Source organism: Bordetella avium (assembly GCF_034424645.1).
Classification (GTDB): Bacteria; Pseudomonadota; Gammaproteobacteria; order Burkholderiales; family Burkholderiaceae_B; genus Bordetella; species Bordetella avium.
Genome location: NZ_CP139969.1, coordinates 3,147,044 through 3,203,428, shown reverse-complemented (window position 1 = coordinate 3,203,428; position 56,385 = coordinate 3,147,044). Strand labels below are relative to the sequence as shown.

At 62.1% G+C, this 56,385-nt stretch carries 52 protein-coding genes, 1 tRNA gene and 4 pseudogenes (2 of these 57 only partly in view); 28 read left to right on the top strand and 29 right to left on the bottom strand.

Translation table 11 applies throughout. The features are described 5' to 3' along the window. The 3 genes from U0029_RS14820 to mutM all read right to left on the bottom strand — a co-directional run. Positions 1–302, bottom strand: the start of a protein-coding gene (locus U0029_RS14820; protein ID WP_114851730.1) for an FAD-dependent oxidoreductase. Its footprint begins 1,357 nt before the window's first position; only the first 302 of its 1,659 coding nucleotides appear in the window; the start codon lies at positions 300–302; its stop codon lies off the left edge, out of view. A 96-nt stretch (positions 303–398) separates the two neighbouring features. Beyond that, positions 399–1,352, bottom strand: a complete 954-nt coding sequence (locus U0029_RS14815) for an MBL fold metallo-hydrolase (RefSeq protein WP_012416228.1) — start codon at positions 1,350–1,352, stop codon at positions 399–401. A 112-nt stretch (positions 1,353–1,464) separates the two neighbouring features. Continuing rightward, positions 1,465–2,292: a bifunctional DNA-formamidopyrimidine glycosylase/DNA-(apurinic or apyrimidinic site) lyase gene (mutM, locus tag U0029_RS14810; protein ID WP_012416229.1), complete on the bottom strand. Its 828-nt coding sequence runs from the start codon at positions 2,290–2,292 to the stop codon at positions 1,465–1,467. Between mutM and U0029_RS14805 the strand changes: the two genes are divergently transcribed. The 10 genes from U0029_RS14805 to U0029_RS14760 all read left to right on the top strand — a co-directional run bounded on the left by U0029_RS14805 (position 2,291) and on the right by U0029_RS14760 (position 11,067). Next, on the top strand, positions 2,291–4,174 hold the full coding sequence (locus tag U0029_RS14805) for a tetratricopeptide repeat protein (protein WP_114851731.1): 1,884 nt from the start codon (positions 2,291–2,293) through the stop codon (positions 4,172–4,174). The genes mutM and U0029_RS14805 overlap by 2 nt on opposite strands. 50 nt (positions 4,175–4,224) lie before the next feature. Then, positions 4,225–4,755, top strand: coding sequence for a lipoprotein insertase outer membrane protein LolB (gene lolB / locus U0029_RS14800; RefSeq protein WP_049794195.1), 531 nt, complete (start codon positions 4,225–4,227; stop codon positions 4,753–4,755). Between the two features lie 9 nt (positions 4,756–4,764). Then, the gene (gene ispE, locus U0029_RS14795; RefSeq protein ID WP_114851761.1) at positions 4,765–5,691 is read left to right on the top strand and encodes a 4-(cytidine 5'-diphospho)-2-C-methyl-D-erythritol kinase; all 927 of its coding nucleotides are present in this window, start codon (positions 4,765–4,767) and stop codon (positions 5,689–5,691) included. A gap of 1 nt (position 5,692) precedes the next feature. Next, positions 5,693–5,769, top strand: a tRNA-Gln gene (locus tag U0029_RS14790). A 129-nt stretch (positions 5,770–5,898) separates the two neighbouring features. Beyond that, a complete protein-coding gene (locus tag U0029_RS14785) occupies positions 5,899–6,849 on the top strand; it encodes a ribose-phosphate pyrophosphokinase (RefSeq protein ID WP_039051418.1) in 951 nt (316 codons plus the stop codon). A gap of 113 nt (positions 6,850–6,962) precedes the next feature. Continuing rightward, positions 6,963–7,559 (top strand): 50S ribosomal protein L25/general stress protein Ctc, encoded by a 597-nt coding sequence (locus tag U0029_RS14780; RefSeq protein ID WP_012416234.1) that lies wholly within the window; start codon positions 6,963–6,965, stop codon positions 7,557–7,559. Between the two features lie 84 nt (positions 7,560–7,643). Next, positions 7,644–8,231: an aminoacyl-tRNA hydrolase gene (gene pth / locus U0029_RS14775; RefSeq protein ID WP_039051417.1), complete on the top strand. Its 588-nt coding sequence runs from the start codon at positions 7,644–7,646 to the stop codon at positions 8,229–8,231. Next, positions 8,231–8,980: a CPBP family intramembrane glutamic endopeptidase gene (locus tag U0029_RS14770; protein ID WP_012416236.1), complete on the top strand. Its 750-nt coding sequence runs from the start codon at positions 8,231–8,233 to the stop codon at positions 8,978–8,980. Before pth ends, U0029_RS14770 begins: the two co-directional genes overlap by 1 nt. A gap of 115 nt (positions 8,981–9,095) precedes the next feature. After that, entirely contained in the window at positions 9,096–10,187 is a 1,092-nt protein-coding gene (gene ychF / locus U0029_RS14765) for a redox-regulated ATPase YchF (RefSeq protein WP_012416237.1), read from the top strand. A gap of 559 nt (positions 10,188–10,746) precedes the next feature. Continuing rightward, complete coding sequence (locus U0029_RS14760) at positions 10,747–11,067, top strand: hypothetical protein (protein ID WP_236824202.1); 321 nt, start codon at positions 10,747–10,749, stop codon at positions 11,065–11,067. 101 nt (positions 11,068–11,168) lie between these two features. On the opposite strand, the gene U0029_RS14755 is transcribed toward U0029_RS14760, so the two are convergent. The 7 genes from U0029_RS14755 to U0029_RS14725 all read right to left on the bottom strand — a co-directional run bounded on the left by U0029_RS14755 (position 11,169) and on the right by U0029_RS14725 (position 20,988). Beyond that, complete coding sequence (locus U0029_RS14755; protein ID WP_114851733.1) at positions 11,169–12,059, bottom strand: GIY-YIG nuclease family protein; 891 nt, start codon at positions 12,057–12,059, stop codon at positions 11,169–11,171. 197 nt (positions 12,060–12,256) lie between these two features. Next, a complete protein-coding gene (locus U0029_RS14750; protein ID WP_114851734.1) occupies positions 12,257–15,460 on the bottom strand; it encodes a type I restriction endonuclease subunit R in 3,204 nt (1,067 codons plus the stop codon). Then, entirely contained in the window at positions 15,460–16,203 is a 744-nt protein-coding gene (locus U0029_RS14745; protein WP_114851735.1) for an abortive infection family protein, read from the bottom strand. The genes U0029_RS14750 and U0029_RS14745 overlap by 1 nt, the downstream gene beginning before the upstream one ends. Next, positions 16,200–17,588, bottom strand: a complete 1,389-nt coding sequence (locus tag U0029_RS14740) for a restriction endonuclease subunit S (protein ID WP_236824203.1) — start codon at positions 17,586–17,588, stop codon at positions 16,200–16,202. The genes U0029_RS14745 and U0029_RS14740 overlap by 4 nt, the downstream gene beginning before the upstream one ends. Beyond that, positions 17,578–19,134 (bottom strand): class I SAM-dependent DNA methyltransferase, encoded by a 1,557-nt coding sequence (locus U0029_RS14735; protein WP_114851736.1) that lies wholly within the window; start codon positions 19,132–19,134, stop codon positions 17,578–17,580. The genes U0029_RS14740 and U0029_RS14735 overlap by 11 nt, the downstream gene beginning before the upstream one ends. A 7-nt stretch (positions 19,135–19,141) precedes the next feature. Further along, entirely contained in the window at positions 19,142–20,059 is a 918-nt protein-coding gene (locus tag U0029_RS14730) for a helix-turn-helix transcriptional regulator (protein ID WP_169507399.1), read from the bottom strand. Positions 20,060–20,484: 425 nt separating this feature from the next. Continuing rightward, complete coding sequence (locus U0029_RS14725; RefSeq protein ID WP_012416244.1) at positions 20,485–20,988, bottom strand: MarR family winged helix-turn-helix transcriptional regulator; 504 nt, start codon at positions 20,986–20,988, stop codon at positions 20,485–20,487. A gap of 323 nt (positions 20,989–21,311) precedes the next feature. Between U0029_RS14725 and U0029_RS17300 the strand changes: the two genes are divergently transcribed. The 5 genes from U0029_RS17300 (at position 21,312) to U0029_RS14705 (ending at position 25,350) form a co-directional block, all read left to right on the top strand. Then, positions 21,312–21,539, top strand: a complete 228-nt coding sequence (locus tag U0029_RS17300) for a RidA family protein (protein WP_407655171.1) — start codon at positions 21,312–21,314, stop codon at positions 21,537–21,539. Positions 21,540–21,602: 63 nt separating this feature from the next. Continuing rightward, positions 21,603–22,526 carry a DODA-type extradiol aromatic ring-opening family dioxygenase gene (locus U0029_RS14720; RefSeq protein WP_114851738.1) on the top strand — a complete coding sequence of 308 codons (924 nt, stop codon included), beginning with the start codon at positions 21,603–21,605 and terminating at the stop codon, positions 22,524–22,526. 34 nt (positions 22,527–22,560) lie between these two features. Then, positions 22,561–23,373 carry a DODA-type extradiol aromatic ring-opening family dioxygenase gene (locus U0029_RS14715; protein WP_114851739.1) on the top strand — a complete coding sequence of 271 codons (813 nt, stop codon included), beginning with the start codon at positions 22,561–22,563 and terminating at the stop codon, positions 23,371–23,373. Between the two features lie 53 nt (positions 23,374–23,426). After that, complete coding sequence (locus tag U0029_RS14710) at positions 23,427–24,908, top strand: 2-hydroxymuconic semialdehyde dehydrogenase (RefSeq protein WP_114851740.1); 1,482 nt, start codon at positions 23,427–23,429, stop codon at positions 24,906–24,908. Between the two features lie 4 nt (positions 24,909–24,912). Then, positions 24,913–25,350: a RidA family protein gene (locus tag U0029_RS14705; protein WP_114851741.1), complete on the top strand. Its 438-nt coding sequence runs from the start codon at positions 24,913–24,915 to the stop codon at positions 25,348–25,350. Positions 25,351–25,452: 102 nt separating this feature from the next. On the opposite strand, the gene U0029_RS14700 is transcribed toward U0029_RS14705, so the two are convergent. Further along, the gene (locus tag U0029_RS14700) at positions 25,453–26,616 is read right to left on the bottom strand and encodes a calcium:proton antiporter (RefSeq protein WP_114851742.1); all 1,164 of its coding nucleotides are present in this window, start codon (positions 26,614–26,616) and stop codon (positions 25,453–25,455) included. A gap of 590 nt (positions 26,617–27,206) precedes the next feature. Between U0029_RS14700 and U0029_RS14695 the strand changes: the two genes are divergently transcribed. Next, the gene (locus U0029_RS14695; protein ID WP_114851743.1) at positions 27,207–28,055 is read left to right on the top strand and encodes a fumarylacetoacetate hydrolase family protein; all 849 of its coding nucleotides are present in this window, start codon (positions 27,207–27,209) and stop codon (positions 28,053–28,055) included. 46 nt (positions 28,056–28,101) lie between these two features. On the opposite strand, the gene U0029_RS14690 is transcribed toward U0029_RS14695, so the two are convergent. Then, positions 28,102–29,517 carry a PepSY-associated TM helix domain-containing protein gene (locus U0029_RS14690; RefSeq protein WP_114851744.1) on the bottom strand — a complete coding sequence of 472 codons (1,416 nt, stop codon included), beginning with the start codon at positions 29,515–29,517 and terminating at the stop codon, positions 28,102–28,104. 202 nt (positions 29,518–29,719) lie between these two features. Next, on the bottom strand, positions 29,720–30,118 hold the full coding sequence (locus U0029_RS14685; protein WP_114851745.1) for a DUF2946 family protein: 399 nt from the start codon (positions 30,116–30,118) through the stop codon (positions 29,720–29,722). 427 nt (positions 30,119–30,545) lie between these two features. On the opposite strand from U0029_RS14685, the gene U0029_RS14680 reads away from it, so the two are divergent. Together U0029_RS14680 and U0029_RS14675 are read left to right on the top strand one after the other, a co-directional pair. Next, positions 30,546–33,026, top strand: coding sequence for an AsmA family protein (locus tag U0029_RS14680; protein WP_114851746.1), 2,481 nt, complete (start codon positions 30,546–30,548; stop codon positions 33,024–33,026). Beyond that, positions 33,023–33,427, top strand: coding sequence for an MOSC N-terminal beta barrel domain-containing protein (locus U0029_RS14675; protein WP_114851747.1), 405 nt, complete (start codon positions 33,023–33,025; stop codon positions 33,425–33,427). Before U0029_RS14680 ends, U0029_RS14675 begins: the two co-directional genes overlap by 4 nt. 6 nt (positions 33,428–33,433) lie before the next feature. Here U0029_RS14675 and U0029_RS14670 read toward each other — a convergent pair whose 3' ends face one another. From U0029_RS14670 to rsmD, 4 genes are read right to left on the bottom strand one after another with little or no spacing between them, the layout of a single operon-like run. Continuing rightward, on the bottom strand, positions 33,434–34,639 hold the full coding sequence (locus U0029_RS14670) for a benzoate/H(+) symporter BenE family transporter (protein ID WP_012416257.1): 1,206 nt from the start codon (positions 34,637–34,639) through the stop codon (positions 33,434–33,436). Continuing rightward, a complete protein-coding gene (locus U0029_RS14665; RefSeq protein WP_012416258.1) occupies positions 34,636–34,890 on the bottom strand; it encodes a YfhL family 4Fe-4S dicluster ferredoxin in 255 nt (84 codons plus the stop codon). Before U0029_RS14665 ends, U0029_RS14670 begins: the two co-directional genes overlap by 4 nt. A gap of 51 nt (positions 34,891–34,941) precedes the next feature. After that, on the bottom strand, positions 34,942–35,445 hold the full coding sequence (gene coaD / locus U0029_RS14660) for a pantetheine-phosphate adenylyltransferase (RefSeq protein ID WP_114851748.1): 504 nt from the start codon (positions 35,443–35,445) through the stop codon (positions 34,942–34,944). Positions 35,446–35,466: 21 nt separating this feature from the next. Continuing rightward, positions 35,467–36,087, bottom strand: coding sequence for a 16S rRNA (guanine(966)-N(2))-methyltransferase RsmD (rsmD, locus tag U0029_RS14655; protein WP_012416260.1), 621 nt, complete (start codon positions 36,085–36,087; stop codon positions 35,467–35,469). 105 nt (positions 36,088–36,192) lie between these two features. On the opposite strand from rsmD, the gene ftsY reads away from it, so the two are divergent. Next, the gene (gene ftsY, locus U0029_RS14650) at positions 36,193–37,500 is read left to right on the top strand and encodes a signal recognition particle-docking protein FtsY (protein WP_039052211.1); all 1,308 of its coding nucleotides are present in this window, start codon (positions 36,193–36,195) and stop codon (positions 37,498–37,500) included. Positions 37,501–37,553: 53 nt separating this feature from the next. Here the strand turns inward: ftsY and U0029_RS14645 are convergent, their stop codons facing one another. Further along, on the bottom strand, positions 37,554–39,140 hold the full coding sequence (locus tag U0029_RS14645) for a CYTH and CHAD domain-containing protein (protein WP_114851749.1): 1,587 nt from the start codon (positions 39,138–39,140) through the stop codon (positions 37,554–37,556). 267 nt (positions 39,141–39,407) lie between these two features. Further along, positions 39,408–40,205, bottom strand: a complete 798-nt coding sequence (locus U0029_RS14640; protein ID WP_012416263.1) for an IclR family transcriptional regulator — start codon at positions 40,203–40,205, stop codon at positions 39,408–39,410. Positions 40,206–40,210: 5 nt separating this feature from the next. Here U0029_RS14640 and U0029_RS14635 point away from each other — a divergent pair, with 5 nt between their 5' ends. The 7 genes from U0029_RS14635 (at position 40,211) to U0029_RS14605 (ending at position 45,178) form a co-directional block, all read left to right on the top strand. Then, positions 40,211–40,486 (top strand): hypothetical protein, encoded by a 276-nt coding sequence (locus U0029_RS14635; RefSeq protein WP_127812009.1) that lies wholly within the window; start codon positions 40,211–40,213, stop codon positions 40,484–40,486. A gap of 352 nt (positions 40,487–40,838) precedes the next feature. Beyond that, positions 40,839–42,005 carry a bifunctional 3,4-dihydroxy-2-butanone-4-phosphate synthase/GTP cyclohydrolase II gene (ribBA, locus tag U0029_RS14630; RefSeq protein ID WP_114852718.1) on the top strand — a complete coding sequence of 389 codons (1,167 nt, stop codon included), beginning with the start codon at positions 40,839–40,841 and terminating at the stop codon, positions 42,003–42,005. A 9-nt stretch (positions 42,006–42,014) separates the two neighbouring features. Beyond that, positions 42,015–42,536 (top strand): 6,7-dimethyl-8-ribityllumazine synthase, encoded by a 522-nt coding sequence (ribH, locus tag U0029_RS14625; protein ID WP_012416266.1) that lies wholly within the window; start codon positions 42,015–42,017, stop codon positions 42,534–42,536. A gap of 7 nt (positions 42,537–42,543) precedes the next feature. Further along, on the top strand, positions 42,544–43,014 hold the full coding sequence (nusB, locus tag U0029_RS14620; protein WP_114852744.1) for a transcription antitermination factor NusB: 471 nt from the start codon (positions 42,544–42,546) through the stop codon (positions 43,012–43,014). A gap of 15 nt (positions 43,015–43,029) precedes the next feature. Then, positions 43,030–43,998, top strand: coding sequence for a thiamine-phosphate kinase (gene thiL, locus U0029_RS14615; RefSeq protein WP_114852719.1), 969 nt, complete (start codon positions 43,030–43,032; stop codon positions 43,996–43,998). 113 nt (positions 43,999–44,111) lie between these two features. Next, complete coding sequence (locus U0029_RS14610) at positions 44,112–44,615, top strand: phosphatidylglycerophosphatase A family protein (protein ID WP_039051533.1); 504 nt, start codon at positions 44,112–44,114, stop codon at positions 44,613–44,615. After that, a complete protein-coding gene (locus U0029_RS14605) occupies positions 44,612–45,178 on the top strand; it encodes a CinA family protein (RefSeq protein WP_114852720.1) in 567 nt (188 codons plus the stop codon). The genes U0029_RS14610 and U0029_RS14605 overlap by 4 nt, the downstream gene beginning before the upstream one ends. Before the next feature lie 15 nt (positions 45,179–45,193). Here U0029_RS14605 and pyrF read toward each other — a convergent pair whose 3' ends face one another. From pyrF to U0029_RS14570, 7 genes and pseudogenes are all read right to left on the bottom strand, one after another. Beyond that, a complete protein-coding gene (gene pyrF / locus U0029_RS14600; protein WP_012416271.1) occupies positions 45,194–46,012 on the bottom strand; it encodes an orotidine-5'-phosphate decarboxylase in 819 nt (272 codons plus the stop codon). A gap of 5 nt (positions 46,013–46,017) precedes the next feature. Next, positions 46,018–47,325 (bottom strand): NAD(P)/FAD-dependent oxidoreductase, encoded by a 1,308-nt coding sequence (locus U0029_RS14595; RefSeq protein WP_039051521.1) that lies wholly within the window; start codon positions 47,323–47,325, stop codon positions 46,018–46,020. Between the two features lie 76 nt (positions 47,326–47,401). Next, on the bottom strand, positions 47,402–47,794 hold the full coding sequence (locus U0029_RS14590) for a diacylglycerol kinase (protein WP_012416273.1): 393 nt from the start codon (positions 47,792–47,794) through the stop codon (positions 47,402–47,404). A gap of 201 nt (positions 47,795–47,995) precedes the next feature. Then, positions 47,996–48,895: a YihY/virulence factor BrkB family protein gene (locus U0029_RS14585; protein ID WP_012416274.1), complete on the bottom strand. Its 900-nt coding sequence runs from the start codon at positions 48,893–48,895 to the stop codon at positions 47,996–47,998. 161 nt (positions 48,896–49,056) lie between these two features. Continuing rightward, positions 49,057–50,697: a chaperonin GroEL gene (gene groL / locus U0029_RS14580; RefSeq protein ID WP_012416275.1), complete on the bottom strand. Its 1,641-nt coding sequence runs from the start codon at positions 50,695–50,697 to the stop codon at positions 49,057–49,059. 34 nt (positions 50,698–50,731) lie between these two features. Continuing rightward, a complete protein-coding gene (locus U0029_RS14575) occupies positions 50,732–51,019 on the bottom strand; it encodes a co-chaperone GroES (protein ID WP_012416276.1) in 288 nt (95 codons plus the stop codon). 297 nt (positions 51,020–51,316) lie between these two features. Further along, positions 51,317–51,664: pseudogene (locus tag U0029_RS14570) on the bottom strand (IS66 family transposase); the annotation flags it as partial. A 3-nt stretch (positions 51,665–51,667) separates the two neighbouring features. Between U0029_RS14570 and U0029_RS14565 the strand changes: the two are divergent. Continuing rightward, positions 51,668–51,967 (top strand): annotated as a pseudogene (locus tag U0029_RS14565) (IS66 family transposase); the annotation flags it as partial. A gap of 232 nt (positions 51,968–52,199) precedes the next feature. Here U0029_RS14565 and U0029_RS14560 read toward each other — a convergent pair. The 3 genes and pseudogenes from U0029_RS14560 to U0029_RS14550 form a co-directional block, all read right to left on the bottom strand. Beyond that, positions 52,200–54,140 carry a protein kinase domain-containing protein gene (locus U0029_RS14560; protein WP_114852721.1) on the bottom strand — a complete coding sequence of 647 codons (1,941 nt, stop codon included), beginning with the start codon at positions 54,138–54,140 and terminating at the stop codon, positions 52,200–52,202. Between the two features lie 199 nt (positions 54,141–54,339). Further along, positions 54,340–54,966: a tyrosine-type recombinase/integrase gene (locus U0029_RS14555; protein ID WP_114852722.1), complete on the bottom strand. Its 627-nt coding sequence runs from the start codon at positions 54,964–54,966 to the stop codon at positions 54,340–54,342. A 102-nt stretch (positions 54,967–55,068) separates the two neighbouring features. Continuing rightward, positions 55,069–56,071, bottom strand: a pseudogene (locus U0029_RS14550) (IS3 family transposase); the annotation flags it as partial. A gap of 61 nt (positions 56,072–56,132) precedes the next feature. On the opposite strand from U0029_RS14550, the pseudogene U0029_RS14545 reads away from it, so the two are divergent. Next, positions 56,133–56,385 (top strand): annotated as a pseudogene (locus tag U0029_RS14545) (IS3 family transposase) (it continues 502 nt past the right edge of the window).

The window sequence follows — 56,385 nt, the reverse complement described above, 5'->3', positions numbered from 1 at the left end:
AAGAACACCTTGCCCACATTCCACGACACGCCCTTGTCGACCATGCGCTGGCCCACCCCCAGGCGATCCCAGACTTCCAGCGTGCGTTTGGCGAAACAGATGGCGCGCGAGCCAGTGGACAGCCGGCAATCGTCATCCAGCACCAGCACGCGCACCCCTCGGCGGGCCAGATCCAGTGCAGTCGTCAGTCCCACCGGGCCTGCGCCCACGATGGTCACCTGGTGGGCGGCTGGCGTATCCGCCTTTTGATCGGAACTGGCCTGATAGGCGAATTCCAGCGCCTGGTAATCAATGTCTCCCACGACGGTCTCCTGCGTGGTTATCGTTTTTTCCGCGCGCGCTGACGCGGCCCGCTCGAATGGGGGCCTGCGTCAGGCGGCACTGCTAAAAAGGAAAGATCAGCCTTCGAGCTGCTGCCACATCTCGATGTCGCGCTTATCGGTCCAGATGCGCGGATCGGTGATGCCCTGCGCTTCGTCATAGGCGCGCGACACATCGAAAGGCATGCAGTGATCGAAGATCACCCAATCGCTGTAGCGCGGCTTCATGAAGTCATAGACCTCGCGATAAATCGTCTTGAGATCCTTGCCGTCGGCCACGCCGCGGTTGACCGCGCCGTACAGATCGGTCAGGAAGGCGCGCGTGCCCGCCAGCCCCTTGCGCACTTCTTCGGCGTTCTTCAGCGCCGGACCACGGCCGGGCACCATCTTCTCGGCGGCAAAGCCCGACAAGGCATCCAGCGTCGTGGGCCAGTCGCGGAAATAGGCGTCGCCGCAATAGGGGGTGGATTGGTACTCGACCAGATCGCCGGCAAACAGGATTTTCTGCTCGGGCAGCCAGGCAATCGTGTCGCCCTTGGTATGGCCGCGGCCCACCTGCAAGAGCTTGACTTCCAGATTACCCAGATTGACCGTCATCTCACCCTTGAACGTCATGGTGGGCCAGACCAAGCCAGGCGGAATGGACTCTGCATTGCGGAACAGGCGCGGGAAACGGCCGATCTCGCTGGCCTTGTCCTGCTCGCCGCGTTCGGCGATCAGATCCCAGGTATCGCGGCTGGCCAGGATTTCCTGAGCCTGATAGGCCGAGGCTCCAAACACCCGCACCGCATGATAGTGCGACAGCAGGACGTATTTGATCGGTTTGTCCGTCACTTCGCGAATGCGCCGGATCACGTCTTGCGCCATCACCGGCGTGGCCTGGGTGTCGATCACCATCACCGCCTCGTCGCCGATGATCACGCCGGTGTTCGGATCGCCTTCAGCCGTGTAGGCGTAGGCGTTATCCGACAGCTTCTCAAATGACACGACCTTGTCGTCAAGATCGGCGTGGGATGCGAATTGCTTGCTCATGATGTCTCCGGTTTCTGCATGGATGTGGCGCGCGCTGCGGCGCGTCTTGCCGGAAACTATAGCTAGGCGTTAGTTTTTATGCAATACGTTCGTTATAAACGAATTTCGGGCCTTACCGTTTTTGGCAATGGGGACAGAAATACGTAGCCCGCTGCCCCTGCACGAGGCGCCGGATCGGGGTGCCGCACACCCGGCAAGCCAGTCCGGCGCGCTCGTAAACCGCCGCATGGATGGCGAAATAAGCGCCCGGCTCGCCCGACGCCCCGACGTAATCGCGCAGGGTGCTGCCGCCCGAAGCCAGGGCATCGGCCAGCGTAGCGCGCACGGCCTGGGCCAGCCGTTCGCAGCGCGGGCGCGACAGCTTGCCGGCAGGCGTGCGTGGGTCGATCCCCGCCCGGAACAGGCACTCCGATGCGTAGATATTGCCCACGCCGACCACGGCATGGCCAGCCAGCAGGGCCTGTTTCACGGCGACCCGCTTGTCACGAAAGTGATCGTGCAGCCATTTGCCGTCAAAACGCGGATCAAAGGGTTCAATGCCCAGGCCGATCAGCAGGGGATGCGCCTCGACGGGCCCGTCGGTGTTGGGATGCCAGAGCACGGCGCCAAAGCGGCGCGGATCGTGCAGCCGCAGGATGGCGTGATCAAAGACCCAATCGACGTGATCGTGCTTGCGTGGCGCCTCGTCCATGGCTACCCGGCGTAGCGAACCCGACATGCCCAGATGCACGATCTGCACGCCGTGCTCAAAGCGCAGCAACAGGTATTTGCCGCGGCGGCCGGTGGCCAGCACCGGGCGGTCTGTCAGGAGGGAGGGCAGGTCGGCGGGGATGGGCCAGCGCATGCGTGGCTCCCGTACGACAAGGCGGCGCAGTGTCTGGCCGGTGATGACAGGGTCGATTCCCCGGCGCGTGGTTTCTACTTCAGGCAGTTCCGGCATGAGCCAGTGTAAGATGGACAATTACGTGTACAAAGATTGTGCCACCAACCGGACGGACCGCGTGAAGTTGTCGTTCAAACAAATTAATTTTGGATTGGCCTCGTTGGCGTTTGCGCTCACGAGCCTGCCGGCGATCACCGCCCAGGCGGCCGGTCCTGCGCGCGATGCCACGGGCCCCCGCCTGATCGAGGCTCCACGACAGCCCGAAACCCAGGTCATCCGTCTGCATCCGGGCCAGTTGCCGGATGTCAACCTGACTGGCGATATCTTTTATCGTGTCATTGCCTCCGAGATCGCCGCCCAGCGCGGGCTCTATGGTCCGGCGGCCACCACATTGATAAACCTCGCCCGCGACACCAGTGATCCGCGTCTGGCGCGCCGCGCGCTCGAGTTCCAGCTCGCGGGCGGCAATCTGCCCGGCGCGCTGGAGGCGGCCCGTCTCTGGGCGCGCCTGTCGCCCGGCGATATCGAGGCCAGCTCCACCGAACTGGCCTTGTCTGCAGCCAATGGACAGACCAAAGGCCTGGCCCAGGCCCTGCGTGAGCGCATCGAAGCCACCCCCGATAAAACGGGCGGCATCACCCAGGCCATGAGCGTCCTGAGCCGGCTCAATGACCGGCGTCTGGCCTTGCGCATCCTCGATGAGGCGCTTTCGGACAAGGTGCGCAAGCTGCCGGTCGCCCACCTGGCGCTGGCCGACGCGGCCCAGGCCGCTGGCGACTTCACCCGCGCCGACAGCGAGGCGCGCGCCGCGCTGCTTGCCGATCCGCGTTCGGAGGCCGCCGCGCAGCGCGTGCTCGAATATGGCGCCAAGGTTGACCCTGCCCGCGCCGAGGAAGCCGCGCGCGCCTTCATTGCCCGCAATCCCAATGCCCGCAAGCTGCGCCTGATGCTGGCGGCTCAGATGGCCGAGCGCGGCGACTACGACAGTGCGCAAGCCGAGTTGGCCGCCATGTCGCGCAGCGCGCCCGAAGACTTCGATCTGCTCTTCATGCAGGCGCAACTGGCCTACAAGGCCGGGCACCTGAACCAGGCCCGCTCGCTCCTGCTGCAATATCTCGATGTGCAGGATCAGCGCAAACAAGCCACTGTGGCGGGCGCTTCGGATGCCGGCGCCGCCGCGGCCGACGCCCATGTGCTGCTGGCGCGTATTGCCGAAGACCAGGGCCGCTACGACGAGGCCATCGCCGAGTTGGAGCGGGTCGATGATCCGTCCATGCGTTATGCCGCCCACATGCGTCAGGCCGCCCTGCGCGCCCGCCAGGGCCGCATCGAGGATGCGCTGGCTCTGGTCGATGCGGCAGGGGCGCTCGACGACGAGGAGCAGACCCTGGGGGTGCTCACCAAGGCCCAGATCCTGCGCGATGCCGGCCAGGTGGACAAGGCTGCCGCGCTGCTGGCCAAGGCCGACAAAGACCTGCCTGACACCGTCGAAATCAAATATGAGCTGGCCATGCTTTCCGAACGCCAGGGCAAGGTCGCTCAGCTTGAAAAGCTGCTGCGCCAGGTGATCGCGCTCGATCCCGAGCATGCGCATGCCTATAACGCGCTGGGCTACACCCTGGCCGACCGCAATCAGCGTCTGCCAGAGGCCCTGGATCTCATCACCCAGGCGCTGGAGCTTTCGCCCAACGACCCCTTCATTCTCGACAGCATGGGCTGGGTCAAATTCCGCATGGGCGATCTGCCGGCGGCCGCGGAATATTTGCAGCGCGCCTATGCCTTGCGCCCCGAGCCCGACATCGCGGCCCACCTGGCCGAGGTGCTCTACGCCCAAGGCAAGCGCTCGCAGGCCGAAGACATGCTGCGCGAACTCCATAAACGCAACCCCAAGAACGGCACCGTGCTCGACACGATGAAGCGTCTGGGAGTACAGCCTTGACCCTGCGCGACGAGCTGGCGCGCGGCGCAAGACTGCTTGGCGTCCTGTCCATGGCGGCCATTGCCGCCTGCTCCAGCCTGCCCACTTCCGAGGGCGTCTCGGGTGCGGACACCTTCTCTCGCAGCGGCCGCTTCGCCATTACCGCCACGCAAGCCGACGGCCGCCAGGAGGCGGTGCAGGGCGGCTTCACCTGGCAGGACAACGGCCGTGAATACATACTCGATCTGACCACGCCGCTGGGTTCTACCGAAGCCCGCGTCCAAGGCCGCCCCGGCGTGGCCGTGCTCACGCGGGCCAATGGCGCCTCATTGCAGGCCGCCGATCCCGATACCCTGGCCGAAGACGCGCTGGGCAGCCCGGTGCCGGTTTCCGGTCTGCGCGACTGGCTGCGTGGCCGTCTTGCCCCGGCTCAGCCCGAGGCCGTCAAGCGTGATGAGGCCGGCCGGCCCACGCGCTTTGAGCAGGGCGGCTGGTCCGCGCAATTGTCGCGCTACGATGCCGCCGGCCCGCAATTGCTGGTGCTGGAACGCCAGGAACCCGGACGGCGCATCATCGTGCGCCTGGTCGTGACTCCGCCCTGATTGCCTGCCGTGACGCTATACGACGTACCCGCACCCGCCAAACTCAACCTTTTCCTGCACATCGTTGGGCGGCGCCCCGACGGCTATCACCTGCTGCAAAGCGTGTTCCGCTTCATCGACCTGTGTGACACGCTTTCTTTCGAGGCGCGTGCCGATGGCCACATCGAACGCGCCTACGATCTGCCGGGTGTGCCTGCCGAGCAAGACCTCATCGTCCGCGCCGCCCGCGCCCTGCAAGCCGCGACCGGCACCCGTCAGGGGGCGCATATCGGCCTGCAAAAGCGCATTCCTCAAGGCGGCGGCCTGGGGGGTGGGTCCAGCGACGCCGCCACCACGCTGATCGCCCTGAACCGTCTGTGGGGCTGCGGTCTGTCGCGCCGCGACCTCATGGCGCTGGCCCTGCCGCTGGGGGCCGACGTCCCGGTTTTTGTTTTCGGTCAATCGGCATTCGCCGAGGGCGTGGGCGAAGACTTGCAGGCCATTGCCTTGCCGCAAGCCGCTTATCTGGTGCTGCAACCCGAGGCCAGCGTGCCCACGGCTGAGATATTTTCGGCTCCCGATTTGACACGTGATAAAAAACGCGTCAGAATTACGGACTTTCTTGCTTTGCCTACTTCTGGCTTCGGTCAGAATGACATGGAAGCGGTGGTTTTTCGGTTGTATCCGCAAATAGCGGGTGCTGTACGAAAACTTGCAGAGCTCGGTATCCGGGTTCGCATGTCTGGGTCTGGTGCGTGTTTGTTCGCCGAATACCCAAATGCCTCCGAAGCCCGTCACGCTGAAGTCGTTTTGGCAAAATTCGAAAATACCGCTACAATGCGCGGCGCTGACAAAACAGTCAGTGACACGCAGCCCGAGCTTCAAATCGGCTTTCGTTTGATCAAGGCATGCGCCGGGTTAAACGAGCATCCGTTGAGAAGTTGGATTGCAAACTAGTTGGGGAGTCGCCAAGCTGGTTAAGGCACCGGATTTTGATTCCGGCATGCGAAGGTTCGAATCCTTCCTCCCCAGCCAAACCGAATATAAAAAAGCTGTTGAATCCGCCTTAAGATTGGCTCAGGTTCAGCAGCTTTTTTGTTTTACGGGGTTTTCGCGGCTCCTGGCCCCGCCCTCCGTACAGTTTTAACGACCATCACCTGCATCATGGCAAACGATAGCTTCATGATTTTCACGGGCACGGCAAATACCCGCCTGGCCGTGGACGTAGTCAACCATTTGGACATGTCCCTCGGCAAAATGACCGTAGGGCGCTTTTCGGATGGCGAGGTGATGGTTGAAATCAACGAAAACGTTCGCGGTAAAGACGTTTTCGTGCTTCAGCCGACCTGCGCGCCCACCAATGACAACCTGATGGAAATCATGGTCATGGTCGATGCGCTGCGCCGCGCCTCGGCTGGCCGCATTACTGCTGCGATCCCGTATTTCGGTTACGCCCGCCAGGACCGCCGTCCGCGCTCGGCCCGCGTCGCCATCTCGGCCAAGGTCGTCGCCAATATGCTGCAAGTGGCGGGCGTTGACCGGGTCCTGACGATGGACCTGCACGCCGACCAAATCCAGGGTTTCTTTGACATCCCCGTAGACAACATCTACGCCGGTCCGATTCTTCTGGGCGATATCTGGCGCCGTAATTTCAGCAACCTCGTCGTCGTGTCCCCCGACATCGGCGGTGTGGTGCGCGCCCGCGCGCTGGCCAAGCAGCTCGAAGCCGACCTGGCCATCATCGACAAGCGCCGCCCGCGCGCCAATGTCTCCGAAGTGATGAACATCATTGGTGAGGTCGATGGCCGCACCTGTATCATCATGGACGACATGGTCGATACCGCCGGCACGCTGTGCAAGGCCGCCCAGGCCCTGAAAGACCGCGGCGCAGGCGCTGTATACGCCTATTGCACCCACCCCGTGCTGTCCGGTGGCGCCATTGAGCGTATCGCCTCGTCTTCGCTCGACGAACTCGTGGTGACGGACACCATTCCGCTGTCCGAAGAAGCCCAGGGCTGCGGCAAGATCCGTCAGCTCTCCTGCGCGCCGCTCTTGGGCGAGACCATTCTGCGTATTTCCAACGCCGAATCGGTCAGCTCGCTGTTCGCCGACTGATTCTGTATTTCTCGTGTGCCGCTGGTCGCGGCGGCGCATGGATAACGCGCCAGGCATGTTGCCCGGCGCGTCTATAACCGGCGAGTCTCTCGCCAGATTGTTTGGAGCTTTCCATGAAATTCAACGCCACTTTGCGTAGCGTCCAGGGTACGAGTGCGAGCCGCCGCCTGCGCCGCGCTGGCCGCGTTCCCGCCATCGTTTATGGTGGTACGGCTGCCCCGCTGAACATCGAGCTGGACCACAACGAAATTTTCCATGCCCTGCGCAAGGAACAATTCCACGCCTCCATCCTGACGATGGCCCTCGAAGGCGGCGCGAACGAGCAGGTGCTGCTGCGTTCGGTGCAATGGCACCCCTTCAAGCAGCAAGTGCTGCACGTTGACTTCCAGCGCGTGGACGCCAACCAGGCTCTGCACACCAAGGTGCCCCTGCACTTCGTGAACGCCGAGACCTCGCCGGCCGTCAAGCTGAGCGGCGCCATCATCTCCCACGTCGTGACCGAAGTGGAAGTGACCTGCCTGCCGCAATCGCTGCCGCAATTCATCGAAGTCGACCTGGGCAACCTGCTCGGCGGTGGTTCGATCCATCAAAAGGACATCGTCCTGCCCAAGGGCGTGACCTTCACGCACCCCAACGATGAGCAGGTGATCGTCTCTGCCGTCGTCAAGGGCGGTGCCGCTGACGACGCTGAAGAAGCGCCGGCTGCCTGATAAGTCCACGGGGCCTGCGCCCCTGGCCTCGAACCCTGCGCCTGCGAGTTGCACGCGCAGGGTTTTTTATGTTCTAAACACGCCATGTCCGAACCGATCCGCTTGATCGTCGGGCTGGGCAATCCCGGCCCCGACTACGAAACCACCCGGCACAACGCCGGCTTCTGGCTTGCCGACCGCCTGGCCGATGACCTGCGCGCCACCTTCGCGCTGGAAAAAGGCTTTATGGGCATGGTCGCCAAGGCGCGCTTCGAAGGCGAGAACGTCTTGCTGCTCAAGCCCATCACCTATATGAACCGTTCCGGCCAGGCTGTCGGCGCGCTGGCGCGCTTTTACAAGCTGGCGCCCGAGCAGGTGTTGGTCTTGCACGACGAGCTCGACCTTCTGCCCGGCCAAGTCAAAATGAAACAGGGTGGCGGTCATGCCGGCCACAACGGCCTCAAAGACATTCAGGCCGCGCTCGGCACGCCCAATTTCTGGCGTCTGCGTCTGGGCATCGGCCATCCGCGCACGCTCAACCTCGCGCAGCAGGTGGCCGACTTTGTGCTGCATCCGCCGCGCCGTGACGAGCAGGCCGAGATCGACACCGTCATCGACCGCTGCCGCGCCGTGGTGCCCGCCCTGTTGCGCGGTGACTTTGCGCAGGCCACCCGTCAGTTGCACACGGCCTGATGACGCGTCCTCCGAGCGGGCAAGCCCCCCTGCGCCAAGAAATCGCCGATTGGTGGCGCTTCCTGCGCCGGCCCAGCCCTGCCGGGCGTATCGGCCCGCGTCATGGCGGCGCCATGGCCGACTGGTGGCCCAACATCCGGTTTGGCCGTCTGCTGGCCTGGGCCGCGCTGCTGTGGGCCTTTAACCTCTTTGTGCTCGGCCCCATCGCCGTCGGCGCGGCTGGCCTGGGCGGCGCTCAGCACCGTCTCGATCCGCAACGTCTGCCCTGGCTCACCGCCGTGCTGTGGGCGCCGCTCGTTGAAGAGCTGTTGTTCCGCTACGGTTTGCGCAGGCCGGTTCAAGCGCTTTGGCTGGTGCCCGCCATCGCGCCAGCCGTGTTCTGGGGGCCGCAATTCTGGACGGGTTGCCTCAGCGCCGCCGTCGTTCTCTTGGCCATCTATGGCACACGCGCGCCACAGCCCTTCAAAAGCGCTGCAAGACGCTTCTACAGCCGCCACTTCGGCCTCATCTTTCATCTTTCCGCGCTGGCCTTCGCCGCCGTGCACTTGAACAATTTCTCGCTCAACCACATGGCCTGGTGGATGCTGCCGCTGCTCGTATTGCCTCAGTGGCTCACCGGCCTCGTGCTGGGCTGGATGCGCATGCGGCGCGGCATCGGCGCCTCGATCGCCCTGCATGCCCTGTTCAACGCCGGGCCCATGGCGCTGATCTGGCTGGTGCTCACCCTTCTTCCCGACGCAGCAATCTGACCCCGGCCGCCCGACGGGGTAAAATCACGGCTTTCCCGGAGCGGCCAGGCTGCATTTCCGGCATCGCCTCATCGGCGGGCGCATCAGCGCCCCGGGGCATCACTCAAGGATTTCCATGGCTCTGCAATGTGGCATCGTCGGCCTGCCTAACGTCGGCAAATCGACGCTCTTCAACGCGCTGACCCGTGCCGGTATCGCGGCCGAAAACTATCCCTTCTGCACCATCGAACCCAATGTGGGCGTGGTCGAAGTGCCCGACCCCCGTTTGGGCAAGCTGGCCGAGATCGTCAAGCCCGAGCGCATCCTGCCCGCCACGGTCGAATTCGTCGACATCGCCGGCCTCGTCGCGGGCGCCAGCCAAGGCGAAGGCCTGGGCAACCAGTTCCTCTCGCACATCCGCGAAACCGACGCCATCGTCAACGTCGTGCGCTGCTTCGAAGACCCCAACGTCATCCACGTCGCCGGCAAAGTCGACCCCATCGCCGACATCGAAGTCATCGAGACCGAACTCGCGCTGGCCGACCTGCAGACCGCCGAAAAAGCCCTGCACCGTCACTCCAAAACCGCCCGTTCCGGCGACAAAGACGCGCAGCGCCTGGTCGGCGTGCTCGAAAAATGCATCGCCCATCTCAACGAAGCCAAGCCCGTGCGTAGTCTCGGCCTGAGCGACGACGACATGGCCCTCATCAAGCCGCTGTGCTTCATCACCGCCAAGACCGCCATGTACGTCGGCAACGTCAGCGATGATGGCTTCACCAACAACCCGCTGCTCGACCGCCTCACCGAATTCGCCGCCAAGCGCAACGCGCCCGTCGTCGCCATCTGCGCCGCCATCGAATCCGAAATCGTGGACCTGCCCGACGAAGACCGCCAGGCCTTCCTGGCCGACATGGGCATGGAAGAACCCGGTCTGGACCGCCTCATCCGCGCCGCCTTCAAGCTGCTCGGCCTGCAAACCTATTTCACCGCCGGCGTCAAAGAAGTCCGCGCCTGGACCGTCCCCATCGGCGCCACCGCACCCCAGGCCGCCGGTGTCATCCACACCGACTTCGAACGCGGCTTCATCCGCGCCCAGACCATCGCCTATGACGACTACATCGCCTGCAAAGGCGAGCAGGGCGCCAAAGAAGCCGGCAAAATGCGCGCCGAAGGCAAGGAATACATCGTGCAAGACGGCGATGTGATGAACTTCTTGTTCAACGTCTGATTCAAGCAAGCCATTTCAGGCGATTGCATCTGCGTGCAGGCGCATCACTGAAATCGGCGCAAAGCTCTGCAGAGGAACTGCACCCCAAAAGTTGGACGCCAATCCAAACTTTGGGGTGTTTTTCATGACGAGGCACGACAAGCTATTCAAGTGCAAGGACAAGGCCTTTCATTCGCACCGAGTATCGACCCCAGCGTGACGCTAGGCGAGGCCGGAGCGAAGCGGCGCGGACGCTGGCCGGGGAGGGCATCGATCCCATCCAGAACTGCCAGATCGAATGCATCAAGCTTGAGCAAGACTCAGCGAACACGTTCGAGGCCGTCGTCAAGGGTTAGCCGGTTCGCCAAGCGCTGCCGCCCAACAAGACGCAACACAAGCGCGCCCTCAGCGCGGAGGAAGTCGGCCGGCTGCTGAACGATGTTGATGGGCAGGCAACTTCCAAACCATCAAAGCCTTCCAGCTCATGTGGCTGACGCTCAGCCGCCCGAATGAATCCGTCTAAGCAGAATGGGCCGAGTTCGACCTCGAAAAGGCGCTCTAAACCATCCCTGCACGTCGGATGAAAGCGCGGCGAGAGCACATCGTTCTGCTACCGACTCAGGTGGTCGAACTTCTCAAGGCCATGTATCCGATCGCGGGACACACGAAGTTCGTTTTCCCGAACCGCGACGATCGCCAGCGCTTCATGGCTGACGCGACCTTACGGCAGGCACTCAAGAAGCTCGGCTGGGCAACCAAGTACAGCCCGCATGGCACGCGCACCACGGGCAGCACTCGGCCCAATGAGTCGGCTATCGGCCTGACGCCATCGAAGTCCAGCTTGCACATGCGGAGCCGAACAGTGTTTGGCGCACATAAACTACGCTACCTACCTGGATGAGCGGCGAGTCATGATGCAGGCGTGGGCAGACAAGCTGGACGCTTGGAAACTAACCATCCGTGAAAGCTATTGATTAAATAATTGTTATGCCAGTGCCGCCCCTACACCCAAACCTCGTCTAGGCTTTTTGCCGCGATCAGCTTGTCACGCAGTGCATAACGAGATGATTGCATATTGACCTCGCTGTTTTCCGGCCGTGGAATTGGAACGAGCGCCGTTGCCGGTCCATTGAACTTGATCATGTACTTACCGGTATCGTTGTAAGGCAGGATGGCGTCGACCTCAGCAATATGGGTAATGGCGGCGATTGGGGCCACCTGATAAGCCGCGATAAACTTTAACTTCGAAATGTGCTTCGCATTGATGCGAACGGCAAACCAGCAGTTCTCATTCAGGAAGCGTTGCTTGAATCCTTCCTCTCGTGCAGGGACGACAATGGTGTCGAACTTGTCGTTCTCCGAACCAACGGACTGCACCTGATCATTTGGATCTTCTTGCTTCGGTGGCGTAAAGGCGTTGATACCGAGCATCGGCAGAATGAGCAACATATCGGCTAGGAACGCCTGCGCGGTGGCTTTCGCTGCAGGAGCCATCGTCGGAGCAGCCGGACTATTCTTGTTGAGCAGAATGGCGCGATCATGCTTCTTGGCAAGCGCAACTAGCGCCGACTCCAGGTACTGAACTTCCGTCTTGCCAATTTTGTGATTGCGGTCAAAGAAGTAGACGCCCCACACCCATCCTTCCTTGTTGGAAACATGATTCTTCAATCGGTCGCCGACCGGGTCAGCCTCGCCAATGTAAATTGTCTCTTCAGCAGCATTGCCAACAAGGATGTAGACCCCTGCCTGAGAAAACCCAGGCTCCAGCTTAAGCTGGTGAAAAAGATCCTTGTTGAAGACAATTCCGTAGCCTGACCAGTTCGATTTATCCACATGGCGAATCCCCTCAGGATCACCAGTGGTGGCAAACATCGTGATTGAAAACGGCTGCATGGCGTTTCTCTATATTAATTGTTTATTGGCCAATTTTTCTCTTCAGGCCTTGGTAGAAAATTTCAGCAAACGTCACCGTTCTGGTTGACGCACTCCCCAAAGCTAAAATCTTTTTCATCTTTATAAAGGTCAATAAATTGATCCAGGTGGGCCAGTGGCAGGTCCGCTATTGCGTGGGAGATGAACACGTAAACCATTCAATATCCCTGCCCCGATCTTGCAGTCCACCCCGACGACAACGCCTCAGCCTGCTGCAATACCGTTTGCACTGCCGTATCCTGAAGGTCGGGTGGATAGCCGTACTTCCGCAGAATACGCTTCACCAGCACACGCATCCGGGCACGGGCAGAGTCTCGGTGCGCCCAGTCAACCGATACGTTCTCGCGCAGGCTCATCAGCAATTCGTGGGCGATCAGCTTGAGTTTGTCGTCCCCCATCATCTGGACAGCGGTTTCGTTCTCTGCCAGAGCATCGTAGAAGGCAATCTCCTCGTCTGACAGCCCTGCCTCCTCGCCACGCTGACGCGCCGCACGGATGTCCTTGGCCAACTGGATCAGCTCCTGCAGCACCTCGGCGGTGGTGATGGCGTTGGCGTGGTAGCGCGCTACGGCGTCTTCAAGGCGTTCCGAGAAAGCCTTGGTCTGCACCACGTTAGCCTTGCTACGCGAGCGAATGCCGTCGTTCAGCAACTTGCGCAGTGCTTCCAGAGCAAGATTCCTCTTCTCCATCTGTTGCACTTCGGCCAGGAACTCGTCCGAGAGGATGGAGATGTCCGGACTCTTGACTCCCGCGGCCGCCAGGATGTCCACGATCTCGGTCGAGACCACAGCACGGCTAACGATTTGCTGAATAGCCAACTCGCGCTCTTGCTGGGCCATGCCAGACCCTGTGCTGCTCTTGACCAGCGCAGCGCGAATCGCCTGGAAGAAGCCGACCTCCTCTCGAATTTCTCGAGCTTCATCAGAGGCAGAGGCCAGAGCATAGGCCTTGGACAATGCGAGTACGGCATCCTGGTATCGGCGGTGAGCGCTTTTCTTGCCCTCAGCCGTTTTTTCCTTCTCAGCCAGCTTCTGCTGCAGATCGAGAACCCACTCGATAGCGCCGGCCATCATTACCAGACGCTCCTGCGGGGTACCACCCATCGCCGATGCATAGTCGAAGCCGTGGTACATGTCCCGCACGACCTCGTACTTCTCCATCATCACAGCAATGGCCTGCGCCTCATCGACGCCGGTGTTCTCCTGATCGTTTTTGGAGTACTGCTGTAGAGCAGACTTCAAGCTTTGCGCAATGCCGATGTAGTCCACAATCAGCCCTGCAGGCTTGTCGCGGAACACGCGGTTCACGCGCGCAATTGCTTGCATCAGTCCGTGACCCTTCATCGGCTTGTCCACGTACATCGTGTGCATACACGGCGCATCAAAACCGGTGAGCCACATATCCCGAACGATCACGAGCTTGAGCGGGTCTTTGGGATCGCGGGCACGCTTTGCCAGCAGATCACGCCGGGCCTTGTTGCCAATGTGCTGCTGCCACTCCTGCGGGTCGCTCGCCGCGCCCGTCATCACGACCTTGACTGCACCGGCGTTGTCATCCGCACTGTGCCAGTCGGGTCGCAGCTTGATGATCTCGTCGTAGAGCTTCACGCAAATGCGACGGCTCATACACACCACCATCGCCTTGCCATCAAGGGCCACCACGCGATCCTCGAAGTGGGCAACCATGTCCTTCGCTACCAGAGCGAGGCGTTTGTCGCTGCCAACCAGGGCTTCAACCGTTGACCACTTCTTCTTGAAGCGCTCCTGGTCGGCTTCTGAGTCCTCCTCAGTCAATTCGTTGACCTCGGCGTCGATCTTCGGCTTCTCTACCTCATCGAGCTCGATGCGCGCCAGCCGCGACTCGTAATAAATCGGCACGGTCGCGCCATCTTCGACCGCACGGCTGATGTCATAGACATCGATGTAGTTGCCGAACACCGCCGGGGTATTGACGTCGTCCGCTTCGATGGGCGTACCGGTAAAGCCGATGAAGGATGCGTTCGGCAGAGCGTCACGCATGTACTTGGCAAAGCCATAGGAGATTTCGCCGGTCTTCGCGTCCACCTTGGCTTTGAAACCGTATTGGCTGCGGTGCGCTTCATCCGCGATGACAACGACGTTACGACGGGTAGTAAGCGGCTCTGCAATCTCGCCGAATTTTTGCAAGGTCGTGAAAATCACGCCGCCCGATGCCCGGCTCAAAACCTTCTGCAGATCTTCTCGGCTCTCGGCTTGCATCGGCGTCTGGCGGATCAGGTCTCGGCACAGTGAAAAAGTCGAGAAGAGCTGGTCGTCGAGGTCGTTGCGGTCAGTCAGCACCACCAACGTCGGGTTGGCCATTGCCGGGTGTTTGACCAGTTGCCCGGCGTAGAACGCCATCAGCAGGCTTTTACCGGAGCCCTGGGTGTGCCAGATCACGCCCGCGCGCTTATCGCCTTGGCGTTGAGTCCTCACACTTGGCAAACCGTAGTCAGCGGGGTCTTCTGCCACACCCTGCACGGCCATCGACGCACGAACCGTCGATGCCACTGCATGTCGTACCGCATGGAACTGGTGATAGCCCGCGATGATCTTGGCCAGCCCGGAACCGGTTTCGCCGAAGACCGTGAAGTGACAGAGCAGATCGAGCAGACGGCCATGCTCGAACACGCCCTCGATCAGTGTCGAAAGTTCCGGCGCGCCTTTCGGGGCAACGTCCGTGCCGTCGGTGGTGCGCCACGGCATGAAGCGCTCAAGGTCTGCTGACAGCGAGCCCACCCGCGCCGCAATGCCATCTGACGTGACAAGCAGCGCGTTGGTGCTGAACAATGCTGGAATCTGCTTCTTGTAAGTCTGTAGTTGGTTGAACGCGCCCACCAGATGTGCGCCCGCGCTGCCCGGCGCTTTTAGCTCAATCACGCCCAACGGCAAACCGTTCACGAACACCACCACATCGGGCCGCCGATTGTTCTGGCCGTTGATCACCACGAACTGACTCACAGCCAACCAGTCATTCTGCTCTGGGTGCTCGAAGTCGATGAGCGAGACCTTGCCCGCGGTCAGCGTGCCGTCGTCCGCGTAATACTCGACGTCCACGCCTTCCGTCATCAGCTTGTGGAGGCGGCGGTTCTCTTCGAGCAGCGATGGCAGCTCGGATTGCATCACGCGCCGCACGGCATCCTGACGCGCCTCCAACGGAAGGCCAGGGTTCAGGCGCGCTACGGCGTCCTCAAACCGTTTCTTGAGCACGACCTCATCGTGGCTCTCGCGCTCCGCTCGGTGTCCATCGGGGCCGATGTCTTCCTCGCGTTCGATGCTGTATCCCAGCCCTCGCAACTGCTCCAGTAGTGCCCGCTCTACGGCGGCCTCGGACAAAAACGCCATTACAGTTCTCCTTGTTCTTCGACGGGCTCCACAGCCGGGGGCGATGCGCCGCGCGCAGCGTTCAGCGCTTCTACGTAGGCGCCCCGGTCCAGTTGGTAGAGCAGACGGCTCACTTCGATATTGATGGGCAGCTCATCTCCGCCCGGCAATACAAAACGCAAAGTTGGCGAGTCGCCGTCCTCGGCGTCCACCGCCAGCCCCACATGCGCGTCGATCAGCGCGTTGTCCTGCGCAAATCGCTCCCACGGTTCGCGGGAGCTGATCGGGTCGAGCTGCGTGTCCAGATAGGCTTGATGCAGAAATGCCACGATGGCATCAGCTGCCAAGAGTGCCGCGCGCCGGTGATAGACAGTCAGAGCTTGGATGAAGCCGTCTTTTCCATGACTCAATGGCCCCGCGTCATTCCTGAGTACACGGAGTGACTCTGCCAAGCCGTTGTGGTGCTTGATGAGGTCTGCGAATTTTCTATCCCGAACATCTCCGCGCCTGAGCACTCGCGTCGCCGCAGACACCCATTCGGTAATCGCTGCCTCGTCCCGAGGTTTCAGGGGGGCCGTTGGATTGTCGAGTTGATCAATGACTACCCGGCAGACACACTCAACCAGCCCCTTCGCAGCATCAATCGAAGCGTCACTATCGTTTCCGATGTTTGCTTGCAACGCCTCAAAGGTGTGCTGCAGCATTGGCGCATCGCGCCAATACTCGCAGGCCTCGCGGATGCCGGGGCACCAATCCAAGGTCATACCGCCGCTCCTACGATGCGCTTAGCATCCGGAACGCGCAGTTCGCCGGAGATCAGCTTAGGCAGCAGGGTGTCGCGTAGTTGGGCGAGCGAGCTGGACTCCCTTTCGTTTTCTGCCATTTGCAGATACAGCGAGTCAGCCGCTTTCCGATAACTATTCAATACGGGTTCGGATGGAACGACGACCGGGATTGGTCGGAAATTGCTCTTGCTGATCTCCTGGAATGTCGAGCCGTTGGCATTGCCGACGATTGCATCCATACTTTCCCTGCACCACGCCAGAACAAACACGTTTGGCAGAACACCGTCACATTTCATCGCGATGAAGCCCTGGTTGATCGCGGTTGGAACCTCGGCAATAGCCAAGTAGCCGATGGGCGCGCGCGAGGAGAGTAAGACCGTGCCGACTGGCAACAAACCCGAGCTGATCTTTGCAAGACCAGCATCCGTAATCTTTCGGTCCGTGTCCAGCAGAACAGGAAACTTCAGGGCGGACAGGTCTTTGGGTGTTGCCCAGCAGTGGTGCCCGTCATCCCAAAACTCGGCTTCCTTAGTGCTGGGCGTAGACCCGCCGCAGACCGTCACTTCTTCGCCAATCGTCGAATGACGCCACCCCTCCGGAATCTCTCCCAACTCCGATTCGACGAGTCGGCCGGGGAAGAGATCGTAGAGGTGCGCGGGTAGGCCGGGCAGCGACTGGCCGCGTTGCCAACGGCCTTCCATCTTGGCGCGCACCGGTTCGAAGTCCACGAACCATGCCTTGAACAAGCCTCGGGCCATTGCCTCGAGTGTTTCGTTGGTGCGCCGATTGAGTTCTATCTTGTCGTCCAGCGTGCCGAGGATGTGGGCAATGGCGCGTTGTTCTTCAATATTCGGTGGGCGAGGAACAACAACCTCACTCAAAAGCGAGGTATTCAGTGATGGCATTGTTGCTCCTACCGCAATCGACCGGATATGCTCCTTAAAGGCAGAAAGTCCAAAGAAATACGAGAGATATTGAGAATCAATCTTTTTGGGATCTGGCCGCACACGGAGGCATCGACCAGAAAAAAGCCACCCTTCTTCCTTCTCACGGACTAATGCGCGACGATCAACAGACCCTACGCGACTAAAAACGATGTCGCCTTGAGTCAGCTGATAACGCGCTAGCCGGTCGCGATCAGAGTCGGAGACTTTGGGAGTATTTACATGGAGGATGCGATTTTCGCCCAAGTGCTCAACTGTGATAATCGGAGTGCCAATCTGAACGTAATCCTCTTGATGAAGCTGACTACCAAATGGTCCCGTTTGGATACCTGCATTCGGATCGCAAAGATTGGAGAGACAATCGACGTAAAAATCCGCAGAGAATCGTCCGTAAGGCGTTTCCATCCACTCATTCGCCATACCCAAGCTCCTTCAAGTTGGCTTCAATCGCCGCATCCAGCTTGGCCGCTGCCGTCCGCAGCTCACGCCACTGCGCAGACAGCCGCAGCATTTTTTTCTCGAAGGGCTCGCCGTCATCTTCCTGTTCGGCCGCGCCCACGTAGCGCCCCGGTGTCAGAACGTGGCCGTGCTTGCGGATGTCGTCCATCGAGGCGGATTTGCAGAAGCCAGCCACATCAGCGTACTCGCCCGCGCCATCTTCACCACGCCAAGCGTGGTAGGTGTCGGCGATCTTCTGAACTTCCTCGTCGGTGAGTTCGCGCCGGGTGCGGTCCACCAGCACGCCCAGCTTGCGGGCGTCGATGAACAGTACCTGCCTGCGCCGGTCGCGCAGACCCTTGCCCGGGTTCTTGTTGCGGGCCAGGAACCATAGGCAGGCGGGGATCTGCGTGGAATAGAAGAGCTGCCCCGGTAGCGCCACCATGCAATCCACTGCGTCGGCCTCTAGCATTGCCTTGCGGATGTCGCCTTCGCCGGACTGGTTGGAGCTCATCGATCCATTGGCCAGCACCACCCCCGCCGTGCCGTTAGGTGCGAGGTGGTGGTAGATGTGCTGGAGCCACGCGTAGTTGGCGTTGCCAACGGGCGGCGCTCCGAATTTCCAGCGCACGTCTTCGCGCAGGCGGTCGCCACCCCAGTCGGAGATGTTGAAGGGCGGGTTGGCGAGGATGTAGTCGGCTTTGAGATCGCGCAGTTCGTCTTTGTGAAAGCTGCCCTCGTTGTTCCAGCGGATGTCAGAGTCGATGCCGCGCACGGCCAGATTCATTTTGGCCAGCCGCCACGTGGTGTAGTTCGACTCCTGCCCATAGATCGCAATGTCGCCAATGCGCCCGCCGTGCTCCTGCACGAACTTTTCCGACTGCACAAACATCCCACCCGAGCCGCAGCAAGGGTCGTAGACGCGACCTGAGTAGGGCTCCAGCATTTCAACCAGTACGCGAACCACGGAGCGCGGCGTGTAGAACTCGCCGCCGCGCTTGCCTTCGGCACCGGCGAACTGGCCCAGGAAATACTCGTACACGCGCCCGAGGATGTCTTTGGAGCGGTCGCCTTCCTCGTTGAGCGCAATGCCGGAGATCAGGTCGATCAGCTCGCCCAGCATCACTTTGTTGAGCGCGGGGCGGGCGTAATCCTTGGGCAGCACGCCCTTGAGCGACTCGTTGTCCTTCTCGATGGCGCGCATCGCGTCATCAATCAAGGTGCCGATGGTGGGTAGCTTGGCGTTGGCCTGTAGATGCGACCAGCGCGCTTCCTTCGGCACCCAGAATACGTTGTCGGCAAGGTATTCATCCTTGTCTTCGGCGGCCTGTACATCTTCGGCCAGCAGCGCCTTGTGCTTTGCCTCGAAGGCGTCGGATATGTACTTCAGAAAGATAAGCCCAAGCGCGACGTGCTTGTAGTCGCTGGGTTCCATGTTGCCACGCAGCTTGTCGGCGGTTTTGAAGAGGTCCGCCTCGAAGCCAAGATTGCCTCCGTTGCCGTTTTTGGCGGTGTCGTTCTGTGCCATCGTGTTCTTATCCTTTGCGTAATGTCTTTGCTGCCGGGGCTTGATAGCCCGGCGCCAGCTTGGCGTTCTCAACGCCGTACAGGGCCAGCGGATCGCTGAGCCATAGGCGGTACTGTTCTTCTTTGAGGCGATGATCGGGCGAACAGTCCACGCTCCAGCGCAGCAGCATGTAGCCCGCGACGGCGGCGCGAACGCGCATCCGGATCGAGCCCTCGGTCATCCCGTAGTCCATCTTGATGATCTCGGGGCGTTCAAGGCGTGGGTGCGGCACGAAGTCCAGCTCGACGATGCGCGTCCACTGGATGTCGTTGTCCGGCCGCTCGTGGGTTTGCGGCTCCTCATCAAGAGGGGCTGGCGCTTCGATACGGGTGACAACGAAGTCCCGAAACTCTCCGCTCTTGCGATCAAAGGCCCGGACGTGCCAGCGCAGGCCGGTGTCCACCAGCGCGAAGGGCACAATGACCCGCTCAGACTCGCCGCTGCTCATCGAGTGGTAGCGGATGGCGATTGGCCGCTTGGCGTGGATGGCCCGGCAGACCGGGGCCAGCACGTCTATCTTGGGGTTGCTCAGGGCGGCAGGCGACTCGCAGGGCAGCAGTGGCTGCAAGGGTTTGGCAGGGCTGTTCACGCCATCACCGAAGCCAAGCGCTAGCGCCGATAGCACGCGCTGCGATGCGTGCTCGAACAGCGGAGCGAACGCCTCCCCGATGCGGTAGATCTTGTTGCTGCCGTCAAAGGTGATGTTCTGCGGCGCGATTTCTCGGTACAGCGCCAAGTCGCGTGTCGCCCCTGCCGGAGCCACACCGAAGCGCTCAATCAGGTCTGGGCGGCCGATCTCACCGAAAAAGTAGAGCCGGAAGTCGATGTAGGCCAGCCGCTCGCGCTGGGCGTGGCTCAAGCTTTCGACGCGCTGGGGTTGCGTCAACGAAGGCTCCTCATCCAAAACGGGTGACCAAGAGGCTGGGGTTGGCTTTATATTTGTCCATTTTTTGATGCATTGCGTAATCAGTTTGATTATATTGTGCACCACTACATGAACTCCCACAACACGGCGACACCTCTGCTCTGGAGCGCCGAGTTCACGAAAAACCTGCATCCCAACCGGTGCAGGCGATCTTTCGCATTTAGCTGGGCGTAGTTAGCGCTATTCAGGCTCGCTAGGATGAACATCATGTGTGCCCAAGCCATGCCTAGCCTCCAGTTCCAAAATTCGGGCTTCCCGCACGGAGCGCAGACGACACCGAATGTTGTTTGGCGCCAGCCTATCGGCTGGCGCCAAACCGCCGAGTCACGCGAGTCCGGATCGCCGGGCGGGGGAGGGAGGCGTTTTGCTCGGGGCGCGTTCAGCGCTTATTCCGCCTCGGCGATTAAGCGAAGGCATTTGACGAAGAGGGCGCGATATTCCTCGGGCAGGCGTGCGAGTAATTGGTCTTCTACGATGACATCGCGGGGCATGACGCGGCGCAGCACTTCCATGCCTGCGGGCGTTACGTAGAGCTGGTAGGCCCGGGCATCGGCGGGTGAGGGGCTGCGCTCGAGCAGTCCTGCGCGGTGCATGCGCTTCACCATTTCTGCGACGGTGTTTCTATCCATTGCCAATCGTTCGGCCAGTGCGTTCTGGCTGAGCCCGGGGTCTTGGTAGAGCAAGATCAAAGCGGCTTTTTGCCGCGGTGTGACGCCTTCGCCGGCGAAGGTGCTTGCAAAGATTTCCTCGGCCTTGAAGTGGGCGCGCCGCAACAGGTGCGAGGGCACTTCTTCGAGGCGGAAGTGCCGCAGGATAGCATCGACTTCCGCCGTGTCAGCGAGGGACGCGCGGCGGGAGCGGGGCGTGTTGGAGGTTCTGTCGCGGGCCATTGTGAATGCCGTGTTGTCTTGTGTTCAGTAATGCTAAGCCGGGATGCGGCTTCGTTACAAATGATTGTGCACGTACCAAAAACCGGCAGCGTTAGGGCGCGGTTTTTCTCTTATTACTGAATTTTCTAGGGTAATCACCTGTACCTAAGCGGGGTCTTCCATTCTAGGATTGTACGCATACGTCTTAGTTTGTCGATTCCTTATCGCTTCGCAGGAGCGTCGATGTCCATGGGTGTCAGCGCTTCCCCGGTGAATTCGCAGGTCGAGTTCCGGCGCATCGCTTTCGGTACGCGCCCGCGGTTCAGGTAGGGGCGGACATCTATGTGTCGGGCCTGGATAGGCAGACGGGCATGTTCGCAGGCGACGGCGCCTTCGAGCAGACGCGATGCCTATTTCTGCATCTGCAAGCCTTGTGTGAAGAACAAGGCGGCTCAATCGAGCGCATTGTCTGGGCGCGAGTGTACTGCGCGGGCGTAGACGCTGTCAGGGGCATGAACGAGACATGGGGGGCGTTTTGCGATGAGATCGAGCCGCCCGCAAGAACGTGGTGAAGTCCCTTGCGCGGGATGCTGCGGTGGAAATTGAATGTCAACGGTCTATGTAAGGAGCTTCACATGCGTGAAGGCGTGATTCTTGCCGGCTTTCTGGCCCCTCACCCGCCCCATCTGGTTTATGGAGAAAACCCTCCCCAGAACGAACCGCGCTCCGAAGGGGGGTGGGAGCCGCTGCGCTGGGCCTATGCGCAGGCGCGCGAATCCATAGAGCGCTTGAAGCCTGACGTGTTGTTGGTCCATTCGCCTCACTGGATCACGCAGGTGGGGCATCATTTTCTCGGCGTTCCAAGGCTGAGCGGCCGCTCGGTTGACCCTATTTTTCCGAATCTGTTTCGTTATGACTTCGGCATGGATGTCGACGTCGAGCTGGCCGAAGCCTGCTGCGAGGAGGCCGCCCATCTTGGCTTGGTTAGCAAAATGATGCGCAATCCTAGATTCCGGCCGGACTACGGAACCATCACCACACTGCATATGATCCGGCCGCAATGGGATATCCCCGTTGTGGGGATATCCGCGAACAACACGCCTTACTACTTGAATACCAAAGAAGGTCTGGGCGAGATGGATGTGTTGGGACGGGCCACCCGGGAGGCCATTCGCAAGACGGGGCGACGCGCGGTTCTGCTGGCCAGCAATACCTTATCTCATTGGCATTTTCATGAAGAGCCGGCGCTGCCTGAAGATATGACCAAAGAGCATCCGGAGCGTTATGACGGCTACAAGTGGGACGTGCGCATGATCGATCTGATGCGCCAGGGGCGTATGAAAGAGGCGTTTGCCTTGCTGCCGCAGTTTATTGACGAGGCATTCGCCGAGGTGAAGTCGGGCGCTTTTACCTGGATGCACGCGGCAATGGGATACCCCGAACTCGCCGGCCGCCTGCATGGTTATGGCACGGTGATCGGCACCGGCAACGCAGTCATTGAATGGAATCTTCAGGATGTGGGCCTTGCTGGCCTGACGCCGGCGACTCAGTCCGCATGACGCGGCGGTTTGCGAAAAGAACAGGGGGAATCACATGACCATCGTATCCGCGTTTCTCGTTCCCGGCAGTCCGCTGCCGCAATTGCGCCCGGACGTGGCGCCTTGGGGCCGTTTTCGTGACGCGCTGAGGCAGGTCGGGCGATCTCTGGCCCGTTCGCGGCCTGACTGCGTATTGGTTTACTCGACGCAATGGTTTGCCGTGCTGGACCAGCTTTGGATTACGCGGGCTCGCAGTACGGGATTGCATGTGGACGAGAACTGGCACGAGTTCGGCGAACAGCCTTTTGATATCTATTCCGATGCGCAGCTGGCCCATCGTTGCGTGCAAGCCTGCAATGAGGCGGGTATCAAGACGAGAAGCGTGGACTATGACCAATTCCCCATCGACACGGGCACGATTACCGCGAGCACCCTGATGAATTTTGGCACCGAGGATCTGCCTGTCATCACGGCCGCAAACAATCTTTATCACAGCGCCGCTCAGACAGAGCAGTTGGGATCGATTGCGGCTTGCGCGTTGCAGGACAAGCGGGTGGCGGTGTTGGGGATAGGCGGGCTGTCTAACAGCATGTTCCGGGAGGCGATCGATGTTCACCAGGATCACATTATTTCGGAAGGCGATGACGCCTGGAACAAGCGCTTGCTGGCGTTGATCGAAGACGGCGATTTGCCGGCGCTGCGCGCTAGCCTGCCCGAGTACAGCAAGGCGGCGCGGCCCGACATGGGGCTTAAACAATTGCATTGGCTGCTGGGCGCGATGGGCGATCGGTATCAGCAGGCCGTGGTGCATGAATATGGGCCGCTGTATGGCAGCGGCGGCGCGGTTGTGGAGTTCAAGCTCCAGTAGCGTGTTTCAGCAGGGCTCGCGCAGCGAGCCTGTATTTGCCCCGAGGAGTACCCGTGTTCAAGCAGTACAGAAATTTCATCAATGGCCGCTTTGTCGAGAGCGAGAAGCGCTTTGCAGGCATCAACCCGGCGACCGGTGTGCAGTTCGCCGAGGTGCATGAGGCCAGCAGGGCGATGGTTGACGAGGCCATTGCCGCCGGCCACCGCGCGGTGCGCGCTTGGGGCGCGACATCGGTCGCGGACCGGGCTGATATGCTGTACCGCATCGCCGACGAAATCGACCGCCGGGCGGAGGTCTTTCTGGAGGCAGAGGTCAGCGACACGGGTAAGCCGGTGTCGCTGGCGTCCAAGCTCGACATCCCCCGAGGGGCGGCGAACTTCCGCATTTTTGCAGACATTCTCAAGACGGCGCCGTTGGAGACGTTTCGGACCGAACTCGCTGGCGGTGCGCAGGCGATCAACTATGCGGTCAGAAAGCCGTTGGGCGTGGTGGGCATCATCTCTCCCTGGAACCTGCCTCTGCTTCTTTTTAGTTGGAAGGTGGCGCCTGCGCTTGCTTGCGGCAATGCGGTGGTGGCCAAGCCATCGGAAGAAACGCCTGGCACGGCCAGCCTGCTTGCGGAGGTGATGCAGTCGGTTGGGCTGCCGGAAGGCGTATTCAATTTGGTGCACGGATTCGGCCCGAATTCGGCCGGGGAATTCATTAACAGGAATCCCGACATCAGCGCCATCACCTTCACCGGAGAGTCGAAAACTGGCTCGGCCATCATGCACGCGGCGGCCGATGGGGTCAAGCCGGTGTCGTTTGAGTTGGGCGGCAAGAACGCCGCCATCATCTTTGCTGACTGCGATGTCGAAAAAACGCTCGAAGGCATGACGCGCGCGGCCTTTTTGAATAGCGGCCAAGTCTGCCTCTGTTCTGAACGAATTTTCGTTGAGCGGCCAATCTATCAACGCTTTGTCGCAGCGCTTGCCGAACGCGCAAAGCGCATCAAGCTAGGCGATCCGGCCGACGCCGAAACGGAAATGGGGCCGCTGATTTCGGCAGCCCATCGTGACAAGGTGCTGGCCTACTACGCGCTCGCGCGCGAAGAGGGGGCTGAGTTCATCGTGGGGGGCGGCACGCCACGCTTTGGCAACGCGCTGGATGGCGGCTTCTGGGTCGAGCCCACGCTGATTGCGGGCTTGCCCGACGACGCCCGCTGCGTGTCGGAGGAAATTTTCGGTCCCATCGGCCACATCACGCCTTTTGATTCCGAGGCGGAGGTCATACGGCGGGCCAATGCCACGCCCTATGGCTTGGCGGCGACGATCTGGACGAGCAATGTGAACAAGGCGCATCGTGTTGCGCAGTCCATGAACGTGGGGGTTGCCTGGGTCAATGCGTGGTTTCTGCGCGACCTGCGCACCCCCTTCGGCGGGAGTGGGCTGTCCGGGATCGGGCGAGAGGGCGGGCTCCATTCTTTGAACTTCTATTCTGAACTGACCAATGTGTGCATTCACGTCGACGGACCCGAGGCCAGCGATGAGGGATAAGAAAATGGAAACGACTGCGACCGCCTCCGCCGTTATTGCAGGGCGGGCTCAACCGCGCGGTAGATTTCCTCACGTCAAGCGCGCCGGGGATTTTCTTTTTGTTTCCGGCACCAGTTCGCGCCGGGCGGACAACAGTTTCGTGGGGGCCGAGTCCGATGCGATGGGCGTGCTGGATGCCGATATCCGCGCGCAAACGCGCGCCGTCATTGAGAACATCAAGGCGATTCTGGAAAGCGTGGGCGCGGGTCTGAAAGACCTGGTCGAACTATCGACTTACTTGGTCGATATGGGGGATTTCAAGGGCTATAACGAGGTTTACGCCGAGTATTTCGATTACGACGGGCCTTGTCGAACAACCGTGGCCGTTCATCAATTGCCGCATCCGATGCTGCGCATTGAAATCAAGGCGGTGGCTTATAAACCGCTGGCATCAGACGCATAAAGCCGGGTGATGCCACCACCAAGAGTAGCGGTGGTGGCATCACAGGGCGGTGGGAAGGCGGAGGACACACTAGCTTGGCGTTTGCCGGGATGTCGCTTTGTCTCAGGCCCCGAACAGCAAAAACCCATAGAGCGCGAACAGCGCCAGGTGCAGGGCGCCCTGGATGACCGAGGTTTTTTGTCCGCCGAAGGACAGCATGGCCAGCATCACTGTCAGCGCAAAGAGCAGGGTTTCCAGTGCCGAGATGCCCATGATGACGGGTTTGCCGGTGAGCAGGCCGATGACGAGCACGGCGGGCACGGTGAGGCCGACGGTGGAGACGAAGGCGCCCAGGCAGAGGTTGATGGCGCGCTGCATGTCTTGGTTCAGCGCCGCTTTCACGGCGGTGAGCGATTCGGGCGTGAATACGATGATGGCGATCAGCAGGCCGCTTACGGCGATGGGGGCGCCTGCTGCGACGACGCCATAGTCGATGACCACGGCCAGGTGATGGGCGAGCAGCACAATGGGGACGATCATCGCCAGCAGCAACAGACTGCTCTGGCGTGTCGAGCCTTGGGCTTTGTCTTGCGCCGGGGCGCTGTCGCTGGCCTGGTCTGGCCGGTGGACGATCGCCATGAGGCCCGGCTCTGGCTGCATGAAGAGCCGGCGCTCGCGGCCCATTTGCAGTGCGAGAAAGAGGCCATATAGGGCGGCGGTGATACCCGCGATAGTCCAGGCTTGCACGGTGCTGAAGGCCCCCGCGCCAGGCAGAGAGTTGGGCAGAACCAGGGCGCAGCCCGTAAGCAGAACGATCATGCCGAGATAGGCCTTGGCGCCCTGGGCGTTGTACGTCTGTTCGCCGTGGCGCAGAGCGCCTGCGATCAGGCAGATGCCCATCACGAGGTTGATGATGATCATCATGACGGCGAAGATGGCGTCGCGGCCTATCGTCGGGAATTCGCCGGGGCCCAGGAGTACCGAGGCGATCAGGATGACTTCGATCGACACGATGGAGAGTGTGAGGATCAGGGTGCCATAGGGTTCACCGAGTTGTTGGGCGAGACGGTCGGCCTCATGCACGACGCCGAACGAGGCCGCAACAATGGTGAAGAACAAGAGGGCAAAGCAGCCCAGCGCGACCGCCGGTGTCAAGGGCGCGGCCAGCAGGTCGCCGCCATACACCGTGAACACGATGACGACCAGCCAGGCCCAGATAAGCTTGATGAGCGCGGGTCGCGGGATGCGGGGTCTGCTCGCGCGCGCGCGATGGTGGAGGGTGCACATTAACGACTCCCTTTGGGGCCAGTTAAATAGGGTTTGAGTGTGGCGGGGCAGGCCTGTGGCAGCGGCTTATCCCGTCGCCTGGAATCTGGAAGAGAGGCGGGACAGGCGGCAGCGAATGCAGCGGCCGCGGTGCAGCCGGGTGTCAGGCCATTCAGGACCAGCGCGCAGCGCCTGTGACGCTGTCTAGCCCTTGCTGCGGCGTTACAGGCGGGGGCGCGCGTTCGTGCGCAGGGCAATGGGGCAGCGAGAGGGGGGGGGAGTAAGGACGGTAACCATAGGCTTGTGAGCTAGGGTCGTCCCTGGAGAAGAAACGCCGGTCAGGTCGTCCTGATCCGGGTGGGCGCATGAAGGCCTTCGAACATTCTAGCCCAATAGCCCGCGCCTTGCTCGAGCGGCCAGTGCGGCGCGGGCGCGCAGGCGATGGGGGCTGCCAAGAGGAAACCTTCAAGGGCAGGGGGATCAGGCGCTTGCGGTGTTTGCGTGTATATTTTTTGCCGGCAGGGCGGCCTTGCGCAGCAGGGAGTGCAGCGCACGTTGCATGAGGGCCGGTCCGCGCGGTTCATCGTCAATATTGCACTGAGGGAAAATACATGAAGCTGGTGAGATTTGGCCCGGCGGGGCAGGAAAAGCCTGGCCTGATCGATGCGCAAGGCGTGCTGCGGGATTTGTCGGGGCTTGTGCCTGACATCGGCCCCGCTCAGCTCGGGCGGGCTGCGTTGGCCGCCATGATCGGGTGCGATCCGGCCTCGTTGCCGCAGGTGCCCGGCGAGCCGCGACTGGCTTGCCCCGTGGCCAACGTGGGCAAGCTGGTGGCGATTGGCTTGAATTACTTTGATCACGCGGCGGAAGTCGGCGCGCCCGTGCCCCAAGAGCCGGTGATTTTCATGAAGGCGACGTCCTGCATCCAGGGGCCGGATGATCCGGTGATGCTGCCCGAGGGCTCTCAGAAGGGGGATTGGGAGGTCGAGCTGGGTGTTGTCATCGGTGAGCGGGCCCGTTATGTCGAGGCCGATGACGCGCTGGACTATGTGGCAGGCTATTGCGTCGTCAATGATGTGAGCGAGCGCGAGTACCAGATGGAGCGCGGCGGCACCTGGGACAAGGGCAAGGGTTGCGATACCTTCGGCCCGATCGGCCCGTGGCTGGTCACGCGCGATGAGGTGCCGGACCCGCAGGCCCTGGACCTCTGGCTGGATCTCAATGGCCGGCGCATGCAGACCGGCAATACGCGCACCATGATTTTCGATGTGAAAACCCTTGTGAGCTATGTCAGCCGCTTTATGACCCTCTTGCCTGGCGACATCATCACCACCGGCACCCCGCCGGGTGTGGGCTTGGGGATGAAGCCGCCGGTGTTTCTGCGTGAGGGCGATGTGATGACGCTGGGCGTGCAGGGTTTGGGCACGCAGCGCCAGCGCGTGGTGGCGTTTACGCGCTGAAACCGCCCGATGACCGGCAGGCCAGGCCGGTCATCGGGCGCTGCCGCTATCGCGTCAGCTTCAGCGCCAGCCAGTCCAGCACGCCCATCACGATCAAGGATAGGCCGACCAGCGGAAAGATCAGGCCGCCGATCACCATGATGACCAGCACGCCACGCAGGGCGCGGGCATTATGTGGAGCGGGCGGGATGCCGAGGCCGCCCGCCGGCCGGCGTTTCCACCACATCACGGCGGCGGATACCGACATCAGCACCATGGCGAGGCAGGCCAGCGTCAGGACGAGTTGATTCGCCAGTCCGAACTCCTGCCCCATGTGCACATTGATTCCCCATTCCAGCGTCTTGCCCAAGGGGCCGTAGTCAGCGTAGCTCATGTCCAGCAAGGGCTTGCCGCTGTATTGGTCCAGGTGCACAACACGCTGACGTTGCAGATCATTGGGGTATACCGAGGCCGAGTACACCCCCCGATCGCTCTTGGGCAGGCTGATGGAATAGCCGGGGGCCAGATGCAGCGCCTCTAGGGCGGCGACGGCGCGGTTCAGACCGATGGGCGCAGGCCGGCCAGGGTGTTCGCCCTGCCTGTTCTGGCCTTGCGGCGCTTCCTGAGCCGCGTGGCCTGCGTGGCTGTCATGACCTTCATGCCCCGATTGCGGTAGCCGGGCCTGCTCGAGTGACCAGGTCGTCAGGCCCTGATCGGCCAGTTTCAGCGTCGACATCGGCACTTGCACGCGGACTCCCGAGGGGTAGCCGAAGTTACTGCCATTGGCCCATTGATTGATCTTGGCTCCCCAGACCTGCGACCAAGGCATGCCCGTGAGCGCGAGAAACACAATGAAGAAGGCCGTGAAGACGCCCGTGACCGCGTGCAGATCGCGCCAGAACACCCGTCGCGCAGGCGAGCCGCGCACGCTGATGACCCCTAGGCGGCGGCCGCGCGGCCACCACAGGTAGATGCCGCTGGCCACCAGCAGCAAGGACCATCCGGCAGCGATTTCGATCAAGGCGGCGGCATTGAAGTATTTCAGACTATGCAGCTTGCGCACGGTCCACATCAAGCTGCCTTGTTCGGGCAGGCTGCCCAATACCTGAGCGGTGTAGGGGTTGAGGTAGACCGAGATATTGGCTCCCGAGGCGGGGCGTATCACGGCCCGAGCCGACGCGCGCGGGCCGGCGGGCGGCAGGTATTTCAGCAGCGTGCCGGGCTGCGCCGCCAGCGCAGCGGCCGCAAGGGTTTCGGGCGCGCGCGGCGCCGCGTCGTGTTCGGCCACCTGGCGCAGATCGCGGTACCAGACGCTTTCGATCTCGTCGTGAAAGAGATAGAGCATGCCGGTGGCGGCCAAGAGGATCATGAAGGGCAGCACCAGCATGCCGGCATAAAAATGCCAGCGCCAGACCGCCCGGTAGAGGTCTGCGGCCGCCACGTGTTCGCGGTCGTCTTTGTTAAGGGAAGCGCTTGTAGACATGGTGTCGGCCTCAGAAACGGTAGCTGGCGCTGAGGTCAGGCAGGGTGGCGACGCTTGCGGTGTGCGCCCAGGAAGAGGCGTGCGCGCAGCCCCATACCGCCAGGGCGGTTCTGGCGTAAGGAATAGGCATGAAATTCTCGTTCAATAGGAAACAGGGCTGCGGCTTAGGTGCAGCCAGAGAACGCCGGCAAGCCGGCAGCGATCAAACGAGAGAGAGGGGAGGTGCGCGCGCCCCGAGCGGGACGCTGGAAATGGGGAAAACCGGCGCGGCGGGCGGCGCCCGGGCCGAGACAGGAAAAGCCTGTTCGCTGACCGGGATCGGAGAGAGCGGCGCGGGCAGCAGCGCCGCAGCGCTGACGGCGGCGCCGCTCGAGCAGGCGGCGGCCTGTGCCGCGTGGCGTTCATCAGGGCCTTGGTCGGCCTTGGCCGGGCCCTGCACCCACACCGGCCCTGCCGCCGAGCAGAGCTGAATCAGCGTGCCGCCTTGGGATGAGCCAGGCATGAAGCCTTGCGGCACCATCGCCTTGAACGCGAACAGCAGCAGCGCCAGCCAGAAAACGGCGGTGCGCGAGCGCGTCAGGGTGCAAGGCTTGGTTTGCATGATGGGGCAGGATTCTAAATGACTCTGTCCGGTAGGGGCTGGCTTCGTTCCAAGACCAGGCATGGCGCAAGGGGATGCGAACGGGGGCATGCAGAAAAGCCGCCAAAATCAGCGCATGTTATCTCTGTGCTTACCGGTGTTTTCCCTTATGCTTGCGCACTCGACAGGTTTTTTGCCTGTTGAATCAGGGCTCTGCTCTTTGACATGCCCCTGATTTGTTACGATAGCGTTATCTGGCACTCATCGTGTCTGGCCGCGCCCTTTTCCAGCAACCCCAGCTTTGCCCCCGCTTCGCGTGGACAGGCCGATCTGGCTTGCCGCTCTGGGTGGCCGGGTGTGGTTTGGAGGGTGGTCACAGAGAACGCGCCGGCTCTTTTTGGGCCGGCCCTTTGGAAATCTTCCAAGTCGAGGTCTCGACGGGGCAGCAATGAAGACGTGGTTCAAGCGCATTTTGATAGGCTTGGTGGTGTTGGTACTGGTGGCAGTCGTAGGGCTGGCCATCTTTTTGCTGACATTTGACCCCAATGCCTACAAGTACAAGCTTGAGGAACTGGTCCAGGAGCGTTATCACCGCACCCTGACGATCGAAGGCGAAATCGAGCTTTCGCTGTTCCCGCGCATCGGCCTGGCCGTGCAGGGCGTGTCCTTGTCGGAAGCCAACAGCCCCGAGGTCTTCGCCTCCATCGACAGCATGCGGCTGGCCGTGGCCGTCTGGCCGCTGCTGTCCAACAATCTGGTTGTCGATCACGTCACCATCAATGGCTTCAAGGCGCGCATCGCGCGCGAAAAGAGCGGCCAGTTCAATTTCGAGAACCTCGTGGGTGGCGTGGAGCCGAGCACCGCAGTGCCCGCCAATGCCGCCGAGGCCACGGTCGGCGCCATCGCCGGCGCGGCGCAGGCGCTGTCGAGCGGCACGGTGAGCGCGCCGCGCAGCATGCAGATCGATATCGCCGGCCTGGATCTCAAAGACGGCGAATTGCAATTGCAGGATGCGCTGAGCGGCATGGCCGTTTCTGTCACGCATCTCAATGCCAACACGGGCCGCGTGACGTTTAATCAGCCCTTCGATGTCAGCTTCAATGCCCGCGTTGAAGGCGGCGACCCGCGTTTTGACGCCGGCCTGACTGGCCAGGCTTTGCTGCGCCTGGACCCCTCCGCCAAACGCTATTCGGCTCAGCGCCTGGATTTGCGCATGGAGGGCAAGTTGCCCAGCGCTCAGGCCAAGAGCCTCGCCGTGCGTGGCAACCTGGCTTTCAATGGCGCCAGCTCATCGCTGGATGTGGCCGGCCTGGAAGTCGTGTTCCAGGGGGATGTCACCCATCCCGCGGCCAGGCTGACAGGCGTGGAAGCCAGTGTGGCCATGCCCAAGCTTTCGGTTGACCCGCACAAGGCGCAGTTGCAGATCGACAAACTGGCGGCACGCGCCAAGGGCAATTCGCCTGAAGGCCCCTTCGAGTTTGCGCTGGACACCCCCAGTCTGCATATCTCGCCCACTTCGGCGGGGGGTGATGCCCTGACGGGCCGCATCCGCAATCCTTCGCTGGACGCGAGTTTCAGCCTGACCGGCATCAGCGGCAATGCCGCCGAACTCGACATCAAAGAAGCCAAGATCGACGCCGCCGTCAAACAGGGCGAGCGCGTGGTCAAGACGGTGTTCGCGTCGCCGGTGTCGCTCAACCTGACGCAGCGCGCGGGCAGTCTTGCCGCGCTCAAGGGGGATGTCAATATCACCGACCCGGCGCTGCCCAAGGGCAGTCTGCAGATTCCCGTGATCGGTAGTCTGTCGGCAGACCTGCTGAAGGATCAGGCTAGCGCCAAAATCAATGCGGTGCTCGAGGGCGGCAAGTTTGACCTCATGGCTGATCTTGCCCAACTGACCACGCAGCCGCAGCTCAAGTTTGCATTGGCCGTGGATACGCTGGATCTCGACAAGCTCATGCCTGCCCTGCCGGTCAAGCCGGCGGCCGATGGCAAGCAAGAAGAGTCCAAGCCGCCAGCCAAGCCTGCCGCGCCCGCCAAACCGCGCGACGACAGCATCAATCTGTCCGGGCTGATAGGCCCGAGCGCCGATGGCACGGTCAAGATCGGCCAACTGGTGATGCGGGGCTTGAAAGCCGCCCAGGTGGGCGCCAGCATCAAGCTCGACCACGGCAAGCTGGATATCTCTGGCATTAGCGCCGACCTCTACAACGGCAAGTTGGCCGGGGGATTGTCGGTCAATGCCGCCGAGGGCAACAAAATGGCGGCGAAGCTCAACCTGACGGGCGTGGCCATCGAGCCGCTGCTGATGGATGTCGCCAAACGCAATACCTTGTCGGGCAACGGTAGCCTTGCGCTCGATCTGAGCACGGCGGGCAATAACAGCTATGCCCTGACCAGCAATCTGGGCGGCACGGTGCAACTGCGTCTGCGCGAGGGCGCGGTCAAGGGCATCAATCTCTCGCAAACGCTCAAAGATCTCAAATCGCTGGTCAATGGCCAGGGCGAAAACCATAGCTTTGCTTCTGACAGCAGTCGTCAAACCGATTTCACGGCCATGGACGCCGATATGACGCTGGCCAAGGGGGTGGGCACGGTCAAGCGCTTGGATGTGGCGACCGACTTCCTGCGGGTGTCGCAGGGCAGCCCGGCCATCATCGATTTCGTTAATAGCGGGCTCGATTTCGTGGTGGTTGCGCGGGTCACCAATACCGCCAAAGAAGGCAAAGAGCTGGCTGATCTGCGCAATCTGCCGGTGCCTGTGCTCATCAGCGGCAGCTTCGAGAAGCCGGTCTACACCGTGCAGTGGCGTGAAATCGCCAGCGTGCTGATCAAGCGTGGCCTGGAAAGCACGATCAAAGACGCATTGGGCGCCAAGGGCGGCAAGAGCAATGTGGGCAAGGCCCTCAAGGGTGTGCTCAATCGATGAGCGGATTTCAGCCTGTCGCGGAATGCGGCGAGACGGCTCAAGCCGAGGCGGCCGCTTACGAGCGCCGCTGGCTGATCAGCAACGATGCCGGCCAATGGCTGGATCGCGGGCTGTGCCCCAGGCTGGCGGAAATCAGCGTGGAGCTGCGCCTGGGTTATCTAGTGCTGACGGCGCCGGGCATGCTGCGGCTGGATATTCCGCTGGACGTCATCGAAGACGACGATAGCGTGCGCTATCAATTACGCATCGGCGAGCAGGTGGTAGATGTCGTGGACGAAGGCGATTTGGCGGCCGCCTGGCTGTCGCATTATCTGGGCATCCCCGCGCGCCTGCTCAAGGTGCATCCCGATATGGGAGCGGTGAGCTGGCCTGCCGGCTCACTTCGCCCTTCGCAGGCCTGATGGTTGTCAGGATTTCGCGCGCAGGCTGAACACGGCGTGCGCCAGCAGGCCCGCCGCCAGGCCCCAGAAGGCGGAGCCTATCCCCCAGAAACTCATGCCCGAAGCGGTCGCCAGCAAGGTGATCAGCGCGGCCTCACGCCGTTGCGGGTTACCCATCGCATTGGCCATGCCGCCCATGATGGCTCCGAGCAGCGCCAGGCCGGCGAGCGTGGCGATGAGGGCCGCCGGCAGCGCTTGGAAAAACAGGGCGACGGTGCCGGCTGCGACACTCAGCAGCACATAGCTGATGCCATAGGTGGCGGCCGCCACATAGCGCCGGGCCGGGTCGTGATGGGCCTCGGGGCCGGCGCATAGCGCGGCGATGATGGCTCCCAGCGTGACGCTGTGCGCGCCAAAAGGCGCTGCGGCCAGGCCCACCAGGCCTGTCGCGGCCACGAGGCGGGAGGCGGGCGGGCGATAGCCGGCTGCCTGCAAGATCGCCAGGCCCGGCAGGTTCTGCGAGGCCATGGCCACCACAAACAGCGGAATGCCCAGGCTGATGGCGCTTTGCACCGTAAAGTGAGGCGTGGTCCAGACGAATTCGGTCCACTCCCAGGAGAGGCTGTTGAGTTGCAGCAGACCCTGGCTGGCTGCGATGAGCAAGCCCAGCGCCAGCACGATCAGGATGGCGAAACGGGGCAGCCAGCGTTTGCACAACAGATAGGCCACGCACATCGCCAGCACCATAGCGGGGGCGCTGCTGATATTGCGGAAGATGCCCATACCGAAATTGAGCAGCACGCCCGCCAGCATGGCGCCGGCGATTTCTCCTGGAATACGCCGCACGATGGGATCAATCCAGCCAAACACACCGCAGATCAGGGTGAGCGCGGCGGCCAGCATAAACGCGCCAACGGCCTGATCGAAGGGCACGCCCGCCAGGCCGGTGACCAGCAGGGCCGCACCCGGCGTGGACCAGGCGAACACCACGGGCAGGCCCGTGCGCAGGCTGAATATGGTGCCGCCTAGGCCCAGGGCCAGGCAGATGGAGCCAAGCCAGGAGCCGATCTGCACGGCCGACAGACCGCCAGCATGACCGGCCTGCACCATCAGGACGGCGGTGCCGCTGAAGCTGACGAGTACGGCGATCAGGCCGGCCGCGATGGCGGAAACCGACAGATCGCGGATGGCTGGGCGGTGAGGGGCGGTGGAAGACTGCTCGGGGCCGCTCATGCGGCGCCGCCTGTCAGGCGGCGGTATTTGGCCATCAGGGCTTCCTGCCCTTCCTTCCATTGCGGATGCAGCTCGATGCACTCGACCGGGCAGACCACCTTGCACTGCGGCTCATCGTAGTGGCCGACGCATTCGGTGCACAGGTCCGGGTCGATGACGTAATAGTCCTCGCCCATCGAAATGGCTTCGTTGGGGCACTGCGGTTCGCAGACGTCGCAGTTAATGCATTCGTCGGTAATGAGGAGAGCCATGGCAGAGCGGCGCGAGGGCGGAAATCCCGCCCATTGTAGCGCCGCCCGGGCTTATTCCGTGTCGGCCTGCTCGCGGCGCGCTTTGGCCTTGGCCTGGAGCCAGCGCTCCACCGAGGGGAAGACGAATTTACTGACATCGCCGCCCAGTTGCGCGATCTCGCGCACGATGGTGCCGGAGATGAACTGGTATTGATCCGAAGGCGTCATGAACAGCGTTTCGACGTCGGGCAAAAGATGGCGATTCATGCCGGCCATCTGGAATTCGTATTCGAAATCCGACATGGCGCGCAGACCGCGCACGATCACGCGGCCGTTTTGCTCGCGCACGAAATCTCTGAGCAGGCCGCCGAAACTGCGGACTTCGACGTTGGGGTAATGGCCCAACACCTCGCGCGCGATTTCAACCCGTTCGTCGATGTTGAAAAAGGGTTTTTTGTTGCGGCTATAGGCCACGGCCACGACCACCTTGTCGAACAGGGCTGCGGCGCGGCGAACCAGGTCTTCGTGACCGCGCGTGAGCGGGTCGAACGTGCCGGGATAGACAGCGGTGATCATACGTGCTCCAAACCTATATGTTTATGGTGTTACACCATCCTCCGAACCCGGATTATTCTCCGTTTTCCGCATTGCAGCAAATTGGAGCAGGCAGTAATGGACGGCGCCGGCCTTGCCCTCGCGTAAAACGTCGAATCCCTCGGGGGCCTCGGCAGGGGTTTCCGACTCGACATAAACCAGGGCGTTCTCGTCGAGCACCGCTGGCAAGAGCGGCCAAAGACGGGCCAGCCAGCCCTGGCCGAAGGGCGGGTCGAGCAAGACCAGGTCAAAGCGCGAGGCGTCCATGCGCTCCAGCGCCGCCAGGGCGTCGCCGGCATGAATGCGGATGTGTTCGGCTTTGAGCTTGTCGCGTAGCGAGCGCAACGCGGATACCGCGCCCCGGTCGCGCTCAACCATCTGAACCTGAGCCACGCCGCGCGAGGCGGCTTCCAGCCCCAGCGCACCGCTGCCGGCGAACAGATCCAGCACCCGTTTGTCGCGGAATTCACCGTGCCAGAGGTGTGTCAGCCAGTTAAACAGGGTTTCGCGCACCCGGTCAGGGGTGGGACGCAGGCCGGGAACATCTGGCACGGTGATTGGGGTGCGGCGGAATTGGCCGCCAACGATACGAATGGCGCGTGCGCCGCTTGCGGATTGCTTCAAGAACAGACCCTCCTGGCGCGAATAGTAGCCCGCCTCGGGCGTCTGCGGTGGCTGCTGCCCGCCATTGCCGCCCGGCAAGGGCGCGATCCCGAATATACTTTTACTATGTTCAGCTTCTTCAAGAAAAAGACCCCTCCGCCCGCCGCGCCAGCCACGCCCGCGCCGCCGCCGGAGCCCGTCGCTCAGCCCGCCGAGCCTGTCTCGCCGCCTTCCATCGCGCCCGCGGCGCCGCCTGTCCCGGCGGTGGCCCCCGAGCCGCCTGTGGCGGTTCCGCCTGCTGCCGCGCCGCCTCGCCCGCCGGTCGCGGCCGAGCCCGTGGCGGTTCAGACTGCTGCGCCGGCCTCGCCCGCGATGCCTGCGGCACCCGCGCCGCTTGTGGCCGAACCCGTAGCCGCCGAAGCGGTGGCGGCCCTTGCGCCGCCCAGCCCGCCTGCGGCCCAAGCTCCCGCGCCCGCAGCACCGGCACCCGAAGTCCCCGCCCCCGAAGTTCCTGCACCCAAGAAGGCCTCCTGGCTCAGCCGGCTCAAGCAGGGCCTGGCCCGCACCGGGCAAAGCATCGGCGGCATTTTTGTTGGCGTCAAAGTCGATGAAAACCTGTTCGAGGAGCTGGAGTCGGCCCTCATCATGGCCGATGCCGGTATCGAAGCGACCGACAAATTGCTGACCGCGCTGCGAGCCCGAGTCAAGAAAGAGCGCATCGAGGACCCTGCGCAGGTCAAGGCCGCTTTGCGCCAGTTGCTGGCCGATCACCTCAAACCGCTTGAACGCCAGTTCGACCTCAAGCGTGCGCAGCCGCTGGTCGTGATGATCGCTGGGGTGAACGGCGCGGGTAAAACCACGTCTATCGGCAAGTTGGCGCATACCTTCCAGCGCCAGGGCGCCAGCGTTTTGCTGGCTGCGGGAGACACGTTCCGCGCCGCCGCGCGCGAGCAACTCGTCGAGTGGGGCAGCCGCAACAACGTCACCGTCATCGCCCAAGATGGCGGAGATCCGGCCGCCGTGGCCTTTGACGCCGTCAACGCCGGTCGCGCACGCGCTGCAGGCGTGGTCATGATCGACACCGCCGGGCGCCTGCCTACGCAACTGCATTTGATGGAAGAGCTCAAGAAAATCCGTCGCGTTATCGGCAAGGCCGACGCCGCCGCGCCGCATGAGGTCTTGCTGGTCATCGACGGCAATACCGGGCAGAACGCCCTGGCTCAGATTCGCGCCTTTGATGCGGCCATTCAGCTCACCGGCCTGGTCGTCACCAAGCTCGATGGCACCGCCAAGGGCGGCACGCTGGCGGCTGTCGCCGCGGGCAGCCAGGGCGTGCGCCCTGTGCCGGTTTACTGGATAGGCGTGGGCGAAGGTCTGGAAGACCTCCAACCCTTTGTGGCCGAGGAGTTTGCCTCGGCCTTGCTGGCAGACTGATCAACACCCGGCTTGCGCCGGGTTGATCTTTTCCTGGCGGCTCTGACGGCAGCTCAGGCCGCTTTCCAGAAACGTTTGTCTTTGGCCAGTTTCTCGAAGGCCGGTTGAGCCTGTTGCGCCAATTGCTCCAGGCGCAGGGCAATCCAGCCTAAGGCGAACCAGGCCTGCGGATGGAGGGGAATCTGGGTTTTGTAGTGTTCGGCCGCCACGGCCAGATCATTGATCTCGCCCAGCAGCTCCTGCACAAGCGCCAGTTGCTTGCGATAACTGCGCAGGCGGGCGTTTGGCAGCAGCGACTCGGCGAAGGCCAGGCCATAGCGCAGGCGTTTGGCCCGTTTGCGCAACTCGTGGCGCGTGGGCAGGTCCAGTTCGCTGAAGTGCATGCCCTCTGTCACGACTTGCTTATGCCATCTGCGCAGGCGGCGAATCAGAAAAGGCCGTAGCGGCGCTTGGGCGGGCGCGGCATCCAGGGGAATGATGGCAGGCTCGAAGGGCTGTCCTTCGACCACCACGGGCAAGGGCAGGTCAACGGGCGCGGCGCGCACCGTCATGCTCCATTGATACAGATCCAGCAGCCAGCCCTGTAGGGCCGCGCCGCTGCACAGGGAGCGGGCGTCCGCGCCACGCGCGACCGGCTCGGTGGGGATGTCGGGCATGCCCGCCTGCCTCAGCAGGGGGGCGATGGTGTCGGCCAGCACATCTTGGTCGCGGCTGGCGCCCAGGGCGCCAAAATACTCGCGGATGCCTGCATCCAGGGTTTCCGGGGGTGTTTCGATGGCGCCTTCGAACAGACGCCAGGCCGAGCGCAGGCGCCGCATTCCTACCCGCAGCTGATGCACGTGTTCGGCGCTACCCGCCTGATAAACGCCAGCGGTATCCACTTCGGCCACCATCGCGGCGTTGCGGATAATTTGCTCTAGGCATTCGTCGGCCACGCGGGCCATGGCCTGTTCGGGCGTCAGGTCCGGGGTCAAGGCCACCGCGCGTGCGCCGCGTGGCGCCCAGAAGCGCGCCACGATTTGTTGCGCCGTCGCCTCATCGTTAGCCAGGGCTAGTTGGGCGGCCAATTGCGCCAGGGCATCGCCGCGCTCGGACTTGCTGCGCACATCGAGCACCAAGCCGTGGCGTTGCTGCCAGCCGCGGGCGATGCTGAAAATCGCCTCGGGCCGGCCCGACATCAGTTCGAACTCAATTTCACAGATAGGCAGTTCCAGGCCGCCCGCGCGCAGCACGCCCAGATCCAGCGCGGCTTCGACGCTGCCCTCCCGGCTGCGTAATTTGCACAACAGCCGTTGCACATCGGTTTCGTAGCGCACCCCGAGCTGCCCCTGTATGCGGGCGAGCGCATCGCCCACGGCTGTGCCGGCATACACCGACAGATCCAGCACCGGGCCGGGCCTGACGTGGTTCAGCTCGATGCGGGTGATGGCGTTGGCCCCGGGCATCTTGACGGTTTGAACCCAGTTTTCGCCCTCCTGGCGCAAGCGCAGCGCGATGCGTGCCTTGACCAGTTCGCGCTCTGGCGTATCGAAATACATGGCGCGCAAGGGCAGGCGAGTTGCCTGCCGTCCGGCGATTTCCTGTCGAACGCCTTCGACCGAGGCGGCGGGAACGTGCAGTTTCAACTCTTGTTCTGACATGTCGGGGCTTGCCTACGCAAAAGTCGGAATGGTAATCATGGCACAGCTTTATCTTGATGACTGGTCATATTCCGGAAATAAATCAAGAAACATCAAAGAAAAGCGCCTAACCTGAATAAACTGCCCGCTAAAAATAGCGAAATCACGATAATTCCCGGGTCGCTTGCGCATCGGCCGCCGGCATGCCCCCTAGGCGGGATCGCTGTTTGGCTGCGGTGCGCGTTCAGCGGCGCATCCGCAGCGCCTAGGGCCTCTGGCCGGATTCGCTCAGGGGCGCCACCCCAGTTTGTGTGAAACCGCGTGGGCGCATTGCAAGAGCGGCTGCGCAATACTGCCTTGCCAGGACACATCAAACAGGCCGCTGGGGCCGATGGCGGTAATGGCTAGCACCAGCTTGCCGGTATGGTCGAACACCGGCACCGAGAGGGCGTCCACACCGGGCAGAGGGTTGCCTACCGCGCGCGCCATGCCATGCACGCGGATATCGGCCAGCATGGCCTGCAAATGCTCGGGGCTGGCGGACTTCAGGGGGTGAGATAGGGTGGACGTCACCGCGGTGTCGTTTTGTTCGCGGGCGATGTAGTACTCGGCCACTTTGGGCGCAAGCCAGGCGGCGAACACCAGGCCTGTCGCGGTGTTCAGCATGGACATCACCGTACCCTGTCGCATGTTTACGTGCACGGGGTAGCTGGCCTCGGTGATGTGGACCATGGTCGGGCCGTGCGAGCCCAGCACCGCCAGGCCGACGGTATGGCCGATGCCTGCCTGAAACTGCGCCACCTCGGGCAGGGCCATGCGCACCGGGTCCAGTCTTTGCAGGCTGACCAGCCCCATTTGCAGCGCGAACGGGCCCAGTTCGTAATGGCCGCTCACGCTGTCTTGCAGGACCAGGCCAACACGGATGAAACTCACCAGATAGGGGTGAGCTTTCGCGGAAGTCATGCCGGCGGCAGCGGCGAGATCGCGCAGCGTCATGGGGCGGGCTGCGTCGACCAGGGCGGCCAGAAGCGGAAAGCCCACCTCGACCGATTGGATGCTGCGGCGGCCGTCGTTGGCAGTAGCCATATAGTGTGTCTCAGTGGTTGCGCCGCGCGGCGCGCAGCCGCTTGGCTATTTCGGCAAAGCCCTCGCCGCCGCGTGCTGCGCTGACGGGGGCAGGCTTGTACGTGCTGCGGTGGGGCGGGGGGGCGGGCCACACCGACCGACAGCGGGAAACATTGAAACATGAGCGCGCCCTGGCCCAGCTCGTGCTCCAACAGCCGCCGCATTATGCGGCGGTTGCCGCCCAAGCCACGTGCATCGAGGGGGGACTGGCTAGCGCCCTGGCCTCGGGCCTGGTGCGGTGAGCGTGGGGGCATCGTTCCAATAATGGGTTTTCATGCAAGGGGCGAGGGTCATAGGCATGGGGATAGCGCTATTTTCGCCTACCAGGGCGCCCATTGGCCACAGACGGACCATGGCAGCGCACCCGCCAGCGTAAGAGGGAAGTCGGCAGGCTGCACCGGCCCGTTCCAGGCCTGCCCGCGCCGCTGCCGGCGCGGGCAGGGCAGCGAAAACAGCATGAAATTCTCTTCATCATGACGGGCCTGGCAGGCCGCTGGGAGCGGCGCGCCCCGGGCCGCATTGTGCCTGCGGGACGCCGAACGGCCAAGGGCGGTAAAATCGGGACTTTCCCGCCTGTCTGTTGTCTATCCAACCATGACTGATCAGATTTCCCCCGCTGCCGCTGAGTCGGACTTTGGCATTGTTTCCGTTCCCGAAATCATTGCCGAGCTGCGCGCAGGCCGCATCGTCATTCTGGTTGACGAAGAAGACCGCGAAAATGAAGGCGATCTCGTCATGGCGGCAGAGTTCGTCACGCCCGAAGCCATCAATTTCATGGTGACCCACGGGCGCGGTCTGGTCTGTCTCACCTTGACCGAAGAGCGTTGCCGCCAACTGGATCTGCCCTTGATGGCCAGCCGTAACGGCACGCGGTACGGCACCAATTTCACGCAATCCATCGAGGCTGCCGAAGGTGTCGAAACCGGCATCTCCGCCGCGGACCGTGCCCGCACCATCCAGGTGGCGGTGGCGCGCGATGCCCGCCCGAGCGATCTGGTGCAGCCTGGGCATATTTTCCCGGTGCGCGCCGTGCTGGGGGGCGTGTTGGTCCGCGCCGGGCACACCGAGGCCGGTTGCGATCTGACGGCCATGGCGGGCCTGACGCCCGCCGCGGTTATCTGCGAAATCCTCAAACCTGACGGCACCATGGCCCGCCTGCCGGATCTGGCGGCCTTCGCGCGTGAACACGGCCTCAAGATCGGTACGATCGCCGATCTGATCCAATACCGCAGCGAACACGAATCCATCATTCAGCGTGTGGGCGAGCGCCAGATGCAGACCCCCTGGGGAACGTTTCAGGCCATCGCCTATCGAGACGACGCCACGGGTTCGCCCCATTTGGCGCTGGTACACGGTAAGATCGACCCAGCAAAGGAAACCCTGGTCCGGGTGCATGAACCGGCCTCGCTGCTCGATGCCCTGGACACCGGCTCCAGCCCGCACAGCTGGGGTCTGGGCCAGGCTCTGAGCGCGATTGCCGCCTCGCCTGCGGGGGTGGTGGTCCTGATGAACTGCCAGTCCTCGACCGAGCATTTGTTTGGCCAGATTGCCCACTGGAGCGATCCGGGCCGGCAGGCCAGCACCCAGGACGGCGAACGCTTCGGTCTGCGCACCTATGGTATCGGCGCGCAGATTCTGCGTGATTTGCACGTGGGCCAGATGCGCCTGCTCGCGCGCCCACGCAAGATGCCCAGCATGGCTGGGTTTGCCCTCACCATTACGGGTTACGATTGCCCCCCCGCCCGCAACACTGACGAATAAGGCCGACGAATGAATCCCTACATCCTCACCCCCGACCTGAACGGCGAAGGGCTGCACATCGGTATCGTGCGTGCCCGTTTCAACGAAGAAGTCGGTCAAACCGAACTGGCTGGCTGCCTGGAAGAACTGGCCAAGCTCGGCGTTGACGAACGCGATGTCATGGTGGTGTCCGTGCCGGGCGCCCTGGAGCTCGGCGTCGCGCTGGCCCGCATGGCCGAATCCTTCGAGTTCGACGCCCTGATCGCACTGGGCGCCGTGATTCGCGGCGAAACCTATCATTTTGAAGTGGTCAGCAATGAAATGGCCACTGCTATTACTCGTATCTCCCTCGAAACCGGCATCCCGGTCGCCAATGGCGTCCTGACCGTCGACACCGATGAGCAGGCTGTCGCCCGTGCCGAAGGCAAGGGCCGCGACTGCGCGCAGGTGGCCGTCGAGATGGCCAATCTGGTCGCCGCACTGGAACCCGAGGAAGACGACGAGGACGACGAGGACGAAGATTTTGACGACGAAGAAGACGATGAGCGTTGATAGCGCCGTGGCCGCTCGGGCCAATGCGCGTAGCGCGCGCCGCAGGGCGCGCGAGTTCGCGCTGCAAGGGGTGTATGCCTGGCTGCTGCGTGGCGGCCAGGGCACGCAAGACGCGGGCGAGATCGATGCGCACTTGCGCGATGCCGAGGATTTTTCCGAGGCTGATGCGCAATGGTTCAAGACGCTCCTGCATGGCGTGTTGCGCGAGGCTCCGACGCTGCGCGAGCATTTCACGCCCTACATCGATCGTCCGCTGGCCGAACTCTCGCCGGTCGAACACGGCATTTTGCTGATCGGCAGCTACGAGCTGGTGCATCACGTCGAAGTGCCGTACAAGGTCGCGATCAATGAGGCCGTCGAGCTCGCCAAATCCTTTGGCGGCACCGATGGCTTCAAGTTCGTCAATGGCGTGCTCGACAAGCTGGCCGCCGATGTGCGCACCGCTGAAGTCGAGGCTGCCGCGCAGCAGCGCCGCTGACGTTCCGGCCTGGCAGTGGCCTCCGAGTTCGACCTCATCGCCCGCCATTTCACACGTGCCGCGCCCGGGGAAATCCTGGGCGTGGGCGATGATTGCGCGCTGTTTCCCGTGCCGCAGGGCATGCGGGTGGCCGTCAGCAAAGACCTGCTGATCGCCGGCCGGCATTTTTATCCCGATGCCGACCCACAGTCGGTAGGTCATAAGGCATTGGCCGTCAACCTGTCAGATTTGGCGGCAATGGGCGCTCAGCCGCTGGGTTGCCTGCTGGGGCTGGCCCTGCCTGACCTCGATGATGCTTGGTTGGCCGCTTTTGCGTGCGGGTTTCATGATCTGGCCCGGGCGCATGGCTGCCCGCTCATCGGCGGCGACACCACGCGCAGCCTGCAGGATCTGACGATCAGCGTGACCGTATTCGGCGCCGTGCCGGCAGATGCCGCGCTGCGCCGCGATGCCGCGCGGGTGGATGACGATGTCTGGGTGTCGGGCGCCTTGGGGGCGGCCGATGTGGCCTACCGCCTGCTCGACGGGGCCTTGCCTGCCGATCCGGTTCGCCTGGCGCAGACCCGGCCTGCCCTCGAATGGCCGCAGCCCCGGCTGGCTCTCGGCCTGGCCCTGCGCGGGCTGGCTCATGCCGCCATCGACATCTCCGATGGGCTGGCCCAGGATCTTGGCCACATTCTCGCCGCCAGCGGCGTGGGCGCCGTGCTGCGTTATGCCGACTTGCCGCGCGCGACAGGGCTCGACGGGCTGGATGGCGCGGTCTTGCAACGCGCCTTGCTGGGTGGCGGCGATGCCTATGAACTCTGCTTTACCGCGCCGCCCGATGCGCGTGCGGCCATCGCGCAGGCGGGCATGGCCTGCAATACGCCAGTCCATCGCATTGGCGCCGTCGTAGCCCAGGCCGGTTTGCGTGTGCTCGACCCGCAGGGACAGGCCTTGGCGCATCTGCCCGGCGGCTTCGACCACTTCGGCAGTCAGGCCTGAGCAAGTCCGACACGGGGCCACTCCCCAGGCAGGGCCGCCGCGCCTGCTACCATCCAGGGCTCGCCCGTGAGGGTAGGAACCGCCATCTCATGACCGACTTTCATTCCTCTTCGATGCGCCAGCGCTCGCGCGTGGACTACCCCTCTTGGGCCTGGGTTTGCGCCCGGCCTGGACGTTTTCTTGCTTTTGGCCTGGGCAGCGGCCTGATCCGGCCTGCGTCGGGCACCTGGGGCACCCTGGCTGCCTGGGTCATCTGGTTAATGCTGCCGCCCATCGCAGACCCGATCATGGGGGCGCTGCTGCTGGCGGCTTTTGCCTATGGTTGCTGGGCCTGCGGCTATGCCGGGCGCGAACTTCGCGTGCATGATCATGTCGGTATGGTGTGGGATGAGATGGTGGCCTTCTGGCTGGTGTTATGGCTCATCCCCAACGGCTGGATCGCGCAACTGGCCGCGTTTGGGCTTTTCCGGTTCTTTGACATCGTCAAACCGCCTCCCATCAAGGCCTGCGACGCGAGGCTTTCGGGCGGATTTGGCGTCATGTGGGATGACATTCTGGCGGCTGTTTATACCTTGCTGGTCATGATGCTTGCCATTCGCATAGGAGTGTTTGCATGAGTTTGCACCACAGCGGTTTGCACCACAATGCCGGCCTGGCTCCCGCCAGCCTGACCTCTGCCACCGTCTTCGGCTTGGCCGAACAATTGGGCCCGGCCTTGCAAGAGCAGGGTTGGTATCTGAGTACGGCGGAGTCCTGCACGGGCGGGCTGCTGGCGGGCGCGGTGACCTCGGCGCCTGGCTCGAGCGGCTGGTTCGATCGCGGGTTTATCACCTATAGCAATCAGGCCAAGGTCGACGAGTTGCAGGTCTCGGCAGACACCCTTAACCATTTTGGCGCTGTCAGCGAAGAGGTCGCTCTGGAAATGGCCCAGGGCGTGCTGCTGGCTTCGCCGGCGTCTCATCTGGCCATCGCCACGACCGGTATTGCCGGTCCGGGTGGCGCGACGGCGGGCAAGCCCGTTGGCATGGTCTGCTTTGGGTTTGCCAGGCGGACCAAGGCGGGCATTAATTCGCGCGCGGTCACCCATGTGTTTACGGGCGACCGCGCGCAGGTGCGGCTCTCGGCCGTTGAGTTCGCCCTGCGCGGCATGCTGGAGTTGGTGCCAGTCAGCCAGCGCTAAGGCAATCAGCCGCGCTCAGCGCACGGCGTTGATCGCGTCGCGCAGGCCCCGGGCGGCTTCTGCGGCCGCCTCGCGCCAATCCTCGCCGCCGCTGGCGTAGATGATGGCGCGCGACGAATTGATCATCATGCCGGCGCGGGCGCTGTTGGCGCCTGCCTGCACGGTCGCGTTGATATCTCCGCCCTGTGCGCCGATACCGGGCACCAGCAGCGGGAGGCTGTCGCCGACGCGCTTGCGCACGGCGGCCAGCTCATTGGGGTAGGTGGCGCCAACCACCAGGCCGCACTGGCCGTGCGCATTCCATTTGTCGGCGACCAGGCCCGCTACGTGCAGATAGAGCGGCTGGCCATCGGCCATCGGCAGGAATTGCAGATCCGAGCCGCCCGGATTGGAGGTGCGGCACAGCACGATAACCCCGCGGTCACGCCAGGCCAGATACGGCTCGACCGAATCCAGGCCCATATAGGGGCTGACCGTGACGGCATGCGCCTGGTAACGCTCAAAGGCTTCGCGGGCGTAGTTTTCGGCGGTGGAGCCGATATCGCCACGCTTGGCATCCAGCACGATGGGCAGGTGAGGGTATTTGTCGCGGATATGGCCGCACAGCGCTTCGAGCTGATCTTCGGCGCGATGTGCCGCGAAATAGGCGATCTGGGGCTTGAAGCTGCTGGCGAAAGGCGCCGTGGCGTCCACGATGCCACGGCAGAAAGACAGAATGGCGTCGGGGCGGCCTTGCAGTTCGGCCGGGAAACGCGCCGGGTCCGGGTCCAGGCCGACTTGCAGCAAGGAGTTCTGGGTCGCCCAGGCGTGTTCGAGTTTTTGCAAAAAATTCATGGGGATCAGTGCAGTTTGACCCTGGGATGGGTGCGCCGCATCAAGAGGCGCGCCAAAGCCATGGTGGCGGTTCGCGAGACGCCTAGCACCGCGCGGTGGTGCATCAGGTGCAGACTCATGTACATCAAGCGTGCAAGTGTACCGCTTACGAACAGACCCCGTCCGGCGAGCTTGCCCATCAGATTGCCCACCCCGGCGTCCTGGCCCAGCGATACGAGCGAACCATTGTCGCGATACACATAGGGAGCGCTAGGCTCTTCGCGGCCGCGCAGGCGCGCGCCGAGTTTGCGGGCCAGATAGCTGGCCTCCTGGTGGGCCGCCTGCGCACGGGCCGGCACCGTGCCCTTGTCGCCCCAGGGCGCCGCGCAGCAATCGCCCAGGGCCAGCACATGCGGGTCGGGCGATTCCAGCCGTTCATTGACGATTAACTGGCCCGCGCGGTTCAAGGGCATATCGAGTTGCTTCAGCAGCGCCGGTCCGCGAATGCCGGCCGCCCACAGGCACAGCGTGGCGCTGAATTGGCGGCCGTCATCCGCGTTCACGCTGTCAGGCGTGACTTGCGCCACGCGGCAATCGGTTTCCACGCGAATGCCCAGTTCTCTGAGCCGCGCCGTGGCGGCGCGTGAAATTTTCTCGGGCAGGGCGGACAGAATGCGCGGCGCGCCTTCGACCAGCGTGATGACCATATCGCGTTCGGCGCGGAAATCGGGTAGGCCATAAGCACTGACGACGTGGCTGGCTTCCGTCAGTTCGACCGCCAGCTCTACGCCCGTGGCGCCGCCGCCCACGATCACCAGATCCAGGCGTGCGGCCGGATTGTGCCGCTTTTCCTGGTCTACCTTGGCCATTGCCTTGAGGATGGTCAGGCGGAAGGCCTCGGCGTTTTCCGTCGAATCCAGCGTAACGGCATGTTCGGCCGCGCCCGGCGTGCCAAAGAAGTTCGAGGCGCTGCCCAGGGCCAGCACCAGCGTGCCATAGCCGAAGTCACGGGGGCCCAGTACTTCGTCGCCCTTCGGGTCTAGTACGGCACCGATGCGGATGCGCCGGGCCTGCCTATCTACGGACAACAGCTCGCCCTGGGCGAAACTGAAGCCCGCCAGCCGCGCCAGCATGAGGTAGGAAAGCCCCTCCTGGTGGATATCCAGCGTGCCCGCCGCGACTTCATGCAGCGAAGGTTTCCAGATATGAAAAGGACGGCTGTCGATCAGCAGCACGCGCTCGGGTCCGTGCGCGCGGCCCAATTGAGCAGCCAGTTCGAGGCCACCCGCGCCGCCACCGACAATCACGATGCGTTCCGGCTGGGAAGGGGTCATGATCAACTCGCAAGCATGGCAGGAAATCTCAGTATAAGAGCCTGCCCGCCGCCTGCAATGGCGCGTATCCGCCGAATCAGCTCTGCATAAAGCGGCCGAGCGCCACGCAGATCCAGACCGCGCCCGTAAAAATCAACATCAGCATGACGGCTGCGCTGCCCAGGTCTTTGGCGCGGCCCAGGAGCGGGTGAGTTTCCACCGACAAGGCATCGGCCAGCGCTTCGATGGCGGAATTGATCAGTTCCACCACCAGCACCAGCACGACAGAGACGATCAACAGAAAAACTTCGACGGCCGTGCGGCCCAGAAAAAAAGCCGCGGGAATCATCAGGACGGCCAGGGCCAGTTCCTGCCTGAAGGCCGCCTCGTATTTGACGGCCGCCTTCAGGCCCTGCCAGGAATAGCGCAGCGCGTTCAGAATGCGGCGCAGGCCGCCGGTGCTCTTGTAGGGCGAGGGATGTGGAGTCATGACAGCGCTTCAGAATCGGGTCTGCGGCTTTTTAACAGATAAGCCTGCGCGATGCCGGATTGTTTTGAGGGCGGCGGCGCAGGCCCTATGCACGCGGCATCGCGCTGAGCATGCAGCAAGGCGCGCTGCGCGACCCCGCTCTGGCGCGGCATGACATGCCGGGCCCTAGGGTTTGGCCTGCAAAGCGCAGCGCTGGCTGGATTAGGCCGCTGGGGCGGCGGCTTCGATACGCTGCGCCTGCGAGGCGTATTGGCGCGTCAACACCGCCCCAAAAAAGAAAATCTGCGACGAGTAGTAAATCCACAGCAAAAAGGCGATCAGCGAGCCCGCCGCGCCATAGGCCGAGGCGACCCCACCGTGGCTCAGATACAGGCCGATGCCCCATTTTCCCAGCAAGAACAAGGCCGCCGTCACTACCGCGCCTGGAAGCACCTGCCGCCAGGGCAGGGAGATCGAAGGCAGCAGCTTGAAAATCACCGCGAACAAGGCCGTGACCACCGAGAACGAAAACAGATTCGCCACCCACACGCCTGCCGTCGCCACCAGCGAATACGACCACAATTCGCCGTAATAGGCTCGCGCCACACCCATGGCCGCGTTTACGGCTAATGAAAACAACATAAAGCAGGCCAATACCAGAACCAGACCAAAGGATAGTATTCGGCTGCGCACCAGCCCTTGAATGCCTCCCGAAGCTTGATTGGGCTTGGTTTCCCATAGCTCGTCCAGGCTGTCTTTCAATTCTGAGAACGCCGTGGTCGCGCTAAAAACCATCATCCCCAGGGACAGCAAGGCCGCCAGCCAGCTCTTGCTCGATTCATGCGCGCTGGCCAGTACCGTATGGATCACTTCCGCGCCGCGCTCGCCCATCAGGTCGCTCATCTGCGCGAAGAGCTCCGAGCGCACCGTGTCCTCACCGAAGAAGGCTCCAGCTACGGCAATCACCAGAATCAACATCGGCGCCAGAGAAAACACCATATACAGCGCCAGGGCTGCGCCCTTGCTCGACGCACGGTGGCGCGACCATTGTTTGGCCGAATCCATCAGTAGCTGGGCCAGCGCCCTCGGATGACTCAGTTGCAGCAGCGTCGAAAAACGCATTGACTCCCTCCCGGATAAGCGGGTCCATTGTAGGCATGGAAACAGGGGCGCAGGCCGCGCCGCAAAACAAAACCCCCGGAGGGCGGACCCAACGGGGGTTTTGATTGGAGAGGAGAACCGCGTGGCGAAGGTACGCGGCGCTCCTGGCCGGGGGGAGGGACTTAGAAGTCCATGCCGCCCATGCCACCCATGCCGCCGGGCATGGCCGGGGCAGCGGGCTTGTCCTCAGCCAGTTCCACCACGGCGGCTTCAGCCGTCAGCAGCAGGCTGGCCACCGAAGCGGCGTTTTGCAGGGCGGTACGGGTCACCTTGGTGGGGTCCAGAACGCCTTGCTCGACCAGGTCGGTGTACTCGCCGGTAGCGGCGTTGTAACCGTAGTTACCCTTGCCGTTCAGGACGTTGTTCACCACCACGCTGGCTTCTTCGCCGGCGTTGGTCACGATGGTGCGCAGGGGCTCTTCCACAGCGCGCAGGATCAGCTTGATGCCCGCGTTCTGGTCGGGCGTGTCGCCTTGCAGACCGGCAATGGCTTGCTTGGCGCGCAGCAGGGCAACGCCGCCGCCAGCCACAACGCCTTCTTCCACTGCAGCGCGGGTGGCGTGCAGGGCGTCTTCGACGCGAGCCTTCTTTTCCTTCATTTCGACTTCGGTCGCGGCACCGACGCGGATCACGGCAACACCGCCGGCCAGCTTGGCCACGCGCTCTTGCAGCTTTTCACGGTCGTAGTCGGAGGTCGCTTCCTCGATCTGGGCGCGGATTTGCTTGACGCGCGCTTCGATCGACTTGCCGTCGCCGGCGCCGTCGATGATCGTGGTGTTTTCCTTGGCGACTTCGATGCGCTTGGCTTGGCCCAGTTCTTGCAGGGTGGCCTTTTCCAGCGACATGCCGGTCTCTTCCGAGATCACGGTGCCGCCCGTCAGGATGGCGATGTCTTCCAGCATGGCCTTGCGGCGGTCGCCAAAGCCCGGCGCCTTGACGGCGGTGGTCTTCAGGATGCCACGGATGTTGTTCACCACCAGGGTCGCCAGGGCTTCGCCCTCGACGTCTTCGGCGATGATCAGCAGCGGACGGCTCGACTTGGCGACTTGCTCCAGCACCGGCAGCAGATCACGGATGTTGCTGATCTTCTTGTCGTAGATCAGGACGAAGGGATCGTCCAGAGCGGCGACTTGCTTTTCGGGGTTGTTGATGAAGTAGGGCGACAGATAGCCACGGTCAAACTGCATGCCTTCGACGACATCCAGTTCGTTTTCCAGCGACTTGCCGTCTTCGACGGTGATGACGCCTTCCTTGCCGACCTTGTCCATCGCGTCAGCGATGATCTGGCCGATCGAGCTGTCGCTGTTGGCCGAGATCGAGCCAACCTGGGCGATTTCCTTGCTGGTCGTGACCGGCTTGGAGGCCTTCTTCAGCTCAACCACGGCGGCGGCGACAGCCTTGTCGATACCGCGCTTCAGGTCGATCGGGTTGAAACCGGCGGCAACGTACTTCAAGCCTTCTTGAACGATGGCTTGAGCCAGCACGGTGGCGGTCGTGGTGCCGTCACCGGCGTTGTCGGAGGTCTTGGAGGCAACGTCCTTGACGAGCTGGGCGCCGATGTTTTCGAACTTGTCCTTCAGTTCGATTTCCTTGGCGACGGACACACCGTCCTTGGTCACGGTCGGGGCGCCGAAGGAGCGCTCCAGCACGACGTTGCGACCCTTGGGGCCCAGGGTGGTCTTAACAGCGTTGGCGAGAACATTCACGCCGCGAACAATGCGCACGCGGGCATCATCGGCAAACAGAACTTGCTTGGCAGCCATGGTCAGCTTCCTTCGAAAATGGGGGGGTTCGCTATTACTGGATCACTGCGAGGATTTCTTCCTCGCGGATGACGAGCAGCTCTTCGCCATCAACCTTGACGCCTTGGCCGGCATACTTGCCGAACAGCACCTTGTCGCCGACCTTCAGGTCGACCGGCAGAATCTTGCCGTCTTCCGTCTTCTTGCCGGGGCCGACAGCCAGGACTTCGCCTTGATCGGGCTTTTCAGCGGCGCTGTCAGGGATAACGATGCCGGAAGCGGTCTTACGCTCGTTGTCCAGGCGTTTGACGATCACGCGATCGTGCAGGGGACGCAGGGCCATGAGGAACTCCTGTTTCGATAACTAGAAGATTGATCGGTTGTTAGCGCGGGAGGGCTTGTTAGCACTCACCGGCGACGAGTGCTAATTATAGGGATGACTTGGCAGGCTTCAAGGGGGGGAGGGGCGGCTGTTACATTTTTGGGGTTGGTCTGAGGCTGAGCAGGTGTTGAATTCCTGTTGTCGAACGCCACCCCACTTGGGATTTGCGTCATGCGGATTGAGATTAAACAAAATGTGTCAGCCCAAAGCAGATCTGTAAGCGCCTGCCGAACACACCCTTGACGGTTCTGCTTATGCAGCAGGTTGCCACCGATGCAACGTTTCTGTGATCGGTTTGGCCCGCTCCAGCCGTATCTGGCGTCGCTCTTCGGCAGGCAACTCGGCTACGTCCTGCTCTACGCTGTATAGCGCGCCGAACAACTCCAACGCCTTTGCGGCGATCTGGCTCTGGTTGTTGGCGTGCAAGTCATGGAACTTGCGCCGGGCGTGCGCCATGCAGCCCAGTTCCGTGATGCCAGCCGCGAACCCGGCCTTGTAGCCCGCATAATCGTCGGTCACCAGCTTGCCGCGCCAATCTTCCAGGAACGTGCGGCAGTGCTCGCCGGCCCGGCTGGGCGCGAAGTCGTAGAGCACTGCACGCAGGCTGTCTACAGCCTCAAGCGCTGGGAGGCGTTGACGCGCTACCTTGACGACGGCGATGCGCCGATCGACAACAATTGGGTGGAGAACCAGATCCGCCCCTGGGCGATCGGGCGTTCGAACTGGCTGTTCGCGGGCTCGCTGCGCGGGGGCCAGCGCGCGGCCGCCATTATGAGCCTGATCCAGTCGGCACGGCTCAATGGGCACGACCCATATGCCTATATGAAGGACGTGCTCACGCGCCTGCCCACGCAGAAAAACAGCCAGATCGCTGAGCTACTGCCGCATCGGTGGCAACCTGCTGCATAAGCAGAACCGTCAAGGGTGTGTTCGGCAGGCGCTTACGCGTCATCGATCTCAAGTGCACATCTCTGCCGTTGCCACCGTCCAACCGAGACCTGGCTCCTAACATTGTCCGAAGGAGAGAGGGCTCTGGCCCGAGTTTCTCTCGACACCGCGTGAATGGGCGGGTGCTCTTACATCATTTTGAAGCTCGATCAGAGGATCAACCTCAATCTGCATATGCCAGTGATGGCTTCAGTCATCTGAAGTCATCATTCTGGGTGGTTGCATCCTCAGTCTTAACTTCCACCGCGACCGTTTCCGCTACGGGCTCCACGCCGAACTTCTCCAACGCGCGACGAAGATAGCCATTGCCAAGCTTCTCAAGGAGATATGAGACGTCGTACGAAGACCGCGACTTGTCTTCGGCATAGGTTGCCATTTCGTGCGGGTCGATAATCCCCCTAGCGACGTCGACCAGCGCCAAATATTCGCCCTTCTGTTGAGCTGTCAACCTAATCAGCAAAGCCTTTGCCCTCTGCCTCTTCGGATCCGAGGACATACTCCGAAGCACTTCTAAGAGTTCTCCAGAACCAACGATTGCGCTTCCCGAATCGCCGCGAGCCCTCAACATCTGCTCGTCGAGGTCAAACAATGTCCAGAACTGGTCCATTGATATGGATTGGAGAACAAACGGCACTCTGGCAACGTCCCGGTGAAGTAGTCGCACCACGGGGAACAATGCGCGAGGTTCCAGCTTGGTTGTGCCTAGCCTTTCCACAAGTTCCCCATACTGTCGCCTCAGTTCCTCGAGGCCAAGGCGCTCGGCGGTGCCATTGTATTTGTCGATGCGGTTGTAGATGCCATATGTTGGGGCGAATACCATTAGCCCCCCCTTGAATCTTCGATAGCACGGCTCTCCGAGTCCGGCGAACTGGGGCTCGTCGCTATCTCCATCGTCGGGCGCGTAGTCGAAATCATTGAACCGGCGTAGCTTCTCGACCGCCCCGTCTAGGAAAGCGTCACCCTCGGTAAGCCGGTGCGCCTCCCCAACCTCAAGAACTGCATAGCCGAAGGCAGGGTGGTTTGGGAAGCGTTCCACCACCAATCTGGTTGGTAAGACGATGTAGTCTGCGCCTCCACCAGAAATCTGCAGAGATAGCATCGCTCCACCTTCGCAAAGATTGGCACCTCTGATGTGCTGTCCACCGCCTTCCGGAAGGAAGCAGTGGTTCATGCCGTGGTAACGCGATAGAAGTCGAATCACATTGAGGACTGCTGCGGGGTCGCGCCACTCTGCGCGAGCAATGCCTTGACCAGTCATCGCCTCAAGCGACGCGAACTCCCACTGCAGTTGATTTGCCTTCCCGGCGTCGTACTGAATTGCAGCAACCTCTCGTAGATTCGCTGAGAACTCAGAAGCGCTTGGCCGAGCCCCTGGCAGCGAGTCGGTTGCTCGCTCCAGTAGAAGGTCCAAGGGTTCTAACACGAATCCATTTTCTTTTGCCCTCGCCGCGAGCCCCTCGTGGCCCTTCGGGCGATACTGCCCCGGGAACGCGAACTTCTCACGTGTTAGCAGCGCCCAGATGGTCTTAGCCAAGCTGTAGACGTCCGCCAAGAAGCAGTCCGCTACCCCCGAGTTGGCCTCCATTTCGGGCGCCATGAAGGTGGCTGGCCCTATCGGCTCATCCTCTTTCGTGATGCCGGCTCGGCCCGGAAACGCGGCAATACCGAAATCTCCAAATCGGTAGCCTCCGTCGAAGCGGAACAGATTCTCAGGCTTAATGTCGCGATGCGCCACACCGGCGCGATGCAGTTCAACTAGGCCGTCTGCCAGCTCAACGAATGCCGGAAGCATCTCTCGCCAAGTCAGGCTTTTGAGCACTTCACGGATAGTCTCGGCCTTCGGCATGATGTACCAAGGCACACTGTCAGTTCCATGTTCAGGAAGCCAATCTTCCAGAATTGGGACCACTCTTGGAGAATCATGCAGATGGGTCGTCACCACCTTCACCTCATCCCTAAATCGCTGCCAACGACGCCTATCGCTGTTCAAGAAGAACTTCACGGCCACTTCACCATGGTCTTCATGAGCAGCAAGGTATACACAGCCATTTCCGCCTTGGCCGAGCGAGCGCTTTAGCGTCACCTGCGGGCAGGCCGGCGCAAGCTCCTTCTTAGTCTTAGTAATCAATGCCATGTAGGTACTTTTCGTGTAAACGAGCCTTAAGCCCGAGGCCAGCGTAAGCCATCGTCGCTGGCTCGCAATAGGCGAAAACTCGCCAAGTTTATGTTGAGTACTTTTGTATGACTGCCTTCAGTCTGAACCGGCCCTTCCAGAAATAGCCCCTGATCGTCCCCTTCTGGCCGGCAAGCGACCGCTCGCCGGCCGGGATGCATCAAACCTCTGTTTGTTCAGCCATCTCAAGAGCATCGTCGACCTCGATGCCAAGGTAGCGAACTGTGCTTTCCAGCTTCGTATGCCCGAGCAGCAGCTGTACGGCTCGAAGATTCTTGGTCCGGCGGTAGATCAGCGAGGCTTTTGTACGGCGCATAGTGAGGGTTCCATATGCGGTATCGTCGAGGCCAATCGATGCGAACCAGCGATGCACAATCCGGGCGTACTGCCGCGTCGAAAGATGCGCCGACGTATGCAAACGGGTCGGAAACAGAAAATCCACCGCCTTTAGGCCTCGCGCTTCGATCCATGCGTCAAGGCTCTCACGGGTTTGCTCCGTAATCTCGAATTGGACGGGACGCTGGGTCTTCTGTTGCATGACGGTAGCTTTCGCGGCTACGTGGCTTCCGTGTCGGATGTCCTGTACCTGCAATCGCGTGAGATCGCACGCTCGAAGCTTGCTATCAATTGCGAGATTGAACATCGCGAGTTCCCGAGTGTTCGAAGCCATCTGAAGTCTCATTCGAATTGCCCAGATTTCTCGGAGCTTTAGGAGCAGCTTCTGCCCGGTGAGCTTTCCCTTGTTCCATGGCACACGACGGTCAACGGCGGCATTCGCGGATTCCATGACAATCTCCTTTTGAGTAAAGGGAGATTCAGTGTGCTCCTACGCAGGGGCGCTATCCGGTAATCCCCCCCCCTTTTTTAGCGATTGGCAGAAGTAGGAGCGCTATGCGGCCATGGTCAGCCGCTGTTTTGGGGTGATTCCGCCCAAGGCCATATTGGGGCGTTCGTGATTGTAGAACCACATCCATTCGGTCGCGGCCCGCTGCACCTGGTCCAGATCATCCCAGTGATATTGGGATAACCACTCGTAGCGCACCGTCCGATTAAATCTCTTGACGTAGGCATTCTGCTGCGGCTTGCCAGGCTGGATATATTCCAACTTGATGCCCCATCGGCGAGCCCATTCAGTAATAGCCGAACTGAGGTATTCCGGGCCATTGTCGCAACGTATGGCCATCGGCTTGCCGCGCCAACTGATGATCTGTTTCAACGCACGCGTGACACGCTCCGAGGGCAACGAGAAGTCGACCTCAATGCCCAGGGCTTCCCGGTTGAAGTCATCGATCACCTTGAATAACCGAATGCTGCGTCCGTCGGCCAACTGGTCGTGCATGAAGTCCATCGACCAGACTTGGTTCACGGTAGTCGGCACACTCAGTGGCTCAGGAGCCTGCCGAATTAGTCGTTTGCGTGGCTTAATGCGCAGGTTCAACTCAAGTTCACGGTAGATCCGATACACGCGCTTGTGATTCCAGCCGAAGCTCGGACATTGCGTAGACACAGGAAGCACAGGCCAAAGCCCCAACTGCGGTGGTTGTCCGTCAACCGTAGCAGCCAGCTGGCAATCTCCTCGTTCTCGGCGTCCGCCTTGGCGACATACCGATAGCAGGTCTGGCTGACCTTGAACGCCTCGCAGGCGAGCCGGACTGATATGCCCCGATCTTGCACGGCTCGTTGGGCCATCTCGCGGCGGCGAGACGGCCTCACCACTTTTTTTCGAGTGCCTTCGTCACGATCTCGGCCTTGAGCTTCTCCTCGACGTACATCTTGCGCAACCGGGCATTCTCGGCCTCCAGCTCCTTCATGCGCGCCATCAAGGACACGTCCATGCCACCGTATTTGGACCTCCGCTTGTAGAACGTGGCCGAACTGATGCCTAGCTCTCGGTGACCTGCCCCCCGTAAATAGTACGTAAACGATGTAGAGTCCGTTCCCAGAGGAACGGCAATGAAGAAACGATTTACGGAAGAACAGATCATCGGTGTGCTGAAGGAGGCAGAGACAGGAGCCAAGGTGGCCGATCTGTGCCGCAAGCACGGCATCTCCGATGCGACGTACTACAACTGGAAGGCGAAGTACGGCGGGATGACAGTATCCGAGGCTCAGCGGCTCAAGGAATTGGAGCAGGAGAACAATCGGCTCAAGAAGCTGCTGGCCGAATCGGTTTTGGATAACGCGGCGCTGAAGGATCTACTGGGCC

Bases quoted from the DNA above. Each gene is read 5' to 3' on its own strand.
- U0029_RS14815 (WP_012416228.1), bottom strand. From the start codon at position 1,352: ATGAGCAAGCAATTCGCATCCCACGCCGATCTTGACGACAAGGTCGTG.
- U0029_RS14805 (WP_114851731.1), top strand. From the start codon at position 2,291: ATGAGCCAGTGTAAGATGGACAATTACGTGTACAAAGATTGTGCCACC.
- mutM (WP_012416229.1), bottom strand. From the start codon at position 2,292: ATGCCGGAACTGCCTGAAGTAGAAACCACGCGCCGGGGAATCGACCCT.
- lolB (WP_049794195.1), top strand. From the start codon at position 4,225: ATGGCGGCCATTGCCGCCTGCTCCAGCCTGCCCACTTCCGAGGGCGTC.
- U0029_RS14785 (WP_039051418.1), top strand. From the start codon at position 5,899: ATGGCAAACGATAGCTTCATGATTTTCACGGGCACGGCAAATACCCGC.
- U0029_RS14780 (WP_012416234.1), top strand. From the start codon at position 6,963: ATGAAATTCAACGCCACTTTGCGTAGCGTCCAGGGTACGAGTGCGAGC.
- pth (WP_039051417.1), top strand. From the start codon at position 7,644: ATGTCCGAACCGATCCGCTTGATCGTCGGGCTGGGCAATCCCGGCCCC.
- U0029_RS14770 (WP_012416236.1), top strand. From the start codon at position 8,231: ATGACGCGTCCTCCGAGCGGGCAAGCCCCCCTGCGCCAAGAAATCGCC.
- ychF (WP_012416237.1), top strand. From the start codon at position 9,096: ATGGCTCTGCAATGTGGCATCGTCGGCCTGCCTAACGTCGGCAAATCG.
- U0029_RS14760 (WP_236824202.1), top strand. From the start codon at position 10,747: ATGAAAGCGCGGCGAGAGCACATCGTTCTGCTACCGACTCAGGTGGTC.
- U0029_RS14755 (WP_114851733.1), bottom strand. From the start codon at position 12,059: ATGCAGCCGTTTTCAATCACGATGTTTGCCACCACTGGTGATCCTGAG.
- U0029_RS14750 (WP_114851734.1), bottom strand. From the start codon at position 15,460: ATGGCGTTTTTGTCCGAGGCCGCCGTAGAGCGGGCACTACTGGAGCAG.
- U0029_RS14745 (WP_114851735.1), bottom strand. From the start codon at position 16,203: ATGACCTTGGATTGGTGCCCCGGCATCCGCGAGGCCTGCGAGTATTGG.
- U0029_RS14740 (WP_236824203.1), bottom strand. From the start codon at position 17,588: ATGGCGAATGAGTGGATGGAAACGCCTTACGGACGATTCTCTGCGGAT.
- U0029_RS14735 (WP_114851736.1), bottom strand. From the start codon at position 19,134: ATGGCACAGAACGACACCGCCAAAAACGGCAACGGAGGCAATCTTGGC.
- U0029_RS14725 (WP_012416244.1), bottom strand. From the start codon at position 20,988: ATGGCCCGCGACAGAACCTCCAACACGCCCCGCTCCCGCCGCGCGTCC.
- U0029_RS14720 (WP_114851738.1), top strand. From the start codon at position 21,603: ATGCGTGAAGGCGTGATTCTTGCCGGCTTTCTGGCCCCTCACCCGCCC.
- U0029_RS14715 (WP_114851739.1), top strand. From the start codon at position 22,561: ATGACCATCGTATCCGCGTTTCTCGTTCCCGGCAGTCCGCTGCCGCAA.
- U0029_RS14705 (WP_114851741.1), top strand. From the start codon at position 24,913: ATGGAAACGACTGCGACCGCCTCCGCCGTTATTGCAGGGCGGGCTCAA.
- U0029_RS14700 (WP_114851742.1), bottom strand. From the start codon at position 26,616: ATGTGCACCCTCCACCATCGCGCGCGCGCGAGCAGACCCCGCATCCCG.
- U0029_RS14695 (WP_114851743.1), top strand. From the start codon at position 27,207: ATGAAGCTGGTGAGATTTGGCCCGGCGGGGCAGGAAAAGCCTGGCCTG.
- U0029_RS14690 (WP_114851744.1), bottom strand. From the start codon at position 29,517: ATGTCTACAAGCGCTTCCCTTAACAAAGACGACCGCGAACACGTGGCG.
- U0029_RS14685 (WP_114851745.1), bottom strand. From the start codon at position 30,118: ATGCAAACCAAGCCTTGCACCCTGACGCGCTCGCGCACCGCCGTTTTC.
- U0029_RS14680 (WP_114851746.1), top strand. From the start codon at position 30,546: ATGAAGACGTGGTTCAAGCGCATTTTGATAGGCTTGGTGGTGTTGGTA.
- U0029_RS14675 (WP_114851747.1), top strand. From the start codon at position 33,023: ATGAGCGGATTTCAGCCTGTCGCGGAATGCGGCGAGACGGCTCAAGCC.
- U0029_RS14670 (WP_012416257.1), bottom strand. From the start codon at position 34,639: ATGAGCGGCCCCGAGCAGTCTTCCACCGCCCCTCACCGCCCAGCCATC.
- U0029_RS14665 (WP_012416258.1), bottom strand. From the start codon at position 34,890: ATGGCTCTCCTCATTACCGACGAATGCATTAACTGCGACGTCTGCGAA.
- coaD (WP_114851748.1), bottom strand. From the start codon at position 35,445: ATGATCACCGCTGTCTATCCCGGCACGTTCGACCCGCTCACGCGCGGT.
- ftsY (WP_039052211.1), top strand. From the start codon at position 36,193: ATGTTCAGCTTCTTCAAGAAAAAGACCCCTCCGCCCGCCGCGCCAGCC.
- U0029_RS14645 (WP_114851749.1), bottom strand. From the start codon at position 39,140: ATGTCAGAACAAGAGTTGAAACTGCACGTTCCCGCCGCCTCGGTCGAA.
- U0029_RS14640 (WP_012416263.1), bottom strand. From the start codon at position 40,205: ATGGCTACTGCCAACGACGGCCGCCGCAGCATCCAATCGGTCGAGGTG.
- ribBA (WP_114852718.1), top strand. From the start codon at position 40,839: ATGACTGATCAGATTTCCCCCGCTGCCGCTGAGTCGGACTTTGGCATT.
- ribH (WP_012416266.1), top strand. From the start codon at position 42,015: ATGAATCCCTACATCCTCACCCCCGACCTGAACGGCGAAGGGCTGCAC.
- U0029_RS14610 (WP_039051533.1), top strand. From the start codon at position 44,112: ATGCGCCAGCGCTCGCGCGTGGACTACCCCTCTTGGGCCTGGGTTTGC.
- U0029_RS14605 (WP_114852720.1), top strand. From the start codon at position 44,612: ATGAGTTTGCACCACAGCGGTTTGCACCACAATGCCGGCCTGGCTCCC.
- pyrF (WP_012416271.1), bottom strand. From the start codon at position 46,012: ATGAATTTTTTGCAAAAACTCGAACACGCCTGGGCGACCCAGAACTCC.
- U0029_RS14595 (WP_039051521.1), bottom strand. From the start codon at position 47,325: ATGACCCCTTCCCAGCCGGAACGCATCGTGATTGTCGGTGGCGGCGCG.
- U0029_RS14590 (WP_012416273.1), bottom strand. From the start codon at position 47,794: ATGACTCCACATCCCTCGCCCTACAAGAGCACCGGCGGCCTGCGCCGC.
- U0029_RS14585 (WP_012416274.1), bottom strand. From the start codon at position 48,895: ATGCGTTTTTCGACGCTGCTGCAACTGAGTCATCCGAGGGCGCTGGCC.
- groL (WP_012416275.1), bottom strand. From the start codon at position 50,697: ATGGCTGCCAAGCAAGTTCTGTTTGCCGATGATGCCCGCGTGCGCATT.
- U0029_RS14575 (WP_012416276.1), bottom strand. From the start codon at position 51,019: ATGGCCCTGCGTCCCCTGCACGATCGCGTGATCGTCAAACGCCTGGAC.
- U0029_RS14560 (WP_114852721.1), bottom strand. From the start codon at position 54,140: ATGGCATTGATTACTAAGACTAAGAAGGAGCTTGCGCCGGCCTGCCCG.
- U0029_RS14555 (WP_114852722.1), bottom strand. From the start codon at position 54,966: ATGGAATCCGCGAATGCCGCCGTTGACCGTCGTGTGCCATGGAACAAG.